The sequence below is a fragment of the Paenibacillus sp. 102 genome (assembly GCF_039549175.1).
Lineage (GTDB): Bacteria > Bacillota > Bacilli > Bacillales > Bacillaceae_G > Bacillus_A.
Window position 1 is genome coordinate 1 of the sequence record NZ_JBCGHT010000028.1, and the last position, 45786, is coordinate 45786.

Below are 45786 nucleotides of genomic sequence, written 5' to 3' on the forward strand. Positions count from 1 at the left end.
AAGCTTCCAGGAGCTGAATTTACGATTTACGATGAACAAGGAAAAGAAGTAGTAAAAGGAAAAACTGACGAAAAGGGAATTGCGAAATTCGAAAAATTACCATATGGAAAATATACGTATAAAGAAACATTTGCACCAGAAGGATATTTAATTAATGAAGAAACATTTCCATTTGAAATCAAGCAAGATGGAGAAATTATTAAACATACTGTAAAGGATAAAAAGAAACCTGAAAAGGTAGTTACACCGGGTACAACAACACATCCAGATAACAACCTTCCAGCAAAAGAACAGGTACAATCAAAAATAGAGAAAGAATCATCGAAAGCAGAGAAAGAATCGACAATAGGAGGATTATTACCGGCTACTGGTTCAAATCTTTCAAATTGGATTTTTATTGTAGCTGGGGGATTATTACTAGCTGTAGGTTCGATACTGTTTATGAAACGTAAAAACGCATAGCAAAAATAAAACAACCATTTAGTTTTATGACTGAGTGGTTGTTTTATTTTGCTTTATATAGTTAATTGTAGTAATGACGCTAACAGTTGCTGTGATTTCAAACCTTCTACTCCATCAACCATTGGCTGTGTATCTCCTTGTACACAATCTATGAAATGTTGTACAGCACCTTCAAATCCACGCTGTTTTAATGTCGTTTCCCATGAAGGTGAACCGCTTTGTGTAATACGATTATCTTGCTCGATTTCTAATGTGTTCATGTTTTTTACACGAATGATTTTCCCTGTTGTGACAAGTTCAATTTGTTCTAAATTTGTACCAGCATGACGATGCATAGCGGTAGAAAACAATGTACCGTTTGTACTTGTATACGTATGATGCCCATAAAGGAGTTCGTTTTTTTCGTTAATTTGCATCATATCGTGAACAACACGAAGATCACCATCAGCCAACCAGCGCGCTGTATCGACGATATGTAAATAGTCATCGAGCATTGTAAAGTCATATGTGTATGGACCAACTTTGTTTGTGCGATGCTTTTCAATACGAATCCATGAAACATCATTTGCTTGTTCCTTCGCGGCAACATACATGGGAACGAAGCGACGATTGAAGCCAACCATAAGTTTTCGGTTATGTTTTTCGCTCAGCTCTACTAATTTTTCAGCTTGTTCGACAGTAGCAGCTAACGGTTTATCGACATAAACATCGATTCCTTTTTGAAGTAGCTCAGAAACAATTTCGTAATGTGTTGCAGTGGAACTATGGACAAACATTGCATCGCACTCTGAAGCGAGAGTTTGTAAGCTAGTGAAGTCTTGAATACGATATTGCTCACAAATTTGTTTGCGTTTTTCAGTATTCGGTGTAAACGCTCCTACAAATGTCCAATCTATTTCTTTTGTAAGTGTTGGAAGATAAGCCTTTTGTGCGATACCACCTAATCCAATCATTCCAATTCGAGGTTTGTTCATATATTTTCCCACCCTGTTATAAATATATATAGGTTGTCTAGCTGTGTAGCTATGTTTGACGGAATAACTGTAGCATAGTGTGCGGGGAAAGGCAAAATTAAAATTTAGATATACTCGTAGTACTTTCTTATTTATGAACGTTCGATTCTTGTGCACTGGCTTGTAATAAAATCCCTTCAATTTCTTTAAATTTGTGAGCACGTGCATGTTGCAGTGGGGTAACTCCATCATGATCTGGAATATGTATATCTGCGCCATGTTCAATTAATAAACGTATCACTTGCTGTTGATCTTTATTCCCATCACTCAGTACGATAGCTTCCATTAATGCTGTCCATCCGAGGTTATTAACATGGTTTACATCAATATTTGTTCGAGTCAAAAGTTCTTTTATCACTTCGATATACCCATGCTCTGATGCGGGAATGAGAGCTGTTCCACCATAACGATTTGTAAGTGTTGGATCGGCTCCAGCATCAATTGTTAGTTTTAGAATCTCTACATACCCTTCAGCGCCAGCGTATAAAAATGGATTATTTTTCATCCCATCTTGGATGTTTACATTAGCTCCGGCATCAATCAGTACTTGTGCAGTTTTCACATCATTTGCATATGTAGCAACCATAGCAGGGGTGCGTCCTTGACTATCTGTTACATTTATATTTGCTCCTTGCTGAATCAATGATAGAACGGTAGCTGTCTCTCCTCGTTCTGTAGCTGTGAATAGTTGTTTTTCCATACTTTCCATCTCCTTTTTAGGTTCTTGATCTTGTGTGCAACCTTGTAAAAAGAATACACAACATATCATACTTAAAGTTCTTTTTAACATTGAATCTCACCACTTTCTCATTGATAAGTGTAAGGAATTATAATTTTGTAAGAATTGTCTTAGAAGATAGGTACTTCACTTTATACTTTAAAATATAAATATTAATTTTTCATAAACTACTGCTAAAATAACTATAAAATCGCTTGAGTATTCGGAAATATCTCCTTATGCTTATGAATAACATAGGAAGGTTTATAAAGTGAAACTTCCATCAGTGGGGTAGGTTTCATTCCCCACTGATGGTTAGTTGAACCAATCGGGCTTTTACGGGCAGTTATCCCCCACCTATCTTCCTCGTTTTTCTCTGAATCTTGAGGTGGGAGTTTTACTGCCCGTTAATGCGGGATAAAGTGAGGAATTAGATCATGTCTATTAAAACAAGGTTTCTGTTGTCTTATATTGCAGTTATTTTTGTTTCAATTACTCTTTTATTAATTACGGGTTTTTTAATTGTTTTTTCTATAACAGGGAATTTGGAATCAGTGAAAAACTTCTACAAGAGTTCTTATATTCAAAAGCCACTGACACCAGAGGAAGAAAATGCGTTTCTTGAATTAAAATTAGCAGCTAAGCAGAATCAACCACAACTATTCGATGAAGCAATGATGCCATCATTAGAGAAAAAAGGTGTGAAAATAGTTGTAAGAAAAGGGGAAACAATTTCATATGCATCAGAAGATATTGAAGGTTCTAATTTAAAAGAAGCTCTCCCGAAATTTGAAGCAACGAATATTAATAGTCGTGGTACTGCTGAACTAAATGATACATTTTATCGTTATGTAAAGTTTGATTTTTATTTTCCTCATCATGAGGAAGGAAGTATATTTGTATTAAATAAGCAAAGCTCATATGTAGATTTAACGCAAAAGTTATTTCCTATTTTATTTATATCGTTATTGCTTTTAGCCATTTTTATCATTGGGTTATTAAGTTATTTCGTTTCGAGAAGTGTGATAAAACCTATTCTCATATTGAAGGGTGCAACTGAAAGAATTAAAGAAGGAGATTTACATTTTCAAATTCCAGTTACGTCTCATGATGAAATTGGACAATTAAATCAAGCGTTTGAAGAAATGAGGCAGAAATTAAAAGAATCAATTGAAGTGCAAGCGCAATATGAAGAGAATCGAAAAGAGCTTATTTCGAATATCTCTCATGATTTAAAAACACCAATTACATCTGTTATTGGATATGTAGAAGGGATAAAAGATGGAGTTGCAAATACACCGGAGAAGATGGACAGATATTTAACAACAATTTATACAAAGGCAAGACATATGGATACACTCATTGATGAGCTATTTTTATTTTCAAAATTAGATTTGAATCGGGTGCCGTTTCAATTTGAAACGATAGAATTGTATACGTTTATGGAAGATTTAATAGAAGAGATACAGATGGATTTAAGTAAGGATGGAATCCATTTATGCTTACAATCATATGGTGAACCGCCATTATATGTAACCGCTGATCGTGAGAAAATAACGCGAGTTATATCTAATTTAATTCATAATAGTGTGAAGTACATGGATAAAATGCAGAAAGAAATTACGGTTACATTACTAGATGAAGCGAATACGGTAGTAGTGAGAGTTACGGATAATGGATCGGGTATAGAATCGGATACACTTCCATATATCTTTGAACGGTTTTACCGTGCCGAACAATCCCGTAATTCTAGTACAGGTGGAAGTGGGCTGGGCTTGGCTATCGCAAAGCAAATTGTTGAAGAACACGGCGGAGAAATTTGGGCGGAAAGTAAATTGGGAGAAAGCACAAGTATTTTCTTCTCATTGAAAAAAGTACAGGAATGTGGTGAGTAAATTGAAGCGAGTGTTACTAATTGAAGATGAAGTAAGTATTGCAGAATTGCAGCGAGATTATTTAGAGATTCATGATTTTCAAGTTGATGTACAACATTCAGGTGAAACAGGATTGCGCTGTGCTTTACAGGAACAATATGATCTAATCATTTTAGATATCATGCTTCCTAAAATGAATGGATTTGAAATTTGTAAACAAATACGTGCTGTGAAAGATATTCCTATTTTACTTGTCTCAGCCAAAAAAGAAGATATAGATAAAATTCGTGGGCTTGGGCTCGGAGCGGATGATTATATTACAAAGCCGTTCAGCCCAAGTGAATTAGTTGCAAGAGTAAAAGCACATATCGCTCGTTATGAACGATTATCTGGAAATATGATCAAGCAGCGAGATATGTTATATATTCATGGGATTTCTATTGATCAACGTGCTAGAAAAGTCTTCATAAACAATCAAGAAATTGCTTTTACAACGAAAGAATTTGATTTGCTAACATTTTTTGTGATGAACCCGAATCAAGTGTTAAGCAAGGAACAATTATTTGAGCGTATTTGGGGACTAGATTCAGCTGGAGATTTAGCTACAGTTGTTGTTCATGTGAGAAAGTTACGTGAGAAAATTGAAAGAGACCCTGCTCATCCGCAGTATATTGAAACGGTGTGGGGAGCTGGATATCGTTTTAACGTATAGTAAACCTGTCAAAGTATAGACAGGTTTTTTTATGTTTAAGGGGAGTGAGATAAAAAATATATTACCTTTATTTAATCTTTTTTTAATAATTTATTTATTGGCACTTTATACTTTCTATCTATTATAGGTATCACAGAAAGAAAGTGAGCAGATAAGGAGATATGAGAACACGGGTATCTGTTGTATGAGTGTTAGATGCTTGAATAAAATAATTATTTTTGGGGGTATAAGGATGAAAAAAATTAAATTTTTAGTACCAGCCATGATTGGATTTACAGTAATGGTAACAGGTTGTGCACAAGGGGAAACAAAAGTAGAAGCAAAACAGGAGACAAAACAAGAAAAGAAAAAAGAAAAGAAGCAACAAGAAGCACAAATTACAAAATTACAGCCATTAAACGCAATGACATTACAACTAACATTTTCTAAGCCTTTATCAGAAGAAGAGGTAAATCCGGAAAATTTAGAGGCAATTAAGAAAAATTTTGTATTTGATAACGGCTTAGAAATTGTGAATGTACCACGATTAAAAACAGGAGCTACAAGTACATATATTGTACCTGTTACAGTTCAAAAACCAGGCACAAAATATAAGGTAAGTTATAAAGGTGGGAAAAAGGAAAAATTCGAGGCGAGTATTGAAAAAATTAATATTCGCCAAGCGAAACAAGTGACAAATGATACATTTGAAATTGAATCCTTTTTAGAAGACGGTGTGACAGATTATGCAAACATTATTGAGGCATACAAAGCTGGAAGAGGAGATCAAGCGTTTCAGTTAGATGAAGAAAATAAAGATAAAGAAGGAAAACAATATCAAATTATTTCTTCGCTGCGAGATCGGAAACTAACAATTACATCAAGCTCAGGGGAACAAATTGTAGTAGGATATGTTCCGTTTACACAAGCGGCAGATGGCAGACAAGCACCGAAGTTTCGTTTACCTGCTGGTCAAACGTTACAATCAGGTATGACATATACAATAACGTCTGATTGGGCGACGCTTAAAAATCCAACATTTACTGCGGGAGCTATTGAGCCACTTACGATTCAAAGTGCAGAAGCGATAGATAATAAGTCAATTCAAATTACGTTAGGAACAGATCCGAATATGGAACTGTTTGCTGGACGAAAAGTAGAATTACAAGGGGAAGATGGAAATAAACTAGAAGCACAATATAGTTTTTCTTCTCGAAAAGGAGCGGTAGGAATCTTTGATTTACAAAATGGTGCAACGTTGCAGTCAGGTAAGAAATACACGGTTGTACCGATGAACGGCTGGGCAACTGCGAATCAGGTCACGTTTGTAGCAAAATAGAGAAGGAAAATATGAAAGCAGTAGGCGATTTAGTACCTACTGCTTTCGTGTTGTAATACTGTATAAAAAGTTTGAATGATAGAGGAAAACCGATGACTTTCTTCTAAAAAAGGATAATGATTGCTATGTTCAAATGGAATAAAGAGAGAACCACGTATACCTTTGTGCATCTCGATAGAATATTTCATTGGACATTGAATATCATGATTTCCGCAAATGATGAGTGTTTTTGTTTTGATTAAGGAGAGATCATCTCTTACATCAAATTGTGGATATTCTTTAGCAAAAGCATTCATGCGACTCACTGCCATAGTCTTATAGATAGGTTTGGAAAAATAAGTTTCGTATCGGTCGGGCTGATGTAAAGATAATTTGGTCCGTTCAATAGATAGTTTTCTTCGATCTTCTTGTGTAAGATGAGGGAATTTCAATTCTTCGATAAGGTCTTGCATATATTGAAATTGCGGATGATCAGGATGATAAATACAATCTGGTATTTTCGTATAATCACTAGCAGCAGCACCGACAATAACTAAAGATTGCAAGGAATTTGGATAGCTAATAGCGTATAAAAGTCCAAGCATACCACCTGTAGAATGACCAGTGAAATGCCATGAAGACAATTGCAAAGCTTCCTTTATAGCTTCTAAATCTTCAATTGTTTCGTGCATACTTAATTCGCTTTCCATTGTAGCTTTTGCAGAGTGACCGGCATCTTTTAAATTAATAAGAAATACTTGGTGAGTAGAAGTAAAGCTTTCAGCAAAATAATCACCGGTTTCGTTAAATTGGGAGTAATGATGTGTAACACATAGTGGTTCACCAATGCCTTTTGTAAAAATTTCAAAAATACCGCGTTTTGTATGTAAGAGATGCCGTTTCCACATGAATATTCTCCTCCATAAAATAAGAATAGGAGAAAATCTCCTATTCTTATCATTTAATATAAAGCCTTTTTTGTATTATTTCGAATAATTTCAAGAGATTTTGCCACTGTTAATGCATTTTTTTCTTCAATTTCTGGCTTTCTGGGGATAGGATTATACATGTTGTTAGGGTCTTCCCATGTAAGAGGAAGATCTGTAGGTGCTTGTCCTTTCCAAGCTTCAATCCATTCTGGTGGGAGATAACCTGAGATGTTTTGGATGTTGTTCATTTCGAGCCAAATAAGTGCCCATGCCCTTGGAACGACGCGCCATATGTCGTAGCCACCACCGCCAACCGCAATCCAGCGCCCGTCGCAGTATTCATTGGCGATTTCATGAGCAAGTTTTGGAATTTCACGATAAATTTGCATCGTTGCACAAAGGTGAGTAAGAGGGTCATAATAATGTGCATCGGCCCCGTTTTGCGTTAAAATGATATCCGGTTTAAAGTAAGCTGCGACTTCTTTCACAACTGTACGATAAGATTGTAAAAAAGATTCGTCTTCTGTAAAAGCGTCGAGTGGAACGTTAAAAGAATAACTATAGCCCATGCCTTGACCACGCTCGTTTACAGCGCCGGTTCCCGGAAATAAATAGCGCCCTGTTTCATGTAGTGAGATGGTGCAGACGTTAGGGTCATCATAAAAGGACCATTGTACACCATCGCCGTGATGGGCATCTGTATCAATGTATAAAACACGCAATCCATATTTTTTCTGCATATATTTTATAGCGATAGAGCTATCGTTATAAATACAAAAACCAGATGCTTTCCCCCGGAATCCGTGGTGCAGTCCGCCGCCTAAATTTAATGCATGCTTTACTTGGCCTGAAAGAACGGCATCTACAGCTGTTAATGTACCACCAACAAGTAATGCACTCGCTTCATGCATATTTGGAAACATAGGTGTATCTTCTGTTCCAAGGCCATATGACATGGCGATTGATTGTTCTAATTTTCCTTCTCCAGCACGTTTTACCGCATTTATGTATTCCTCTGTATGAATGAAAGCAATTTCCTCATCAGTTGCCATTCGCGGTGGAATGACTTGAGAAGGATGAATAAGCCCGCTTTTTTCTAATAAATCGTAGGTGAGTGTAACGCGAAGCTGATTAAAGGGATGTTCAGGGCTAAAGGAATAGCCCCGAAAATCATCTGAATAAATGAAGGCACTTGTCATGCCTGCATCCCCATAATGTTTGGCCATAAGACATGATAGCCTTTTTTCTCTAATGTTTCGATCACTCTTAGAGGATTCATCGTTTGGATGCGGAAAACGAGTACTTTATCATTCTCATCTTTTGCTGGATAGACGAGAACGCTCACAATATTAATGTGCAATTCACTAAAAATAGCAACTACCTTTCCGAGAATACCAGGTTCATTCTTTACTTGAATTTCAATTTGTGAACTTGGCTGGTGAGCACCTGTTAGCTTGACGAGTGTATGCAATACTGTGGATTCCGATATGATTCCAACAAGTTTACCGCTCTTTGTAACAGGAAGACAACCGATTTTATTTTCAAAAAATAGCGTCGCAATTTCCTCAACAAAATCAAGCGGATGGCATGTCATTACAGGCTGTTTCATAATTAATTGAATCGGTTGTTTAAGCATATCCATTGACACTTTTTCATCGAGAATGGATGGACTTGCATCACGTACATCACGGTCAGAAATAATACCGACTACGTTGTTGTTATGACCGACAATTGGAATATGTCGAATGCCTTTTGTACGTATGGTTCGGATTGCGGTTTCGATTGTGTCATCTGGATGCAGTGTGATTACATCATGATTCATAATTTCTTCTACAATCATGGAATATGCCTCCCTTCTTAATACATAAAACGATTTTGAAAGCGTAAACGGTCAAATGCTTGGATGGAGTTTGTATCAACGCGTTTGCCAATGCGAACCATTAAGCAGTTAGCGGGATGAGAACAAATTTCTGGATCATCAGTGGCCATCCATTCTAATCCACCAGCATTCATCATCTTTTCCATCACTTTGCGGTATTCCCAAACATTCAAACCAGTTTGTTTTAAATCCCAGTGCCAATAATATTCAGTCGTTAATATAATATAATCTTCCATATGGTCATCCATCATAGAAACTTCTAATAGATTTTTTCCAACAGAGCATCCACGGACTGCTGGAATAACTTCAATTGCTCCGAGTTCAATTAAATTCTCCATGTTTCCTTCTGACCATCGTTCTAGCGGATCAGGATATAAGTATGTAACATATCCGACAATTGTTTGGTCTTGTCTCGCAATAATGAGACGAGCTTCTGGTAATTTAGAAATTTCAACAATTGCTTTATATTGCTGTTCAGCAGGACGAAATGCAACTAAGTCTGGATGAAATTCATGCATTTCGAGATTATGTGTAGACACCGGGCCTTCAATAATTAAAGTTCCTCGCGCCGTTTTCAAGTTTCTTGCATTATATATTTTTCTATGAATCAATGTTTTACTCACCACCTTGAGGGTTTGTGAATCTACTATATATCGTACCTTACAGTATATGCGATGTGAATCGAATTTTGTCAGTAAAAATTTGTCTAAAAAACAACAAATATACTGAAAATTTTAAATAATATCATTATAATAGATAATAGAATACATAGGAGGGGATGTAAAGTATGAAAGTAGAAACGCTTCCAGTTATTAAAGGAGAAAATAATTTGTTGAACTATGAAGAAACATATGCGGGTTTTAACTGGGAAGAGGTGAATAAAAACTTTTCCTGGTATGAAACAGGCCGAGTAAATATGGCGTATGAATCAATTGATAAACATGCGAAATCTGATCGGAAGAATAAAGTAGCGCTTTATTATCAAGACGGATCGCGTAAAGAGAAATATACATTTAAAGAAATGAAGGAATTCTCCAATAAAGCGGGAAATGTCCTAAAAAACTATGGTGATGTCGAAAAAGGCGATCGCGTTTTTATTTTCATGCCGCGTTCACCAGAATTATATTTTGCGCTTCTTGGTGCAGTCAAATTAGGTGCAATTGTTGGGCCGTTATTTGAAGCATTTATGGAAGGAGCAGTACGTGATCGCTTAGAAGATAGTGAAGCAAAGGTGTTAATTACAACGCCTGAATTACTAGAGCGTGTACCATTAAATGATTTACCAGCATTAAAAACAGTCTTTCTTGTTGGAGAGAATGTAGAAGAAGGCGGAAAGCTTGTCGCATTTAATCCATTATTTGAACAAGCTTCTAATAAGCTGCAAATTGAATGGTTAGATCGCGAAGATGGATTAATCCTTCATTATACGTCTGGTTCTACTGGGAAACCAAAAGGTGTTCTTCATGCACAAAATGCAATGGTGCAGCATTATCAAACAGCAAAATGGGTGCTTGATTTAAAAGAAGACGATGTATACTGGTGCACAGCGGATCCAGGCTGGGTGACAGGAACTGCTTATGGCATTTTTGCACCGTGGTTAGTGGGTGGATCAAATGTCGTTTTAGGAGGACGTTTTAGCCCAGATGCATGGTACGAAGCGTTGCAAGATTATGGCGTGACAGTTTGGTATAGTGCGCCAACAGCATTCCGTATGTTAATGGGAGCTGGTGAAGGAGCGATTAAGAAATACGACTTATCAGCACTTCGTCACGTATTAAGTGTTGGGGAACCGTTAAATCCAGAGGTTATTCGCTGGGGAATGAACGCATTTGGTCTTCGCATTCATGATACATGGTGGATGACAGAAACTGGAGGACAAGTTATTTGTAACTATCCTTGTATGGAAATCCGCCCGGGATCAATGGGTAAACCAATTCCAGGCGTGAAGGCAGCGATTGTTGATAATGAAGGGAATGAAGTACCACCGTATACAATGGGGAACTTAGCAATTGCAAAAGGCTGGCCAGCAATGATGCGCGCAGTTTGGAACAATCCGCAAAAATATGAGTCGTACTTCATGCCAGGAGATTGGTATGTATCAGGGGATTCTGCTTACATGGATGAAGATGGGTATTTCTGGTTCCAAGGGCGTATTGATGATGTAATTATGACATCAGGTGAGCGCGTTGGTCCATTTGAAGTAGAAAGTAAGTTAATTGAACACGCTGCTGTAGCGGAAGCTGGTGTAATTGGTATTCCAGACCCAGTGCGCGGAGAAATTATTAAAGCCTTTATCGCACTGCGCGCGGGATATGAAGCATCTGATGAATTGAAAGAAGAGATTCGTCAATTTGTGAAAAAAGGCTTAGCAGCTCATGCAGCTCCAAGACAAATTGAATTCCGAGATAAATTACCGAAAACGAGAAGTGGTAAAATTATGCGACGCGTGTTAAAAGCGTGGGAGTTAAACTTACCAACAGGTGATTTATCGACGATGGAAGATTAAGAGAGAAAGGTCTGGACTAATACGTTCAGGCCTTTCTTTTTTTGTGTTATGATAAAGGTGTAAAACTTATATATATGAGTTAAAGGGGATAGTAAAATGAAAACAGAAAAAGAAAAGATGATACAAGGGGAAATGTACATACCTGCTGATTCGACCTTAGTACAAGAGAGGGAGCAAGCTCGCATATTAACGAGAAGGTTAAATGATACGCCAGAAGTGAAATTAGAAGAACGTAGTGCAATCGTAAAAGAACTATTCGGAACGACAGGGGATAATATTCATATTGAATCTTCCTTTAAGTGTGATTACGGCTATAACATTCATGTTGGTGAAAACTTTTATGCGAATTTTGATTGCGTCATTTTAGATGTATGTCCTGTAACAGTCGGTGAGAATTGTATGTTAGCCCCAGGGGTTCATATTTATACTGCGACGCATCCGCTTGATCCAATTGAACGCATTAGTGGCAAAGAATTTGGTAAACCAGTAACAATTGGAAATAACGTTTGGATTGGCGGGAGAGCCATTATTAATCCGGGGGTTACAATTGGCGATAATGCGGTGATTGCTTCTGGTGCAGTTGTAACGAAGGATGTTCCTGATAACGTTGTAGTTGGTGGGAATCCAGCGAAGGTAATAAAAGAAATAAAGTGATTTATATAAAGCAAAGCCAAAGAGTATACTCTTTGGCTTTTGTAGTGAAATTTAAACTATTAATTCTTTATATAAGAAAATAGTTTAAAGAAAGTAGGAAGTTGATTTTATCCTGTAAAAGTTCGGTTGGTGAGGTCTGAGAATCAATGGGATGAATAACCCCTATTGATTAGAGTTTTACTCTGTTTAGTGTAAATAGTGATTGGAAAATTACTGTAATTTTTCGGAATATTCAAGGTAATGCAACCTGAAAAAGGTATCTTGTCTATTTGTTTCACATTGACACATTGTATACAAATGTATACAATTAATAAAAAACAATGCGTATACATTCGTATACAAAAGGAGCGTTTTTATAATGAGAAAAGAAAAGTTTAAAGAATTTAAGAAAGAAGGCCACCATCGTGGTGAGCGTCACAGAGGAAAAGATAGTTCACAACGTGGGCCAAAAACTTTCCGCCGAGGGAGAGCAATTGCTTTTTTAGAGATGATGAATGTGAAACGTTCAACGATTAAGCAACAACTAGATGCACCAGAGTTTCAATCAATTCATCAAATTTTAGTTGGGGAGTTAAAAGCCATTGATATGGTAATTAACGAGTTTATTCAATTATTTGAAATACATGAAAGTGAAGCAAGTGAAATACCGGATGAGAAAGATGAAGTGACAGAAGCTACTACATCGGATAGAAAAGAGCGTAGTGAGAAAGGGATGGAATGAAATGAATCTCGTTAACAGTTATATCGATTCAATGTTTTCGAAGCAAGATGCTTTTTTGGAAAAAGTGATTTCATCCATACAAGAAAATGGGATGCCTTCTATATCGGTATCCCCCTCCTCAGGAAAACTTTTAACCATGCTCGTATCTATTTCAGGAGCTAAAAGTGTTTTAGAAATAGGGGCCCTTGGTGGCTATAGTGGAATTTGTCTTGCTAGAGGATTTGGTAAAGAAGGAAAGTTAACTTCCCTTGAATTAGAGGAAAAATATGCAAAGTTAGCACACAGTAATTTATCGAAAGCTGGTTTTGATGATCAAGTATCATATATTACGGGACCGGCTTTGCAGAGCCTGGAACAATTAGTTGATGATCATAAGCGATTTGATTTTTTCTTTATTGACGCTGACAAAGAAAACTATGAAAATTACTTGAAATATTGCATTGAGCTGGCGAAACCAGGTGCTTTAATTGTGACTGATAACGTACTTGCGGGCGGTAGTGTAGCAAATTCAGGTGCTAAACCGAAACGTTATACAGAGTTAATGAAGAAGTTCAATGCAACTGTGGCCAATCATTCTCAGTTAGAATCTTTGCTTATTCCAATCGGTGACGGGATGACGATTTCAAAAGTAAAGAAGTAAGAGGATATATAGGAATGCATGTAATGTTCAAGCTCTATTTGACACGCCTATATAAATGATGGTATAAAGAAAAGTATATAAATAACTGAGCGTGGAAAGGGAGAAGTAGTGATCATTTCCCTGTTTTAGAGAGCTGATGGTCGGTGGAAATCAGCACATAGATGATCGCGAATTACGCCCCTAGAGCATCTTTTTTCGATTGAATTGTATTCAAAAGGGAAAAGACGGTGCTGAGCCGTTATGTGAATGAGGTGGTAGGCTTTTGCCTGCAACTAGGGTGGTAACGCGATGATCAAAATCGTCCCTTATTTGAGGGGCGATTTTTTTATGTTTTCACATTTCACGCTCTATTAATTTAAAGGAGAGTATGTAGGATATGGGTATTTTACAAGATCTTGAATTTCGCGGACTAATTAATCAGCAAACAGATGCTGAAGGTTTAGAGCAATTATTAGAAAAAGAAAGTGTAAAATTATACTGTGGTTTTGACCCAACAGCGGACAGCTTACACATCGGTCATATGTTACCAGTATTAATGTTGCGTCGTTTCCAATTAGCTGGTCATCAACCAATCGCACTTGTTGGTGGCGGTACAGGAATGATCGGAGACCCAAGTGGTAAAAAAGCAGAGCGTACATTAAATACGAAAGATACAGTTGCTTACTACACTGAAAGTATTAAAAACCAACTTTCAAACTTCTTAGAGTTTGAAAATGTGGACAACCCAGCAACAATGGCTAATAACTATGACTGGCTTGGCAACTTAGATGTAATTACATTCTTACGTGACATCGGTAAAAACTTCGGTTTAAACTACATGTTAGCAAAAGATACAGTAGCATCTCGTTTAGAGACTGGTATTTCATTTACTGAATTTAGTTACATGATTTTACAATCATATGACTTCTTAAACTTATACCAACAACACGGTTGCCGCCTGCAAATTGGTGGTAGTGACCAATGGGGTAACATTACAGCAGGTCTTGAATTAATTCGTAAATCAGAAGAAGATGCGAAAGCATTTGGTTTAACAATTCCACTTGTTACAAAATCTGATGGTACGAAGTTTGGTAAAACAGAAGGCGGCGCAATTTGGTTAGACCCAGAAAAAACAACTCCTTATGAGTTCTACCAATTCTGGATTAATACAGATGACCGCGATGTTGTAAAATATTTAAAGTATTTCACATTCTTATCTCATGAAGAAATTCTTGAGCTAGAAAAACAAGTAGTTGAAGCACCAGAAAAACGTGCAGCACAAAAAGCTTTAGCTTCTGAAATGACAAAACTTGTTCATGGCGCGGAAGCATTAGAGCAAGCGATTAAAATTTCTGCAGCATTATTTAGCGGTTCTGTGGCTGAACTAACTGCAAGTGAAATTGAGCAAGGTTTCAAAGATGTACCATCTGTAGAGCGCAGTGCAGAAGATACAGTATTAATCGACTTACTTGTAGAAAGCAAAATTTCACCATCAAAACGTCAAGCGCGTGAAGATGTAACAAATGGTGCAATTTACGTAAATGGTGAGCGTACACAAGCACTAGATTATGTTGTAACAGAAAATGACCGCATTGAAGGTAAATTTACAATCATCCGCCGCGGTAAAAAGAAATATTTCTTAATTCGTTACTAATCAGTAAACGTGTATAAAAAAGGCTTTGAGGAGAAGGGCTCCTCAAAGCCTTTTTTAGAGTGTTGAGAAACGGGAGCTAGCAGACTCCTGTTTTTGTCATTATTTGTCGGAGTGTCGATATCCTTTGTCGAAACCCCGATATATTCAAAAAAGCGCTGATATATTTCAATTTGCGCCGATAAAATTTCATTTACTATTTTTCCACCAACCCACTTTATCGCTAATTCTTCTTTTTCAACAACCTCAAAGCCTTTTTGTTTTAATCTTCTTTCTATGTTCATACGAAAATCACAAGGGGGGAGTATGATATATGGTATAAGGTGAAAATGAAAGGAGTGGTAAAACAAGATGTCACTAGAAGCGCTCATTATTTTTTCTTTGCTAAATGCCAGTCAGCTTGCTGAGAATACACAAAGTGATGTACATAAAAGTCCTAAAGATGCTTATGTATATGTGGAAAAACAAGAAGATAAATAATTTTATTTTATATATAAGAGAAAGTTAAAAAGGATGATAAAGATAGCTGTCACTTTCAGTATCATCCTTTTTAAGTATTATAAGAATGAAAAAAGCCAATCCAAAAGGATCGGCTTTTTGTCATTAACGAGAGTAGAACTCTACGATTAATGCTTCGTTAATTTCAGCTGGTAACTCAGCACGCTCAGCGTGACGAGTGTAAGTAGCTTCTAATTTGTCAGCATCGAAAGTTAAATATTCTGGTACGAAGTTGTTAACTTCGATCGCTTCTTTAACAACAACAAGGCTGTTAGATTTTTCACGAACGCTGATAGTTTGACCAGGTTTTACGCGGTAAGATGGGATGTCTACGCGAGCGCCATCTACCATGATGTGGCCGTGGTTTACTAATTGGCGAGCTGCACGACGAGTGCGAGCTAAGCCCATGCGGTAAACTAGGTTGTCAAGACGAGCTTCAAGAAGGATCATGAAGTTTTCGCCGTGTTTACCTGGCATTTTACCTGCTTGGTCAAATGTGCGACGGAATTGACGCTCAGTCATGCCGTACATGTGACGAAGTTTTTGTTTCTCTTGTAATTGTAAACCGTATTCTGAAAGTTTCTTACGTTGGTTCGGACCGTGAGGACCTGGTGCGTAAGGGCGTTTTTCTAATTCTTTACCTGTGCCGCTTAGAGAGATTCCAAGACGACGAGACAGTTTCCAAGCTGGACCTGTATAACGAGCCATAGTTGACTCCTCCTTTAAGTGTTTTTATTTTCGTAAAATAAAAACAGACGTAATCGACATTTATGCGCATTTTGTTTTCATGTACCTTCGCTCCAGCAGCAGGGAGTTACGAGATACACCTCAAAATGGAGGAACAAAATACAAACGATAAACTCACATTACAAGGCTGCCTTTTTATTTTACACAAACGCTATTATATCTTTTGAATGGAATTTCGTCAAGCGAGTTTCCATTTTGTTTTATACATGTAAAGTTTGGAAATTGCAAGAAGGAATTCGAAACAGTATGAAAGAAAGGATAGCAACAGATAGAAAACGCTTACATAAAATAAAGATATAAGGGGGATGTTTGTATGAAAAAGAAACAGATAGAAACAGCATTGATTCACCACGGGTATGATTCTAAGATGCATAAAGGGAGTTTAACGCCACCGCTATTTCAAACGTCAACTTATACATTTGAAACAGCGCAGCAAGGAGAAGCAAGTTTCGCTGGACAGGATCCATCTTACATTTATTCCAGACTTGGAAATCCAACTGTGGAATTATTTGAGGAGCGTATGGCTGTTTTAGAAGGGGGAGAATCGGCTTTAGCGTTCGGTTCTGGAATGGCCGCAATTTCGGCAACGCTTCTCGCATTTTTACGTGCTGGAGATCATATTATTTGTTCAAACGGTTTGTATGGATGTACGTACGGTTTTTTAGAAGTGTTAAAAGAGAAGTTTATGATTACACATTCATTATGTGATATGGAAACCGAAGAAGAGATTCAGGCAAGTATGCGCCCAAATACAAAGTTGATATTTGTTGAAACACCCATTAATCCAACAATGAAACTTATCGATTTAGAAAAGGTTATAAAAGTTGCAAAACAAAATGAACTGCTTGTCGTTGTTGATAATACATTTTGTTCACCTTATTTACAAACACCTCTTACACTTGGATGTGATGTTGTTCTTCATAGTGCAACAAAATATATTGGTGGACATGGAGATGTTGTTGCGGGTGTGACGGTTTGTAAAACGAAGGAGTTAGCTGAACAAATTCGCCCGATTCGAAAAGATATTGGCGGAATTATGGCACCTTTTGATGCATGGCTCTTGCTCCGTGGCTTAAAGACATTAGCTGTACGAATGGATCGGCACTGTGATAATGCGGAAAAAGTGGTCGAGTTTTTGAAAAATCACGAGAGTATTGAAGCGGTATGGTATCCAGAAGGAGAACTAGCATCTCGCCAAATGAAGCGCGGGGGCGGTGTGATTTCATTTACGATTAAAGGCGGAAAAGAAGAAGCACAAGCATTTATGAATGAGTTGAATTTTATTACGATTGCAGTAAGTCTTGGTGATACAGAAACATTAGTGCAGCATCCGGCAACGATGACACATGCTGTTATTCCAGCAGAAGTACGCCATGAAATGGGTATTTTTGATAATTTAATACGCCTATCTATTGGATTAGAAGCATGGGAGGATATTACCCTAGATTTAGCGGATGCACTGCAGAAGCTATCGGATACATTTTCTCATGTGAACGGAGAATAAGAAATGAGCCATCGATCTATGAAATCGGTGGCTCTTATCTTTTACATATGTTTGAGGAGCGTTTCCACAAATTTTTCTAAGTAGTGTTGATCTACTTCATCGAAGCGATTTTTTTCAGGACTATCGATATCTAACACACCAATGACGTTACCTTCTTTTATGACGGGTACAACAATCTCAGAATTAGAGGCGCTATCACAAGCGATGTGACCTGGAAATTGATGAACATCAGCAATAAGCTGCGTTGTTTTTGTTTCAGCTGCCACGCCGCAAACACCGCGTCCAAATGGAATGCGAACGCATGCTGGCATTCCTTGAAAAGGTCCAAGTACAAGTTGATTTTCTTCTGTTACATAAAAGCCAACCCAATTAATGCGCTCTAAAAATTGGTTTAGAAGAGCCGAAGCATTTGCTAAATTAGCGACTACATTTGATTCACCAGTTAATAATGCATCAAGTTGTTTAATTACCGTTTCATATTGCTGCTCACGTGATCCTGCATAACTCTCTTTTGTAAACATGGAAACGTCACCCTTTCTATCGATAAATGTAAAATTATAGCAAAATACGCTGTATTTCATATGACTTTGTCGATAGAAAATTAAAGGAATTTGTCTTAAAAGTCAAGAAATTTACACTATAGCTGTTCAGGCTGAGAGGAAGTGAGCGCATGAAGCAGACGAAACAAAAGGTAATTGATGCGGCAATTTCATTGTTTAATACGAAAGGATACGATGGAACATCGGTGCGAGATATTGCAAAGCGGGCGGATGTGAATGTGGCTAATATTTCATATTATTTTGCTGGAAAGCAAGGTTTATTAGAACAGCTTATAACAGATTTCTTAGAAGGATATATTGGGGTAATTGAGAGGTCATTTGAACAAAGAGACTATTTGTCAGCTAAAGAAGTGATGAATCAAACCGTACGAGGGATTTTACGTTATCAGTTTGATCATAGGGAACTTACGCGATTCTTTTATAGAGAGCTCTCCCTTGATACAACGTTAATCCGGGAAGTGATGACTGTTTATTTTTCTAAAGAAAGATATTATATAGAGCAAATTATTAAACAAGGACAAGTGCAGAAGGAGTTTCAAAAGGTGTCTTTTACAATGTTTATGACGCAGTTAAAAGGCATGATAAATATGCCGTATTTATATCCGCAGTATATATCGGAGGTGCTGCATTCGTTTCCGTCAGAAACATTCTTTTTGGAAATGTATACGAAAGAAGTAGAGCAATGGATGGAGCAAATATTATGTGCAACACATATGTATTACCCTTTGCCGAGAGCGGTTCATATGTAAAATACCCCTGCCATATTGTAGGTAGGGGTATTTTATGGGCATGTTTTTCAAGAAGTGATTTCTTCTTGCATACGCTCTTGTTTTCGTTGCCATAAGTTGTTACATAGTAACGCGATAATTGTCATGATCGCTCCAATTACTTCAATCTTTTCAACTTGATATCCTCTAAAAATGGAACCTATAAGTGCAAGCACAGGAACTAAATTCATAAATAAGATACCGTTAATAGATGAAATAAGGCGATTGCCCATATTCCAGCAAAAGACTGCGATAACTCCAGCGATAATGGACATATACAATAATTCAAATCGCACTGTAGCAATCGTATGGAATGTAGGTACAGAAATCAAGTTCATATATGTTAGTAAAGTAACAGTGAGAACGAGCGAAATGGATCCGAATAAACATGTAAGTGTTGTATAACGAAGTGGCGACCAAGTTGGAAAATGAGAGCCACCGTTTGTGTAAATAACCCAGCAAATAACGCCAGAGAGCATGAATATATTGGTGGAGATATGACTTGCTGTTCCAAATAATAGATGAATATTGCCTTTGGAAATAACAAGTAGCACGCCTATAAGTGCACAAAACATACAAAGAAATGTATAGTTTTGTGGTTTTTTATTTTTTAAGCCCCATTGTAATAGTAAAGCAAGCAGTGGCATGAGAGATTGAATCATGGCTGCGTGAATAGCACCTGAAGGTCCTGCTACTTGTTGTCCGTAGAAAACAAGAAATCCATATCCAGCAAAACCGACTGTACCATAAAATAACAAATAGAAAGCTTGTTTTTCTAAGTGAAAAGCACGTTTTCCTTCAATCATGAAGAGAAGTACGGTAAAAATAATAGCGGCTGATCCGTAACGAAAAGTAGTGAAAAAGAATGGGTCTATAAATTGTAGAGCGCTGGCCATAACGGGAAACATAAAGCCCCAAGCTGTTACGGCAAGTAAGCATAAAAGAGAACCAAATAGTATTTGTTTTTTATCCAAGAGTATCTTTCTCCTTCTTATTTAGATATAGTAAGTTCATAAAAATAAGCATGAGATGAGTATAGCGCTCCCCTTCTATGGACAGGAAATAGTGATTTGTTATAGCGGTTATAACTTTTTGTTAGAGGTGTATATGAAATGGATTTTGAAGCAGTACAATCGTTTATTGAGGTGAAGCAGACGAGAAGCTTATCAAAAGCTAGTAAGCGTCTGCACATTTCACAGCCAGCCCTTAGTAAACAAATTCAAAGGTTGGAGGCGGACTTAGGAGTCAAGTTATTAACACGGTCTGCACAAGGCGTAGAGTTAACAGATGCTGGGGAACTATTTATAAAACGGATTGAGCCAATTATAGAACAAATAAATGGTTTGAAAGGAGAGCTCAAGGGGTATCAAGAAAAGAAAAAGATTTCAATTGGTGTATTGCCGAGTTTAGCTGCTTATTACATATCAAAATGTAGAGATTCATTAGAAACATATGAAGTAGAATGGAAAATTGAACATACGAAAGTACTAATGGAATTATTTCGAGAGCGAAAGATTGATGCGATGTTAGTTGATTCGGAAGTGGCGGGAGCCAAGTTTGTTAAAGAAGTGAAAAAGGAAAATATTGTTTGTGTTGTTTCGAATGAACACGTTTATAAAGATGAACATACGATTCAAATAAAGAATTTACAACATGAAAAGCTTATTATTTATCCGGAAATTTGTGATATTAGAAAAATGATTATGACAACGTTCAAAGGAATGGGTGTTAAACCAACTATCGCAGTAGAAACATCATACGCTGAGCCAATGCTTGCAATGGTTAGAGCGGGTCTTGGTATTACGCTATTACCAGAAATGGCAGTGGAACAGGCAGTGCAAGATGGGATTAGTATTATACATGTGGAACCGGCGTTAACGAGAGTGATTTATTTTATATCGCATAGGGAAGAGAGATCTTTATTGCAGGCGTTACAGTGAATATTTATAAACGCATGAAAAAGAAGATACAGAAATTTTTAGGGAGCGATATTACAAACACAACAAAAGAAACATGAAATTTTAAAAAAAACTAGGTCAAAAACACATCATTACATGGTATGATTAGTACATTGTTAGTTGTTAAATATAGGGGATTTCCCTTTTTATACATAATGCCTTCCATTTCATAAACGGAACGGACAAAAAAAGAGAGATAATAGGAGGCTATTTTGCATGGATTCTATCCTGACGATCGTTATCATCGTAGTAAGCTCTATTCTAGTGCTGCTCATGATAGAGCTCGTGATAAGAAATCGTTTATATAAAGATATTGAAGCACTTGAGCAGTGGAAACAAGAAATAAAAGATAAACCTGTTGCAGATGAATTGAAGCGGGTTAAGGATTTAAATATGACTGGACAAACAGAAGAACTGTTTGGAAAGTGGCGTGAAGAATGGGATGAAATTGTTACAAACCTTCTGCCAAAAGCTGATAAAACATTAGAAAGTGCCCAGAAATCAGCCTCACAATTTTCCTTCCGAAAAGCAAAACGTTTGATGAGTGAATCCATTCGTGATTTAGATGAAGCGGATAACCGCATTACGGAGATGTTAAATGAATTGCAACAATTGCTAGAGAGCTATGAGAAAAATAGTTCGGAAATTGAAGAGTTGCGTGATACATATCGTAGTATGAAAAAGAGCGTACTCGCTCATCGTCATATGTTTGGACAATCCGAACAGAAAATTGAAGAGTTACTTGATATAGAACAGGCGAAATTTCAAGAATTTGACGAGGCAACAGCAAACGGTGATTACTTAAAGGCGCGTGACATTGTAAAGAGTTTGGAAGATGGATTAGCGAACTTAGAAATTATCGTTCATGAAGTTCCTGATTTATTAGTGGAGTGTCAAGCGACATTACCAGTACAATTAGATGATTTATTACAAGGTCATGATGATATGAAAAGACAAGGATATGTATTAAATCATTTAGAAATCCCTAAAGAAGTACGAGAGATGAACAAACAACTACAAACATGTCTGATTGATTTGGAAGAGCTTTATATAACAGAAGTAAGCGAGAAAATAGAAGGCTTAAAAAAGCGTTTGGATACGTTGTATGATCAATTAGAACAAGAAGTACATGCGAAGCATTATGTAGAGAAACAGTCAGTTACTGTTTATGAAGATTTAGAGGAAATTCATGAAAAAGCAATTGAGACAAAATCCGAAACACAATTTGTGAAACAAAGCTATCAGTTGCAAGATAAAGACATTGAGTCACAAAAATTGATTGAAAAACAAATGCATATTTTAATGAAACGCTTTGAAGTGTTACAACTACGTATTGCGGAGCAAGATATTGCTTTTTCTGTTATTCGCGAAGAACTGGAAGAGATTTATGAGCAATGTGAAACATTGAAGGTACTTCATGTAGAATATAAAGAGATGCTACAAACGATGCGTAAGGAAGAGTTTGAAGCGCGTGAAACATTACAAGAAATGCGCCATATGATTGTAGAAGCAAAACGCTTTATGCAAAAGTCTAACTTACCAGGTCTTCCAGAAAGCATTATGGAAGATTTGCAAAGAGGACAAGAGGCAATGCAAGGTGTTTATGAACAGTTAGAATTAAAACCGCTGAATATGCATGTTGTAAATAGTATGTTAGAAGAAGCATATACAATCGTAAACGGTGTATCTGAAAAGACGCAGGAGTTAATTGACCAGGCGTACTTAGTAGAAAAGCTAATCCAATACGGTAATCGTTACCGCAGTCATGATGGTGACTTGGCGCACAGCTTGGAAAATGCAGAGAGATTGTTCCGTGAATATGAATATGATGCAGCTTTAGAACAAGCAGCTTCTGTTCTGGAACAACTTGAACCTGGTGTTGTACAAAAAATTGCTGAATTTGTTGATAATGGACAAACCCCTCGATGAAAAAGGGGTTTGTTTTTTTGTGCTAGATTTGTGTAAATTCTCGGATGATGTTGCTATAATGAATAGCGGAATACAGCAGTGTTTTTCGTTTCAAAATACAAAAGTATACTTCTGTATGTAAAAATGGAACCTTTGAGTATGTTTAGCGTAATTACATGTATTTATGATATGATTATATGATGTGACAGCGCTGAAAGGGGAAGAACGATGATCTATTTTGATAATAGTGCGACGACGAAACCATATCCAGAAGCCCTTCAATCTTATGTAACGGTTGCAGGGAAATATTTTGGAAACCCTTCTTCTATTCATTCGCTCGGAGGAGAAGCAGAGCGTTTATTAACACAATCAAGAACGATTGCAGCGCAGCTCCTTCATGTTAAGTCTTCCGAGATTATTTTCACATCAGGTGGAACGGAAGGAAATAACCTTGCGATTAAAGGAATAGCGATGAAGAATCGTTCTCGTGGCAAGCATATTATTACAACAAATATTGAACACGCGTCTGTGTTTGAAGCATATAAACAATTAGAAGGTCTTGGCTTTGATGTTACTTATTTACCTGTAAACGAACATGGTATTGTATCAGTCGAAAATGTAAAACGAGCGCTTCGTGAGGATACAATCCTTGTTTCGATTATTCATGTGAATAATGAAACAGGAGCGATTCAACCTGTTTCTGAAATTGGTGGATTGTTAACCGACTATCCGAAAGTAAGATTCCATGTAGATCATGTACAAGGGATTGGAAAAGTACCACTTGATCTATATGCTTCTCATATTGATCTTTGTTCGATATCTGGACATAAATTTCATAGCGTAAAGGGAACAGGGCTTTTATATGTACGTGATGGCGTAAGATTAGATCCGATTTTATCAGGTGGTCAGCAGGAACTTCGTTATCGTTCTGGTACAGAGAATTTACCTGGTATTGTTGCGATGGTTAAGGCACTACGTATGACAATGGAACATATGAGAGAAAAGAGTGACCACTTACAAAAGTTACAAGCGGAACTCTTCCACTTCTTCAAAGGAATGGAAGATGTAACGATTAATACGTCGCTTCAATATGCAGCACCGCATATTTTAAATGTGTCATTCGCTGGTTTAAAACCAGAAGTAGTGGTTCATGCTCTAGAAGAACGTGACGTATATGTATCAACAAAATCAGCTTGTTCTTCAAAAGTAAATGAAGTAAGTCGTGTGTTAGTAGCAATGGGAGTGCCGCATGCCGCTGCAGCAAGTGCGATCCGTATTAGTTTTGCCCCTGAAAACACGATGGAAGAAGTAAAACAATTTGAAGGAATTATCAAAGAAACATTGCCAAAATTATACGAAGTGATGAGGTAAAGAAACATGATGACATATGAATATATTTTAGTTCGTTACGGTGAAATGACGACAAAAGGAAAAAACCGTTCCAAGTTTGTAAACACGTTAAAAGATAACGTTAAATTTAAATTAAAGAAGTTCCCAAATATCAAAATCGATGCAACACATGATCGCATGTATATCGAGCTAAATGGCGAAGACCATGAGGCGATTGCAGACAGATTACAAGATGTATTTGGGATTCATAAGTTTAACTTAGCGATGAAAGTGCCATCAGAATTAGAAGAAATTAAAAAAGGTGCGCTTGCTGCTTTCTTACAAGTCAAAGGCGATGTGAAAACATTTAAAATTACAGTGCACCGTTCCGATAAGCGATTCCCAATGCAAACGATGGAGTTACTTCCAGAGATTGGTGGTCATATTTTAGAAAATACAGAAGACATTACAGTAGATGTTCATAATCCAGATGTGAATGTGCGCGTAGAAATTCGCAGCGGTTATAGCTACATTATGTGTGATGAGCGCATGGGAGCTGGCGGATTACCAGTTGGTGTTGGCGGAAAAGTAATGGTACTTCTTTCTGGTGGAATCGATAGCCCAGTAGCTGCTTTCTTAACAATGAAGCGCGGTGTATCAGTGGAGGCAGTGCACTTCCATAGTCCGCCATTCACAAGTGAGCGTGCGAAGCAAAAAGTAATTGATTTAGCGCAAGAGTTAACGAAGTATTGCAAACGTTTGACGCTTCACCTTGTTCCGTTTACGGAAGTGCAAAAAACAATCAATAAAGAGATTCCATCTAGTTATTCTATGACAGTAATGCGCCGTATGATGATGCGTATTACAGAACGTATTGCAGAAGAGCGTAATTCACTTGCAATCACGACTGGTGAAAGTCTTGGACAAGTAGCGAGCCAAACGTTAGATAGTATGCATACAATTAATGAAGTTACAAACTATCCAGTAATTCGTCCGCTTATTACGATGGATAAACTAGAAATTATTAAAATTGCAAATGAAATTGGAACGTATGATATTTCAATTCGTCCATACGAGGACTGCTGTACAGTATTTACACCAGCAAGCCCAGCGACAAAACCCAAGCGTGAAAAAGCAAATCGCTTTGAATCAAAATATGACTTTACACCACTTATTGAAGATGCTATTGCTAATACAGAGAAGATCGTACTACAAACAGTAGAAGTGGCTGAAGAAGAGCAATTTGAGGATCTTTTCTAAAAGTGCTTGTTCAAAAAGGAGGATAAAGTGAAACTTTAATCAGTGGGGCATCCCCCACTGATTATTAGTTGAACCAATCGGACTTTTTGAATATCTTTTAAAACCATAAATTACCATCTCTAGATATGTATGAAGTCATATGGTTTATCACACTCTATATTCACAAGGAGGTGATACCATATGGCACGAAGCACAAATAAATTAGCGGTTCCTGGTGCTGAATCAGCATTAGACCAAATGAAATACGAAATCGCTCAAGAGTTTGGAGTTCAACTTGGAGCTGATTCAACATCTCGCGCTAACGGATCTGTTGGTGGCGAAATTACAAAACGTCTAGTTTCACTAGCTGAACAACAATTAGGCGGTTTCCACAAATAATCCCATATACGATGGCTTAGAAGGAGCGGGTTTCCCCGCTCCTTCTTTTTGTCGACATGTAATTAAAAAATTTGTCAAAAGAAGTAGGTTTAAAATTTACTGAAAATTCTTTATTATATAAGGGAGACATAGAGAAAAAGGAGGATGATTATGAAGAGGGAAGAATTATTAGCACCGCCATCTTATAACTTAGTTGCAGAGATAGAAAAATATACAAATGACGAGCAGAAGCTTGCGTTAATTTGGCAGGATGATGAAGGGAATAGACGTGAGGTTACATACCGCGAATTGATAAAAGGAGCGAATAAAATTGGAAACGCTTTTATAAAGAGTGGTTTGCAAAAAGGGGATAAGCTTCTTATTATGATGCCACGCTTAATTGAAGCGTATATGACGTATATTGCTGCAATTAAAGCGGGGTTTGTAGTCATTCCAAGCTCAGAAATGCTTCGCAAAAAAGATATTGAATATCGCATCCAGCACGGAGAAGTAAAGGCAATTGTCAGTCATGAACCGTATATTCAGCAATTTGAAGGTGTAGAGATGATGGAGTCTCTTCAAAAATTCGTATTGAGCGAGCAGTCAGTAGATGGTTGGATTAATTTAAAAGCTGCATTAGAAACAGAAAGTGATGAATTAGCAATCGCAAAGACAGACCGAGAAGATATGGTCTTTTTATCTTATACATCCGGGACGACTGGAAATCCAAAGGGCGTTGTTCATACACATGCCTGGGGCTACGCGCATTTGCGTACAAGCGCTCCGAATTGGCTTGGAATAGAAGAGAATGATGTTGTATGGGCAACGGCTAGTCCGGGGTGGCAAAAATGGATTTGGAGTCCTTTTTTAGCAACGCTCGGTTCAGGCGCAACGGGGTTTGTGTATCACGGTAAATTCGAACCGAAAACATATTTACAGTTATTAGATGATAATAAAGTGAATGTGCTTTGTTGTACGCCGACAGAATATCGCTTAATGGCAAAAGTAGAGAACCTGCAGCAGTATAATTTAACAGCTTTACATAGTGCTGTATCTGCAGGAGAGCCGCTGAACCGAGAGGTAATTGAAACATTCCAAAAGCATTTTAACGTTACAGTCAGGGATGGTTATGGTCAAACGGAAAACACATTGCTCGTTGGTGTTATGAAAGGCATGGAGATTAAGCCGGGATCCATGGGAAAACCAACGCCAGGTAATCATGTCGACATTGTAAACGAAGAAGGACAACCTGTATCTGTTGGAGAAGTAGGAGATATTGCTGTTCATATTGAAACGCCAGCACTCTTTAAACAATATTATAAAGATGATGAGCGAACAGCGATGCAATTCCGTGGTGATTATTATATTACAGGTGATAAAGCGAAAAAAGATGAAGAAGGCTATTTTTGGTTTGAGGGCCGTCGGGATGATATTATCATTAGCTCTGGTTATACAATTGGGCCATTTGAAGTTGAAGATGCGCTTGTGAAACATCCGTATGTAAGGGAGTGTGCAGTAGTGGCAAGCCCAGATGAAATCCGCGGAAGTGTCGTAAAGGCATTTATCGTCTTAAGAGACAATGTGCAAGAAAAAGAAGATACACTAATTTCTTTACTCCAAGAGCATGTTAAAGAATTAACAGCACCTTATAAATATCCTCGTAAAATTGAATTTGTAGACGAATTACCAAAAACGATTTCCGGAAAAATTAGACGCGTTGAACTTAGAAAACAAGAAATGGAATTAGGGTTAAAGTAAAAAAGACTGGAATTAGATTGTTGCATATGCATGTAAGATTATGATATGATCTAATGGAACGTATGTTCTGTTTCGAGTGTGAGATGATTACCAAAAAATTTAAAAAAAGAGGTGCCTTTTATGATTTTAGGTATTAACCCGTATTTAGTTTTGGATGGTAATGGACAAGAAGCGGTGAAGTTTTATGAACATGCATTAGATGCAAAGGTTGAAATCATGCAAACATTTGGAGAAATGCCTGAAACTCCAGAGTTCACTGTTCCGGATGAAGTAAAAGACCGCGTTTTACACGCGCACTTAAAAGTTGGGAATACGGACCTTATGATTTCAGATACATTCCCAGGTAAAGGACATGAAATTGGATCACAAGTAACGATAGCGATTAGATTAAGTGATGCAGAGAAGGCAAAAGAAGTATTTGAAAAATTGCAAGATGGCGGTGAAGTCATTATGCCAATTCAAGAAACTTTCTGGAGCCCGGCATATGGACAAGTAAAAGATAAATTTCACATAGAATGGCAAGTGTCAACAATTCCAGCTAATGAAAATTAATTTTTGGGAAAAGCACCATGTTTGCAAAGTGGTGCTTTTTTTCTACGCTTCATTTTCGTAGACTAAAAGAAAAAGGGGTGAGAAGATGGGAGAAATTTTGTTCGGCGGACATATTTATACAATGAATGAAGAGGGGGGAAAAGTTGAAGCTGTTTATGTAGAAGAGGGAATGATTCTAGATACGGGTAATAAAAAAGACTTAGAAGGTCGTTATGAACCTGAGCGGGTGCATAATTTAGAAGGAAGAACGATGATTCCAGGTCTTGTGGATAGTCATATGCATCTTATTGGGCATGGGGAAAGGTTACTTCGATTAGATTTGTCTGCATGCACGTCATATCAGGAAATGCTCCTGCTCATTAGAGAGCGGGTGAATGAAGCGGCAGAGGGTATATGGATTGTTGGTGAAGGTTGGAATGAAAATAATTTCACAGATATGAAAAACGTCCATGTCCGTGATTTAGATGCAATTTCGAAAAAACATCCTATCTTATTAAAACGCGTTTGTCGTCATGTTACATGGGTGAACTCTTACATATTGGAAATGGCAAATGTAACAGCAGAAACGCCAGACCCAAAAGGCGGAAAAATTGGTCACGGAGTATCTGGAGAACTAACAGGGCTGTTGTATGAACAGGCGCAAGATTTAATTAAGCATGTGCAGCCAGAAATTAACGAAGCTTATTTACAAAGAGCATTGCAAACAGCTATTCAAGATTGCTGGAAATATGGACTAGTAGGAGGGCATACAGAAGACCTAAATTATTATGGTGGTTTTCAGAAAACATATCGTGCGTTTTCTCACGTAATAAAAGAAATGCCGTTCAAATCCCATTTACTTGTACACCATGAGGTAGCAAGTGAACGAAAAGAATATGAGAATCAGCATTATATTGAATTCGGAGCGATGAAGATTTTTTCAGATGGCTCATTTGGCGGAAGAACAGCATTATTAAGTGAGCCATATGCAGATGCGAAGGAAATAAATGGTGTCGCCATTTTTTCTCGTGAAGAATTAGCTGAGCTCGTAAAAAAGGCACGTAACTTACATATGCCAGTTGCAATTCATACAATCGGTGATTTATCGCTTGAGTATGTGATTGATGCGCTAGAATTACATCCGCCGGCAGAGGGGCTACGCGATCGTATCATTCATTGTCAGCTTGCGCGCGAAGAATTAATTGCACGGATGAAGTCCTTGCCTGCTATCATTGATATTCAGCCTGTATTCGTCTCATCTGATTTTCCATCAGTGATTGAAAAGTTAGGAGAGCATCGGCTTCGGTATGCGTATGCTTGGAAAACATTGCTCGGTGCCGAATTACATTGCGCAGGTGGATCAGATGCTCCAATTGAACAAGTAAATCCCTTTTTAGGAATCTATAGTGCAGTAACGCGGAGAAGCTTTATTGATGGGGCATGTTACATACCTGAAGAGAAGTTATCCGTATTTGAAGCTGTCTCTTTATTTACAACTGGAAGCGCCTATGCGATTGGAAAAGAAGGTAAGCGCGGTAAAATTATAAAAGGATATGAAGCGGATTTTACCATTATAGATCGTGACATATTTGAAATTGAATCAGAGGAAATAAAAAATATACGAGTTGCCGCAACTATAATAGATGGCCAGACGGTCTATCAAGAATAATATCGATTACTCGATAACAATCGAGGTATAGATCGTAAAAAACGAGTGCCAGGGAATCTCCCAGCACTCGTTTTTTTGCTTATAAAAACGTTCTCTGTACTTTTTCCCAGAACGAATTGTTTTTTAGTTTTACTGTTTTAATTTGTTTATCGCTTAAACGTACGACTGCTTTTTCGACTTGTTTAATGCTAAGTGCTTCATTATCCATGCCGATAACAGGGTAATCATTACCGTCTGGAGCAAGCTTCAATGTTAATGTACGTTCATGGTTTAAAATAAACGGTGATCCAAGTGTACGATATGTGTTGTTATTTAAAGAAGCAAGTTCGCTTATTTGGAAGCATGGAATGAGTGGATCGACAACCGCGCCATGCAATGATTTATTATAAGCTGTACTTCCTGTCGGGGTAGAGATAACTAAGCCGTCTCCTCTAAATGTTTCAAAATATAAATCATCAACATGCACATCTACTACAAATGTTTTAATGATGCTAGAGCGTAAAGAAAACTCATTTAAACAATGGAAAGATGTGTCATTATCAACATCTATTTGAATTGTTGGGTATTTACGCACTTCAATTTCATTTTGTGTAATTTCTTGAAGGGCTGTATCGACATGATCAATATGGAAATCACAGTAGAAAGAAATTTCATCTTTCGTAGAAACACCTGCATATAAGCAATCTTCTCTAAAGCCTGTTTTACGAACGGCTTGTAAGAAGGTTCCATCATCTCCGATACTGACGATAGCGTTTGCATTTTTTGGATGATTTAATATGGTAAATCCATTTTCCTCTAAAATACGATATATTGGCTTCATTTTTTCGACAAGCGCTGCTTTGTCATCACCATAAAAGAAAAATAAATTGCGACGATCTGCCATTGTGTATCCCTCCATTGCAGTCAAATTTAGCGTTGTGCCCCATTAGAAAAAATCTGATGGTATGCTCAAATAGTATATTTCGATATAAAATGTCAAAATCCCTCTTTATTTTTAGAAAAATTTTTATATTCAATTTTATCATTACTTGTTTAATCCTGTTTGAACCTGTCGATAATGGATGTGGAGTGAAAGGATGGTACGAATGAAGTGGCTTGTAATTGGAATTGGAATTCTTCTCTTTCTCATTTTACTTATACTATTGTCGAGACTATCGCTTAAAGTGACGTTTTTATATTCAGAAATGGAGAAACAATGTTTATTTCAAGTGAAAATATGGATGATTCACTATACGTTTGATATTTTAGAAAGAATTGAAAAACAGCAAAAAAAGATTGGACAAAAAATTGAGAAAGCAGAAGAAGATGGCGGTATTGACAACAAAATTATGGCACAGCTTGATAGTATCGGGGAACTGATAAAAAAGCTTGAACAGATCCATACTACCCTTAAAGGTTTTCTTAAAAAAGTGAAAATCAATAGTTGGAAATGGCATTCGCAAATTGGAACAGGCGACGCAGCTAGTACTGGAATTGTCACTGGATATGCATGGGGACTAAAAGGAATGGCTGCCGGGGTCTTGGCACAATATACACGTGTTATTGATATACCGGAGTTTGAGATTACGTCTGTGTTTCAAGGGAAGGGATTTGCATCGAAAGGTGAATTAACAGCATCCTTTCACATATATCGCGCCGTAGTGGCAGGAGTGAAAATACTCTGGTTTATGAGAAAACAGAAATCTGGTGTAGCCGGAAATTCTATTCAAACGTAGGAGGATAAAATGGATCATCCAATTCAAGGTTTAATGACAACTGCAATGCAGCATTTAAAACAAATGACAGATGTAAATACAATTATCGGCGATCCAATTAAAGCAGCGGATGGAAGCGTCATTTTAACGGTTTCTAAAGTGAGCTTTGGATTTGCTGCTGGCGGGAGTGAATTTGGAAGAATAGATAGCTCGGGCCGTCATCCATTTGGTGGAGGGAGTGGTGGTGGTGTTTCCATTAACCCAGTCGCTTTTCTCGTTATAAATGGAGAAGGGATAAAAGTATTACATTTAGATAAACAGACACATGTGATTGATAAAATCATTGAGTTAGCACCACAAGCTGTTGATAAAGTGAAAGAAATGATGGAGAAGCGAAAAGGTGATGAACCAGAATTTGAAATCTAGCAGCGAAAAGAAGCTAATCGATTGGTTAGCTTCTTTATTTTTTGTAAATAAAGCGATTTTATTTGCATTCTGCACAGGGACAAACTATCATTTACATTGTACATATTTTGTTTAAAATAAGGGAGGATTTTCAAGTGGCAAATGTAACTTTTAAAGGTAACCCAATTACTTTAGTTGGAACAGAAGTTAAAGTTGGCGATCAAGCGCCAAACTTCCAAGTGCTAGCAAACGACTTATCTCCAGTAAGTTTAGAAACATACAAAGGTGAAGTGAAATTAATTAGTGTTGTACCATCTATCGATACAGGTGTGTGCGATGCACAAACTCGTCGTTTTAACCAAGAAGCAGCTGGTATTGAAAACACGAAAGTATTAACAATTAGTGTGGACCTACCATTCGCTCAAAAACGCTGGTGTGCAGCAAACGGCTTAGAAAACGTAGCAACACTTTCTGACCACCGTGACCTTTCATTCGGTGAAGCTTACGGCTTAGTAATGAAAGAGCTTCGTTTACTTGCTCGTGCAGTATTTGTAGTAGATAGCAATGACAAAGTAGTTTACGTAGAATACGTAAGCGAAGGTACAAGCCATCCGAACTATGAAGCAGCATTAGAAGCAGCAAAATCTGCGAAGTAATGTGAATGAAGGCGGCCTCTTTGTGAGAGGTCGTTTTTTCTCATATAGTGTCGACGGGACGATATCTTGTGTCGAATCGCCGATATATTGAAAAAAAGCGCTGATATATAAGAAGAAACGGTCGATATATGAGAAAAAACGCCGAGATAAAATTTCAATTTGAAAAGGGAGCTCTAAAAAAGAGGTCGCTTTTTCTTTTGGCAAAAAATTAGATTGTGGTATGATATAAGTTATGTGTAATTGACTGAAGGAGGAATATATGTGAGTCAGACAGTAGAAACATTATTTTCTATTTTTGATTCTTCTACCGTAATTTTACGTAAAGAATTGGATGTAACATATTTAGAAGCGCTTGTGGAAACAGGAGATAACTTGTTTGAAGGAGCGATTCTGCAAGAGGAATTATCTGAATCAACAATTGAACGGTTGAATCGTGAATATAGTAAGTTTAATGAAGAAAAATATAAAAGCGAGGAAATTCGCAAAGCATTTCAGCTTGCCATCCTAAAAGGGATGAAAGAGGGTGTACAAGCCAATCACGAAATGACGCCCGATGCAGTTGGAATGTTTATGAGTTATTTGTTCCATAAATTTATGAAAGACCAAAAAGAAATTGTTGTTTTAGATCCTGCCATTGGAACAGGGAATTTAATAACGACAATCTTTAATGGTACGCAAGAAGGAACAACAATAAGTGGATTTGGTGTAGAAGTAGATGACTTGCTTGTTAAACTTGCTTTAGTGAATGCAAATTTACAAAAGCAAGCAATTGAGTTTTTCAATCAAGATGGATTAGCACCGTTATATATTGATCCAGTTGATGCAGTTGTTTCTGATTTACCAATTGGGTTTTATCCAAACGAAATTGGTGCAAGTGAATATACTTTAAAAGCAGATGAAGGAATGTCTTATGCACATCACTTATTTATTGAACAAAGTGTGAAGCATACAAAAGAAGGCGGGTATTTATTCTTCTTAGTACCTAACTTCATCTTTGAAAGTGATCAAGCACCAAAACTGCATGCTTTTATTAAAGAAACAAGCTTTATTCAAGGGCTATTACAGCTTCCTGTTTCCATGTTTAAAAACGAGAAAAATGCAAAAAGTATATTTGTTCTCCAAAAGAAAGGTCCAAATGTAACGATGCCAAAACAGGCGTTGTTAGCGGAATTACCTAAGTTTTCCAATATGAAAGCAATGGAGAATATGATGACTCAATTGAACAACTGGTTTGCAACACATAAATCATAATGTGTGTAACAGAAGTGCACTTAGATATAGTACAGTTTTATATTGTGCCTAATAACTTTTAATATATACAAGATAAAACTGAATTTTTTTGAAATCTGTAATATATATTTTTTCTTGGTGTTACAATTTTTTCACTTGAAATATATGTCGTACGATGTTTAAATTAAACTCGTGAGTATAAAATTTACTGAGAATGAAACGTTTTCATTTTTAGTGAATTTAATCAGATAAAATCGAGCGGTTTGTGGCTTGATCCACATAACTACCAAGAGAAAAAGGGGCGAAAGACTAGATGTCAAAAATCATCGCGATTAATGCAGGAAGCTCTTCCTTAAAGTTCCAATTATTTGAAATGCCAAGTGAAAAAGTATTAACAAAAGGTTTAGTAGAACGTATCGGTTTAGAGGATGGTATCTTCACAATTACTGTGAACGGCGAAAAACAAAAAGAAGTTACAAATATTCCAGATCATGCAGTAGCCGTTAATATGCTTCTTAACAAATTAACTGAAAATGGTATTGTGAAATCTCTTGATGAGATTGGCGGTATCGGTCATCGTGTTGTACACGGCGGCGAAAAATTTGCTGATTCTGTTTTAATTACTGATCAAGTATTAGCAGATATCGAAGATTTAAGCGACTTAGCACCACTTCATAACCCAGCAAACGTTGTTGGTATTAAAGCATTCCAAGAAGTACTTCCGAATGTACCAGCAGTAGCAGTATTTGATACAGCATTCCACCAAACAATGCCAGAATCTGCGTATCTTTACAGCTTACCATACGAGTACTATGAAAAATTCGGCATCCGTAAATACGGTTTCCACGGAACTTCTCATAAATATGTAACTGAGCGCGCGGCTGAATTATTAGGTCGTCCACTTGAAAGCTTACGTTTACTTTCTTGTCACTTAGGTAACGGTGCAAGTATCGCAGCTGTAGAAGGCGGAAAATCTATCGATACTTCTATGGGCTTCACTCCACTTGCGGGTGTAACAATGGGTACACGTTCTGGTAACCTTGACCCTGCGTTAATTCCATACATCATGGAAAAAACAGGTCAAACTGTAGAAGAAGTAGTTAACGTGTTAAATAAGAAAAGTGGTATGTTAGGTCTTACTGGTTTCTCTAGTGACCTACGTGACATCATTGCAAAAGAAGAAGAAGGCGACGAGCGTGCGAAAGTAGCATTAGACGTATTCGTAAGCCGTATTCATAAATACATTGGTTCTTACGCAGCTCGTATGAAAGGTGTTGACGCAATCATCTTCACAGCTGGTGTAGGTGAAAACAGTGCAATCGTTCGTGAGCGCGTATTAGAAGGCCTTGAATTTATGGGCGTATACTTTGATGCAAAACGCAACAACGTATTCGGTGAAGAAGCATTTATCAGCTTCCCTCACTCTCCAGTAAAAATTATCATAATTCCAACTGACGAAGAAGTTATGATTGCTCGTGACGTATTACGTCTTGGAGACATCGGTTAATATATAAAAAAAGACGGAATCCTATAGGATTTCGTCTTTTCTTTTTGCTGTGAGGAAATTCATAAGTCCATTTGGGTACAATATTTTTTCTTGTTCGAGAAATGCTGTAACGGGAAGCCACTTTGCATATGCATTTGGCTCTGCATCTCGTATAACAAGTATTTCGATTTCATACAGTGATGTATCAACAAAACGAAGTGAGTACAATTGAATAATCTCATGTCCAATTTCTTTATCTACATAAAAGATGTTTTCAAGGCATTCTAAGTAATCACGTACTTCTACCTGTGTCCCTAATTCTTCCTTAAATTCACGAATCACCGTTTCAGCTGATTTCTCTCCAAATTCAATAGAACCGCCGAGTGGTCTGTAATATGTTCCACTTTCTGTAATATACTCTTGAACGAGAATTCGTTCGTTGTGAAGTACAATTCCAAATGCCTTTGAACGTGGGTACATATAATAACCTCCTATGTACTGGATAAACATATGTTTAGTTTATCAGATTTACAAAGAAAAACCGGAAATATGTTACAATAGAAAAAAATTGAGCGAGGTGGTTGTTGCGATGCGGTCAAAGCGAGAACAAGCCATTTTACAAGAGGTTAAAAATTGGGAAGGACAATTGTTAGAACAAGAGTCTACCGATTTTCAAAAGGTGTTTGATAAGTGGTTGCATGCTTCAGTTGCAAAGGTTCCTGAGAAAAAGCGAAAAGAATTTTTTGCGAAAGCAGACGGATGGTTATTCCATCTCCATGCATTGATTCAAAGCTCACAATCACAGCTTGATGCACGCAATCGTATTTTAGGAACAGCACGATTGTTTGATGAATCGATTGAACAGCTGGAAGAATTGAAAGGATTGTCCATTGATCAATTAACATATATAGCAGAGCAACAGACAGCGCGTCATCGTTTATATTCTTTCGTGCAGGGAGGAGCGACCGGAGTAGGTGGTTTGCTATTATTAACTGCTGACTTTCCTGTTATGATTACGTTAAATGTAAAGGCCGTTCAGCTTATTGCGACATCGTTTGGGCATGATGTGAACAAGCCTTATGAAATGATGCTTGCTTTAAAAGTATTCCACGCTGCCCTGTTGCCAGCAAGACTCCAGCAATATGCTTGGTATAACTTGCTTCAGGAGTTAGAACAAGAGGATTCATTTTTTTATGAAGGGGAAGAGGAAGTGTTAAAACCAGCTTCTACAGAAGTTGTATTAAAACAAATTTTGAAGACTTTTTCCATCTATGCGCTTCGCCGTAAATTATTCCAGGGGGTGCCTGTGTTAGGGATTGCGATTGGCTCTACGGTGAATTATCGTCTAACGCGGAATGTAACGGAATTTGCAAACAGGTTCTACCAAGTGCGTTACATATTAGAGAAAGAAAAAAGTGTATAAAAAAAGCGAAAGGCAAAGGCCTTTCGCTTTTAGTTTGTTGCATGTTTTTTTGACATTGGAATAGATACTGCTTTCTTTTCTGTTTTTGGATAATAAATTAAATCCAATGTTTTTGCCTGAACGGCAATTGAAAGAATAGTAAAAGCAATTTCTGTCCATGTTAAATAATATAATGAAAGCGCTAGAACAATCGCGTCAAAGACGAAGAAAATTTGCCCAATTGTAAAGCGAGTTTTTTTACTTAGTATAATTGTTAAAATATCGTCTCCACCGGTTGCACCGCCAAATCGCAATATAAAACCGAGGCCAATACCAGCTAACGCGCCACCCACTACTGCTGCTATCCATAAATGATTTGATAAATCTACCGCAAATGGAGAATAATTTTCCATGAAAGAATAAAACACTCCGAATGAAATCGAACCCATAAATGAATAGCCAACCATTTTTTTACCTAAAAATGTAGCGCATAGTAAAATGACCGGGATATCCATCAATACAGTTGAAATTGACGGTGAAATATCAAAAAAGTGTTGTATAAATAGCGCGATTCCTACAAATCCACCTTCTGTTAAATGGTTTTGGAAATGAATGTGATATAGTGCGGCTGATAAAATAAATGAACCGATTAAAACCATGAAAATTTCTTTAATAATTTGTCGACTTTGGATGTTCCTCATCGTTATTCCTTCTTTCCGTAGTTAGTAGTTCTTTTCATCTTGTAAACTAACTACGAGCCCATGTAGCCTTCAGTTAGTTTACATCAAACTAACTACGCTATATGTCGCTGAAGAAATAACGAATAATCCTCTCGTCCATCAATTCTCCCTACTTTCGTTTTAGTTTAAGCCTAAAAACGACTAAACAAAACGTGGAGTAAGATTTGTTATTTAGCAATCTTGCCCTCTTCTTTGTTTTGTTTAGTAATTATCAATGCGACTTAAACAAAACGCTATGTGTAAGAAGAGTCTTTTCGTTGCCAAATTATCCTTCGGGCAATCATAATTTCCCCACTCTCGTATTTTTTTCGCTAGACAAAGTATCTGAGCTGAAAAAATACGCTACGTGTAAGATTCATCAATTCGATGCCACATGCTCCTTCGAGCGATCATGATATCTAAATCCTTTCTGTAAAAGATTTTATATTATTATATCATACTTTCTAAAAATGTATGTGGATGGAAACCGACAATAATAGGAGGAAAAACTACATAATTTGCAGGTTCATAGCGTCGGAATTAGGATTCTCGTATATTTTTGTAGAATAATCTTGGTAATGACGAGTTTGGTATAAGGACTAAAGAGAAAAATCCATACTAAAGAAAAATTATTCATCGCGTGGATTTAGATTATTTTTATCATCTTTGTCTTTAAAAAAAGCATCCCAACTAATGACACTAAGAAAAGTAAGAACGATAATGATAAAAGCTTTCATGAACTGTATGCTCCTTTCAAAATCTCTTTTATTTATTATATGGGATAAAGACAAATATTTATAAGTGGTTTAGGGAAATAGGAGTGTATGATAAAAAAATAAATTTGTAAAATAAAAGAGCTAAAATGAATGCCATTTTAACTCTTTTTTCGTGTTCACTACATACTTAATGCTTTTTTGCCCATATAGTTGTAGCTACTAATAAATTTGTTTTTGGGGATTTTAGCCCCTTTACCACGTCGAAGAGGGTCATTAATATATACATAATCATTATCGTACCCAGTGACTAATACTGCGTGCATATCAAAATCAGCTTGTATCACTTTTCCAGATAAAGTTTTCCAACTTTTTGGAGCTACAGGATGTGAAAAAGATGCTGTAATCCAAGTTACAACCGGTTTGCCTTGTGCTACTAAACGCTCAATTTTAGAAAAATCAGAGCCTGTTAAATTGATACCGTTATTTGTATAACGATCTAATACTCTTTTTAATGGCGCTGGGTCAATCGAATATCCAGGAGATGCGCCTGTTACATCTCCGACAAATCCAACTGAAGGATCCCCCCACGTTAAAATAGATCCAGCGCTTCGTATCATGGGTGTAGAATCGACAGGTAATTGTTTAGCAAGCGTTAGTTTGTCTACATTATGTCCATGATATTTTAGCATCATTGTCATGGAAACGACTTCACAGCCATTATGTAATTCAGGTAGTTGGAAAATCATTGGAGCATCTAAATACACAGATTCTTTTTTCATGACCCCATCTTCATATAAGTAATACCATTTTCCATTATCTTGGATCCATCCAGTAGCCATATTGCCGCCATTATGAAGGTAGAACCAGTTAACGCCATCAAAATACCACCCGGTAGCCATTACCCCATTAGGTTGAAGAAGATACCAAGAACCGTTAATTTTCGTCCATCCAGTAGCCATATTGCCGCCATTATGAAGGTAGAACCAGTTAACGCCATCAAAATACCATCCTGTGGTCATTACACCGTTAGGTTGAAGAAGATACCAAGAACCGTTAATTTTCGTCCATCCAGTAGCCATATTGCCGCCATTATGAAGGTAGAACCAGTTAACGCCATCAAAATACCACCCGGTAGCCATTACACCGTTGGGTTGAAGAAGATACCAAGAACCATTAATTTTCGTCCATCCAGTAGCCATATTGCCGCTATTATGAAGATAGAACCAGTTAACGCCATCAAAATACCACCCGGTAGCCATTACCCCATTAGGTTGAAGAAGATACCAAGAACCATTAATTTTCGTCCATCCAGTAGCCATTGCGCCATTGTCATGAAGATAATACCAGTTACCTTGTTCGGATTTCCATCCAGTTACTTTCTCATTATTTGAGTAATAGTACCAAGTATTACCTTCTTTAATCCAACCTTTTTTTTCGACTTTCTCTTCCTCGTTTGTATCTAATTTCGTATTACTTTCTTGAATTTGTTCTTTTTTATCAGGCATTACATTGTTTTCTTGAATCTGTTCTTTATTATCAGGAGTTACATTGTTTTCTTGAATCTGTTCTTTATTATCAGGAGTTACATTGTTTTCTTGAATCTGTTCTTTATTATCAGGAGTTACATTGTTTTCTTGAAATTGCTCCTTTTTATCAGGAGTTACATTATTTTCTTGAATCTGTTCTTTATTATCAGGAGTTACATTGTTTTCTTGAATTTGTTCCTTTTTATCAGAAGTTACATTATTTTCTTGAATCTGTTCTTTTTTATTAGTTGAAACATCATTTATGGATTCATCTTTTTTTAACGTTTTTGTTTGTTCATTTGTTTTGGAATGAGAGGAAGAAGACTCTTCTGTAGGAAGGCGGTCTTTACTGATTTCTGTGTTCGCATAACTATGTACGGGAGATAATAATAAAGCACTAGATAAAATGATAATAGGAAGTTTTTTTTTCATATTTACAATCCTTTCTTTGTTTACCTGATAAATAGATAGCTAGGTTCATTAAATTATTAGTTTTTAATATATATCTAATTGGAATGGCTTTCCTATTCCACATGTGCATCATGATACAATAAAAAACTTTGGATTGCGAGAAGTTTTTTTATTGTATAAATAGGGATTAAAAAACCGATATAAAACCATTCCTTTTAGGTGGGAGAGAGGATCCGCTCATGGGTAGAAGCGGTCAGTGCCTATTTTAGCCCCATGCCATGTGAAAACAGAAGGAGAAAATGAATGAAGACCTTCTTTTCGTAGCTGTGCCTTATATGTTGGAAAATTAAAATGGATATATATAAGAAAAGAGGGGTCAATCTATGAGAGAGAAGTTTTATCTTGTTAGTTGCGGCAGTAAGACTTCTAGCTTAAAATTCAGTGAAAGTAAAGAAATAGATTTATATGAAAAAGGATGGAATTACTATAAAAAAAAGCATCTATTTGTAGATGCTTTTTTATCTGGCTTATTATTGATGCGTTTTCCCCTCAGACACATTTTGAGTAAGGCGATACCAAAGCCATAAATCGTTAATGATGGAGGCTAGATTTGCGATTTCAGAATTGAGTCTACAGGAAATTTCAAAATTTTCTTCGTTATTTAAGCGATGTTGTTTTTGATTAATATGATATTCAAGTTCTTGTATACGATCAGGAATTTTCCCGCGAATTTGTTCCCACTTTAGTAAAATAGCATGCTGTACTTTTTCAGGAATATATTCCCATTCTTCTTGTAACTCAGGCACTTCTATTCCTAGGTGTTCATCGTATATAAAATATTGTTCCATATAGACACCCCCATTTTCTGTTTCCATTGTACCGAAAAAAAGAAAGAAGTTCGACGAAATTGTTTGAAAAATTTTTACTAATATCTCTTGATTCATTTTATAAAAGGTGTTAAAGTTTGAATTAATATTAATCATAATGAATATTTATTCTTTAGGGGGATATAAAATGGAGAAGAAAAAAGTTGTGTTAGCATATTCCGGAGGTCTTGATACTTCCGTTGCAATTAAATGGTTACAAGAGAAAAATTACGATGTTATTGCACTTTGTTTAGATTTAGGGGAAGGTAAAGATTTAGAGTTCGTAAAAGAAAAGGCAATTTCAGTAGGTGCTGTTAAATCATACATGATTGATGTACAAGAAGAATTTGCGAATGAATATGCATTGATGGCTCTGCAAGGTCATACGTTATACGAAGGAAAATACCCACTTGTTTCGGCATTATCGCGTCCATTAATTGCGAAAAAGCTAGTAGAAATAGCAGAACAGGAAGGAGCAAGTGCAGTAGCTCATGGTTGTACAGGAAAAGGGAATGACCAAGTTCGTTTTGAAGTTTCTATACAAGCATTAAATCCATATTTAGAAGTCATCGCGCCAGTACGTGAATGGAAATGGTCACGTGAAGAAGAAATTGCATACGCAAAAGAAAACGATGTGCCAATTCCAATCAATTTAGATAGTCCGTTTTCAATTGACCAAAACTTATGGGGACGCAGCAATGAATGTGGGGTTTTAGAAGATCCATGGGCAGCACCTCCAGAAGATGCATATGAAATGACATTAGCATTAGAAGATACACCGAATAAACCAGAATTTGTAGAAATTGGATTTGAAGCAGGTGTACCAACAACATTAAATGGCACTTCCTATTCACTTTCGGAACTAATCAAAACATTAAACACTCTTGCTGGAAAACATGGTGTTGGACGTATTGATCATGTGGAAAACCGTCTTGTTGGGATTAAATCACGTGAAGTGTATGAATGTCCAGCAGCAATGACATTACTTACAGCACATAAAGAGTTAGAAGATTTAACGCTTGTAAAAGAAGTAGCTCATTTTAAACCGATGATTGAGCAAAAATTAACAGAACTTATTTATAACGGTTTATGGTTCTCACCTTTAAAACAAGCACTTGTTGCTTTCTTACAAGAGACACAAAAATCAGTAACAGGTACAGTGCGCGTGAAATTGTTTAAGGGCCATGCAATTGTAGAAGGACGTAAATCAGAATACTCTCTATATGATGAAAAACTAGCAACATATACAGTGGATGATGAATTTAACCATGATGCAGCAGTTGGCTTTATTTCTTTATTTGGTCTTCCAACAAAAGTATACAGCCAAGTGAATCAGAAGAAGGTGGAAGCGTGAGCAAACTTTGGGGAGGTCGCTTTACAGCAGAAGCAGAAGAATGGGTCGAGGAGTTTGGAGCTTCCATCTCCTTTGACCAGCAATTAGTTGTAGAAGATATAGAAGGAAGTATCGCTCACGTCACGATGCTTGCGAAGCAGGGAATTGTGACAAAAGAAGAAGCAGAGAAAATTAAGGAAGGCTTACAACATTTACTAGAAAAAGCGAAAGCAAATGAGTTAACTTTTTCAGTAGATGCTGAGGATATTCATTTAAACATTGAAAAGATGTTAATTGAGCAAATTGGTGACATTGGTGGAAAACTTCATACAGGAAGAAGCCGTAATGATCAAGTTGCGACAGATATGCATTTATATTTACGTAATAAAGTGAAAGATATTATAAAGGCAACGAAACAACTGCAATCGGTTCTTGTTCATCAAGCAGAGAAAAACATTGAAACCATTATGCCAGGGTATACACATTTGCAGCGCGCGCAGCCAATTTCGTTCGCTCATCATGTACTTGCATACTTTTGGATGCTAGAGCGTGATGTAAATCGGTATGAAGATTCACTAAAACGTATTAATATTTCTCCGCTTGGCGCAGGTGCTCTTGCGGGGACGACATTTCCGATTGACCGTGTGTATAGTGCAGAACTCCTCGGCTTTGAAGGAATCTATGAAAATAGCTTAGATGCGGTAAGTGACCGTGATTTTATATTAGAGTTTCTTAGCAATTCATCCATATTAATGATGCATTTATCGCGCTTTTGCGAAGAGCTCATTTTATGGAGCAGTCAGGAGTTTCAATTTATTGAAATGAGCGACCAATATGCAACAGGAAGCAGCATTATGCCGCAAAAGAAAAACCCTGATATGGCTGAACTCATTCGTGGTAAAACAGGGAGAGTATACGGTAATCTATTTAGTTTATTAACGGTAATGAAAGGTTTACCGCTTGCTTATAATAAAGACTTACAAGAAGACAAAGAAGGAATGTTTGATACAGTTAAAACAGTAGAAGGCTGCCTTCATATTATGACTGGCATGCTAGAAACGATGACTGTAAAAAAAGAAAAAATGGGGCAAGCCGTAACACAAGACTTCTCTAATGCAACAGAAATTGCTGATTACTTAGCAAGCAAAGGACTTCCGTTTCGCCAAGCGCATGAAATTGTCGGGAAACTTGTTCTTCATTGCACGCAAAAAGGAATCTATTTATTAGATGTACCATTAGAAACGTATCAAGAAATGAGTCCGTTATTTGAAGAGGATTTATATGAAGTTCTTTCGCCATATGCAGCGGTAAAACGCCGTAATAGTGCAGGTGGGACAGGGTTTGAACAAATTCAAAAAGCTTTGGAAAAGGCTAAAGTGTTAGTGGGAGAGACTGTAAATTTATAAGGATGAGAGGATACTAAGTTCCATACAGGAGCAAAGTATCCTCTTTTTAATTTGCAGACAAAATGTTCACATAAAGTTGGCTTGTCAATCTGAAAATACTATGGCAGTATATAAGGAATATCCCTACTTTTCGTGAATTTTAAGTTCGTAATTGTTATGGTTATGAAGCTATAAAAAGGGAATTGAAAGTAATTTTTATAATGGAGGAAATAAAAAAAATGCAAAACTTACCAAACTGTCCGAAATGTAATTCAGAATATACGTATGAAGATGGAAGTCTTTTTGTTTGCCCAGAGTGCGCGCATGAGTGGGCTTTAGAATCAGAGACTGAAAATAGTGAAGATACAAAAGTTGTGAAAGATGCAAATGGAAATATCTTAAACGATGGGGATGCTGTAACAGTAATCAAAGACCTGAAAGTAAAAGGAACTTCATCCGTTATCAAAATAGGTACAAAAGTAAAGAGTATCCGTTTAGTTGATGGAGATCATGATATCGATTGCAAAATTGACGGTTTTGGAGCTATGAAATTAAAATCTGAATTTGTTAAAAAGGTATAAGGATAATCTTATATAAGTGATTGAAAAGACGTTCAGTAAAGTGGTTTTGCCACGGAATGAACGTTTTTTTATTATGAAAAAAGAGGTTATACAATTGTATAACCTCTAATAAGTGTAATGTTATGTCATTTTTTCCTTATTCATATTTATGCCTATTTTCTGTAATACGAATATACTCAATATCCATTAAGTCACGGAGTAATGCACCATGGCTTAGCTCAACGCCGTGCTTTTCTTTAAAATGAGAACAGATTGTATCGAGCATTTCAATTTCTTCATCATTTACATCTAAAATAATTCGTTCGTAATCTCCCATATAGTATTCCTCATTTCGTTTTTTTTTAGCGTAACCGAAATTTACTTATTGTATAACAATATCTGTATTTTATATGTTAATGTTTTATTATTAGGATGTTAAAAAATAAGGGGAGATGGAGTTGTTTTATAGGTTTGTCATTATTTTATATACGGTCATTATAGTTACACATGCTTTTCCTGATATCTTTAATTTACAATATACAAAACCTATGTATATCGCTCTTTTTATTTTTTGTATATTTGTAATGGATTGCTGTATCTCACTATGGATATATCGAAGAAAACAGGAACAAAATAAACAGGAGAGAAAGAAGGAAAAACGGAAAAAAACATTTTGGATGATGACATACGTTTTTGTTTTTCCAATAGTTCTGAGTTTTGTAAGTGAACGTATAGCGGAAAAGACATTCGATTTAAAGCTTGGGGCAACAATGTTTTTCTATTATTTCTTTTTTCACTTTATTCCTTATATGAGTGAAAAGACTGGGGAAGATGAGGATACTTTTGAAAAAGATATAAAGGAACAAGAAGATAAAATGGTAGAAGAAGAAATGGAGCAACTAGCTAAACAAAAATGGTATTTCAATTCAACGCTTATCTTCATTTTTTGTTTGGTTACACCACCAATTGGTTATTTATATGTATTTCTTTTACGAAAAAAAATGACATACTATGCGAAAATGGGTTATTTGACACTTGCAACCATTACAATGGGATTATGGGCAATGAAGTTTTTACCGTCATCCTTATACGCGATTGTCATCGTTTTTATAGCATGCTTTGTATTTATTGGGAAATATGTAAAATAAAAAACACCAAGTTTTATACATTTTACTGAGAGACAAGGATAATGAAGTTTAAGGCTAAATCTAGCAATGAAGGCATGTTGTTAAACAATTATATGATAATAAAAAAGGAGTGGGGAATTCACTCCTTTTATCACTACATGTTTTTTGTTTTTTATTACGACAATTAGTGATTAAAACCATGAAAAATAGGCGTATCAAGCAAAGTGCTGATACACCTTAAAACTACATTATGGGGTAGCGTCACACATCCATCAACTTAAGGTATATTTTCATACAAAATGCGGTCTTTTCATATAGTTTATTATTATCTTTTATAGATTTTATAAAAGTGGGCATATCAAATAAACCCTGACGGGTTTCAATTTTTT

The 45786-nt window shown here is 36.7% G+C and carries 46 protein-coding genes and 1 other annotated feature; of the genes, 30 read left to right on the forward strand and 16 right to left on the reverse strand.

Annotated features, from left to right (window positions below; all coding sequences use genetic code 11):
* On the forward strand, positions 1-462 hold a 462-nt coding region (locus AAIE21_RS27340), incomplete at its 5' end, for a prealbumin-like fold domain-containing protein (protein WP_343269593.1).
* 53 nt (positions 463-515) lie between these two features.
* Here the strand turns inward: AAIE21_RS27340 and AAIE21_RS27345 are convergent.
* Entirely contained in the window at positions 516-1436 is a 921-nt protein-coding gene (locus AAIE21_RS27345) for a Gfo/Idh/MocA family protein (RefSeq protein WP_343269594.1), read from the reverse strand.
* A gap of 127 nt (positions 1437-1563) precedes the next feature.
* Positions 1564-2265 (reverse strand): ankyrin repeat domain-containing protein, encoded by a 702-nt coding sequence (locus AAIE21_RS27350; protein ID WP_343269595.1) that lies wholly within the window; start codon positions 2263-2265, stop codon positions 1564-1566.
* 365 nt (positions 2266-2630) lie between these two features.
* On the opposite strand from AAIE21_RS27350, the gene AAIE21_RS27355 reads away from it, so the two are divergent.
* The 3 genes from AAIE21_RS27355 to AAIE21_RS27365 all read left to right on the forward strand — a co-directional run bounded on the left by AAIE21_RS27355 (position 2631) and on the right by AAIE21_RS27365 (position 6097).
* Positions 2631-4088: a sensor histidine kinase gene (locus tag AAIE21_RS27355; RefSeq protein WP_343269596.1), complete on the forward strand. Its 1458-nt coding sequence runs from the start codon at positions 2631-2633 to the stop codon at positions 4086-4088.
* A gap of 1 nt (position 4089) precedes the next feature.
* Positions 4090-4779, forward strand: a complete 690-nt coding sequence (locus AAIE21_RS27360; protein WP_343269597.1) for a response regulator transcription factor — start codon at positions 4090-4092, stop codon at positions 4777-4779.
* A gap of 232 nt (positions 4780-5011) precedes the next feature.
* Positions 5012-6097 carry a hypothetical protein gene (locus AAIE21_RS27365; RefSeq protein ID WP_343269598.1) on the forward strand — a complete coding sequence of 362 codons (1086 nt, stop codon included), beginning with the start codon at positions 5012-5014 and terminating at the stop codon, positions 6095-6097.
* A gap of 29 nt (positions 6098-6126) precedes the next feature.
* Here the strand turns inward: AAIE21_RS27365 and AAIE21_RS27370 are convergent, their stop codons facing one another.
* Genes AAIE21_RS27370 through AAIE21_RS27385 form a run of 4 tightly spaced genes read right to left on the reverse strand, consistent with a single transcriptional unit; the run spans position 6127 to position 9495 of the window.
* The gene (locus AAIE21_RS27370; protein WP_343269599.1) at positions 6127-6984 is read right to left on the reverse strand and encodes an alpha/beta fold hydrolase; all 858 of its coding nucleotides are present in this window, start codon (positions 6982-6984) and stop codon (positions 6127-6129) included.
* 53 nt (positions 6985-7037) lie between these two features.
* Positions 7038-8204 carry an acetoin utilization protein AcuC gene (locus tag AAIE21_RS27375; RefSeq protein ID WP_343269600.1) on the reverse strand — a complete coding sequence of 389 codons (1167 nt, stop codon included), beginning with the start codon at positions 8202-8204 and terminating at the stop codon, positions 7038-7040.
* Entirely contained in the window at positions 8201-8845 is a 645-nt protein-coding gene (locus tag AAIE21_RS27380; RefSeq protein WP_343269601.1) for an acetoin utilization AcuB family protein, read from the reverse strand. The genes AAIE21_RS27375 and AAIE21_RS27380 overlap by 4 nt, the downstream gene beginning before the upstream one ends.
* Before the next feature lie 17 nt (positions 8846-8862).
* Complete coding sequence (locus AAIE21_RS27385) at positions 8863-9495, reverse strand: GNAT family N-acetyltransferase (protein ID WP_343269602.1); 633 nt, start codon at positions 9493-9495, stop codon at positions 8863-8865.
* A gap of 176 nt (positions 9496-9671) precedes the next feature.
* On the opposite strand from AAIE21_RS27385, the gene acsA reads away from it, so the two are divergent.
* The 5 genes from acsA (at position 9672) to tyrS (ending at position 15038) form a co-directional block, all read left to right on the forward strand.
* The gene (gene acsA, locus AAIE21_RS27390) at positions 9672-11390 is read left to right on the forward strand and encodes an acetate--CoA ligase (protein ID WP_343269603.1); all 1719 of its coding nucleotides are present in this window, start codon (positions 9672-9674) and stop codon (positions 11388-11390) included.
* A 96-nt stretch (positions 11391-11486) separates the two neighbouring features.
* Positions 11487-12044, forward strand: a complete 558-nt coding sequence (locus tag AAIE21_RS27395) for a maltose acetyltransferase domain-containing protein (protein ID WP_343269604.1) — start codon at positions 11487-11489, stop codon at positions 12042-12044.
* Positions 12045-12402: 358 nt separating this feature from the next.
* Positions 12403-12765: a hypothetical protein gene (locus tag AAIE21_RS27400; RefSeq protein ID WP_343269605.1), complete on the forward strand. Its 363-nt coding sequence runs from the start codon at positions 12403-12405 to the stop codon at positions 12763-12765.
* A gap of 1 nt (position 12766) precedes the next feature.
* Positions 12767-13405: an O-methyltransferase gene (locus tag AAIE21_RS27405; protein WP_343269606.1), complete on the forward strand. Its 639-nt coding sequence runs from the start codon at positions 12767-12769 to the stop codon at positions 13403-13405.
* 83 nt (positions 13406-13488) lie between these two features.
* Positions 13489-13714: a binding site (T-box leader), on the forward strand.
* A gap of 67 nt (positions 13715-13781) precedes the next feature.
* Complete coding sequence (gene tyrS, locus AAIE21_RS27410; protein WP_343269607.1) at positions 13782-15038, forward strand: tyrosine--tRNA ligase; 1257 nt, start codon at positions 13782-13784, stop codon at positions 15036-15038.
* Here the strand turns inward: tyrS and AAIE21_RS27415 are convergent.
* The gene (locus tag AAIE21_RS27415; protein WP_343269608.1) at positions 15035-15319 is read right to left on the reverse strand and encodes a hypothetical protein; all 285 of its coding nucleotides are present in this window, start codon (positions 15317-15319) and stop codon (positions 15035-15037) included. The genes tyrS and AAIE21_RS27415 overlap by 4 nt on opposite strands.
* A 67-nt stretch (positions 15320-15386) precedes the next feature.
* Here AAIE21_RS27415 and AAIE21_RS27420 point away from each other — a divergent pair, with 67 nt between their 5' ends.
* Positions 15387-15515: a transporter gene (locus AAIE21_RS27420; protein WP_343269609.1), complete on the forward strand. Its 129-nt coding sequence runs from the start codon at positions 15387-15389 to the stop codon at positions 15513-15515.
* A gap of 123 nt (positions 15516-15638) precedes the next feature.
* Here the strand turns inward: AAIE21_RS27420 and rpsD are convergent, their stop codons facing one another.
* Positions 15639-16241, reverse strand: coding sequence for a 30S ribosomal protein S4 (rpsD, locus tag AAIE21_RS27425; RefSeq protein ID WP_000135315.1), 603 nt, complete (start codon positions 16239-16241; stop codon positions 15639-15641).
* A 352-nt stretch (positions 16242-16593) separates the two neighbouring features.
* Here rpsD and megL point away from each other — a divergent pair, with 352 nt between their 5' ends.
* Positions 16594-17784, forward strand: coding sequence for a methionine gamma-lyase (gene megL, locus AAIE21_RS27430; protein WP_343269610.1), 1191 nt, complete (start codon positions 16594-16596; stop codon positions 17782-17784).
* 41 nt (positions 17785-17825) lie between these two features.
* Here megL and AAIE21_RS27435 read toward each other — a convergent pair whose 3' ends face one another.
* A complete protein-coding gene (locus AAIE21_RS27435; RefSeq protein ID WP_343269611.1) occupies positions 17826-18305 on the reverse strand; it encodes a GAF domain-containing protein in 480 nt (159 codons plus the stop codon).
* A gap of 149 nt (positions 18306-18454) precedes the next feature.
* On the opposite strand from AAIE21_RS27435, the gene refZ reads away from it, so the two are divergent.
* Positions 18455-19093, forward strand: coding sequence for a forespore capture DNA-binding protein RefZ (refZ, locus tag AAIE21_RS27440; RefSeq protein WP_343269612.1), 639 nt, complete (start codon positions 18455-18457; stop codon positions 19091-19093).
* Between the two features lie 47 nt (positions 19094-19140).
* Here the strand turns inward: refZ and AAIE21_RS27445 are convergent, their stop codons facing one another.
* Complete coding sequence (locus AAIE21_RS27445; RefSeq protein WP_343269613.1) at positions 19141-20085, reverse strand: DMT family transporter; 945 nt, start codon at positions 20083-20085, stop codon at positions 19141-19143.
* Positions 20086-20223: 138 nt separating this feature from the next.
* Between AAIE21_RS27445 and AAIE21_RS27450 the strand changes: the two genes are divergently transcribed.
* The 8 genes from AAIE21_RS27450 to AAIE21_RS27485 all read left to right on the forward strand — a co-directional run bounded on the left by AAIE21_RS27450 (position 20224) and on the right by AAIE21_RS27485 (position 29881).
* On the forward strand, positions 20224-21051 hold the full coding sequence (locus AAIE21_RS27450) for a LysR family transcriptional regulator (RefSeq protein WP_343269614.1): 828 nt from the start codon (positions 20224-20226) through the stop codon (positions 21049-21051).
* A 234-nt stretch (positions 21052-21285) separates the two neighbouring features.
* Positions 21286-22998, forward strand: coding sequence for a septation ring formation regulator EzrA (ezrA, locus tag AAIE21_RS27455; RefSeq protein ID WP_343269615.1), 1713 nt, complete (start codon positions 21286-21288; stop codon positions 22996-22998).
* 207 nt (positions 22999-23205) lie between these two features.
* On the forward strand, positions 23206-24348 hold the full coding sequence (locus AAIE21_RS27460) for a cysteine desulfurase family protein (protein WP_343269616.1): 1143 nt from the start codon (positions 23206-23208) through the stop codon (positions 24346-24348).
* A gap of 6 nt (positions 24349-24354) precedes the next feature.
* On the forward strand, positions 24355-25566 hold the full coding sequence (thiI, locus tag AAIE21_RS27465; RefSeq protein ID WP_343269617.1) for a tRNA uracil 4-sulfurtransferase ThiI: 1212 nt from the start codon (positions 24355-24357) through the stop codon (positions 25564-25566).
* Positions 25567-25746: 180 nt separating this feature from the next.
* Positions 25747-25944 (forward strand): alpha/beta-type small acid-soluble spore protein, encoded by a 198-nt coding sequence (locus AAIE21_RS27470; protein ID WP_017153881.1) that lies wholly within the window; start codon positions 25747-25749, stop codon positions 25942-25944.
* A 150-nt stretch (positions 25945-26094) separates the two neighbouring features.
* Positions 26095-27681: an acyl-CoA synthetase MbcS gene (gene mbcS / locus AAIE21_RS27475; RefSeq protein ID WP_343269618.1), complete on the forward strand. Its 1587-nt coding sequence runs from the start codon at positions 26095-26097 to the stop codon at positions 27679-27681.
* 120 nt (positions 27682-27801) lie between these two features.
* The gene (locus AAIE21_RS27480) at positions 27802-28233 is read left to right on the forward strand and encodes a VOC family protein (RefSeq protein ID WP_343269619.1); all 432 of its coding nucleotides are present in this window, start codon (positions 27802-27804) and stop codon (positions 28231-28233) included.
* A gap of 85 nt (positions 28234-28318) precedes the next feature.
* The gene (locus AAIE21_RS27485) at positions 28319-29881 is read left to right on the forward strand and encodes an amidohydrolase (RefSeq protein WP_343269620.1); all 1563 of its coding nucleotides are present in this window, start codon (positions 28319-28321) and stop codon (positions 29879-29881) included.
* 79 nt (positions 29882-29960) lie between these two features.
* Here AAIE21_RS27485 and AAIE21_RS27490 read toward each other — a convergent pair whose 3' ends face one another.
* Positions 29961-30764 carry an NAD kinase gene (locus AAIE21_RS27490; RefSeq protein WP_343269621.1) on the reverse strand — a complete coding sequence of 268 codons (804 nt, stop codon included), beginning with the start codon at positions 30762-30764 and terminating at the stop codon, positions 29961-29963.
* 193 nt (positions 30765-30957) lie between these two features.
* On the opposite strand from AAIE21_RS27490, the gene AAIE21_RS27495 reads away from it, so the two are divergent.
* The 5 genes from AAIE21_RS27495 to ackA all read left to right on the forward strand — a co-directional run bounded on the left by AAIE21_RS27495 (position 30958) and on the right by ackA (position 35373).
* Positions 30958-31596 (forward strand): DUF2953 domain-containing protein, encoded by a 639-nt coding sequence (locus AAIE21_RS27495; RefSeq protein WP_343269622.1) that lies wholly within the window; start codon positions 30958-30960, stop codon positions 31594-31596.
* A 9-nt stretch (positions 31597-31605) separates the two neighbouring features.
* Positions 31606-32001, forward strand: coding sequence for a GerW family sporulation protein (ytfJ, locus tag AAIE21_RS27500; RefSeq protein WP_343269623.1), 396 nt, complete (start codon positions 31606-31608; stop codon positions 31999-32001).
* Between the two features lie 134 nt (positions 32002-32135).
* Entirely contained in the window at positions 32136-32636 is a 501-nt protein-coding gene (tpx, locus tag AAIE21_RS27505; protein ID WP_343269624.1) for a thiol peroxidase, read from the forward strand.
* Between the two features lie 261 nt (positions 32637-32897).
* On the forward strand, positions 32898-33887 hold the full coding sequence (locus tag AAIE21_RS27510; RefSeq protein ID WP_343269625.1) for a class I SAM-dependent methyltransferase: 990 nt from the start codon (positions 32898-32900) through the stop codon (positions 33885-33887).
* Positions 33888-34179: 292 nt separating this feature from the next.
* Positions 34180-35373 carry an acetate kinase gene (gene ackA / locus AAIE21_RS27515; RefSeq protein WP_343269626.1) on the forward strand — a complete coding sequence of 398 codons (1194 nt, stop codon included), beginning with the start codon at positions 34180-34182 and terminating at the stop codon, positions 35371-35373.
* Between the two features lie 21 nt (positions 35374-35394).
* On the opposite strand, the gene AAIE21_RS27520 is transcribed toward ackA, so the two are convergent.
* Positions 35395-35832, reverse strand: coding sequence for an NUDIX hydrolase (locus AAIE21_RS27520; protein WP_343269627.1), 438 nt, complete (start codon positions 35830-35832; stop codon positions 35395-35397).
* 109 nt (positions 35833-35941) lie between these two features.
* Between AAIE21_RS27520 and AAIE21_RS27525 the strand changes: the two genes are divergently transcribed.
* Positions 35942-36775, forward strand: coding sequence for an EcsC family protein (locus tag AAIE21_RS27525; protein WP_343269628.1), 834 nt, complete (start codon positions 35942-35944; stop codon positions 36773-36775).
* A 29-nt stretch (positions 36776-36804) separates the two neighbouring features.
* Here AAIE21_RS27525 and AAIE21_RS27530 read toward each other — a convergent pair whose 3' ends face one another.
* The 3 genes from AAIE21_RS27530 to AAIE21_RS27540 all read right to left on the reverse strand — a co-directional run bounded on the left by AAIE21_RS27530 (position 36805) and on the right by AAIE21_RS27540 (position 40974).
* Positions 36805-37455 carry a YitT family protein gene (locus tag AAIE21_RS27530; RefSeq protein ID WP_343269629.1) on the reverse strand — a complete coding sequence of 217 codons (651 nt, stop codon included), beginning with the start codon at positions 37453-37455 and terminating at the stop codon, positions 36805-36807.
* Positions 37456-38368: 913 nt separating this feature from the next.
* On the reverse strand, positions 38369-40147 hold the full coding sequence (locus AAIE21_RS27535; protein WP_343269630.1) for a C39 family peptidase: 1779 nt from the start codon (positions 40145-40147) through the stop codon (positions 38369-38371).
* Between the two features lie 509 nt (positions 40148-40656).
* A complete protein-coding gene (locus AAIE21_RS27540) occupies positions 40657-40974 on the reverse strand; it encodes a radical SAM protein (protein WP_343269631.1) in 318 nt (105 codons plus the stop codon).
* A 166-nt stretch (positions 40975-41140) separates the two neighbouring features.
* On the opposite strand from AAIE21_RS27540, the gene AAIE21_RS27545 reads away from it, so the two are divergent.
* The 3 genes from AAIE21_RS27545 to AAIE21_RS27555 all read left to right on the forward strand — a co-directional run bounded on the left by AAIE21_RS27545 (position 41141) and on the right by AAIE21_RS27555 (position 44291).
* On the forward strand, positions 41141-42346 hold the full coding sequence (locus AAIE21_RS27545; protein WP_343269632.1) for an argininosuccinate synthase: 1206 nt from the start codon (positions 41141-41143) through the stop codon (positions 42344-42346).
* The gene (gene argH / locus AAIE21_RS27550; protein WP_343269633.1) at positions 42343-43731 is read left to right on the forward strand and encodes an argininosuccinate lyase; all 1389 of its coding nucleotides are present in this window, start codon (positions 42343-42345) and stop codon (positions 43729-43731) included. Before AAIE21_RS27545 ends, argH begins: the two co-directional genes overlap by 4 nt.
* A 218-nt stretch (positions 43732-43949) precedes the next feature.
* The gene (locus AAIE21_RS27555) at positions 43950-44291 is read left to right on the forward strand and encodes a zinc ribbon domain-containing protein YjdM (protein ID WP_343269634.1); all 342 of its coding nucleotides are present in this window, start codon (positions 43950-43952) and stop codon (positions 44289-44291) included.
* 136 nt (positions 44292-44427) lie between these two features.
* Here the strand turns inward: AAIE21_RS27555 and AAIE21_RS27560 are convergent, their stop codons facing one another.
* Positions 44428-44607: a ProA domain protein gene (locus AAIE21_RS27560; protein WP_343269635.1), complete on the reverse strand. Its 180-nt coding sequence runs from the start codon at positions 44605-44607 to the stop codon at positions 44428-44430.
* A gap of 115 nt (positions 44608-44722) precedes the next feature.
* Here AAIE21_RS27560 and AAIE21_RS27565 point away from each other — a divergent pair, with 115 nt between their 5' ends.
* The gene (locus tag AAIE21_RS27565; protein WP_343269636.1) at positions 44723-45418 is read left to right on the forward strand and encodes a hypothetical protein; all 696 of its coding nucleotides are present in this window, start codon (positions 44723-44725) and stop codon (positions 45416-45418) included.
* The last annotated feature ends 368 nt before the right edge of the window (positions 45419-45786 follow it).

Bases quoted from the DNA above. Each gene is read 5' to 3' on its own strand.
- AAIE21_RS27490 (WP_343269621.1), bottom strand. From the start codon at position 30,764: ATGGCAGATCGTCGCAATTTATTTTTCTTTTATGGTGATGACAAAGCA.
- AAIE21_RS27540 (WP_343269631.1), bottom strand. From the start codon at position 40,974: ATGGAACAATATTTTATATACGATGAACACCTAGGAATAGAAGTGCCT.
- acsA (WP_343269603.1), top strand. From the start codon at position 9,672: ATGAAAGTAGAAACGCTTCCAGTTATTAAAGGAGAAAATAATTTGTTG.
- AAIE21_RS27370 (WP_343269599.1), bottom strand. From the start codon at position 6,984: ATGTGGAAACGGCATCTCTTACATACAAAACGCGGTATTTTTGAAATT.
- ackA (WP_343269626.1), top strand. From the start codon at position 34,180: ATGTCAAAAATCATCGCGATTAATGCAGGAAGCTCTTCCTTAAAGTTC.
- AAIE21_RS27355 (WP_343269596.1), top strand. From the start codon at position 2,631: ATGTCTATTAAAACAAGGTTTCTGTTGTCTTATATTGCAGTTATTTTT.
- AAIE21_RS27460 (WP_343269616.1), top strand. From the start codon at position 23,206: ATGATCTATTTTGATAATAGTGCGACGACGAAACCATATCCAGAAGCC.
- AAIE21_RS27485 (WP_343269620.1), top strand. From the start codon at position 28,319: ATGGGAGAAATTTTGTTCGGCGGACATATTTATACAATGAATGAAGAG.
- AAIE21_RS27435 (WP_343269611.1), bottom strand. From the start codon at position 18,305: ATGTTTACAAAAGAGAGTTATGCAGGATCACGTGAGCAGCAATATGAA.
- AAIE21_RS27450 (WP_343269614.1), top strand. From the start codon at position 20,224: ATGGATTTTGAAGCAGTACAATCGTTTATTGAGGTGAAGCAGACGAGA.
- tyrS (WP_343269607.1), top strand. From the start codon at position 13,782: ATGGGTATTTTACAAGATCTTGAATTTCGCGGACTAATTAATCAGCAA.
- AAIE21_RS27525 (WP_343269628.1), top strand. From the start codon at position 35,942: ATGCGGTCAAAGCGAGAACAAGCCATTTTACAAGAGGTTAAAAATTGG.
- AAIE21_RS27480 (WP_343269619.1), top strand. From the start codon at position 27,802: ATGATTTTAGGTATTAACCCGTATTTAGTTTTGGATGGTAATGGACAA.
- refZ (WP_343269612.1), top strand. From the start codon at position 18,455: ATGAAGCAGACGAAACAAAAGGTAATTGATGCGGCAATTTCATTGTTT.
- rpsD (WP_000135315.1), bottom strand. From the start codon at position 16,241: ATGGCTCGTTATACAGGTCCAGCTTGGAAACTGTCTCGTCGTCTTGGA.
- thiI (WP_343269617.1), top strand. From the start codon at position 24,355: ATGATGACATATGAATATATTTTAGTTCGTTACGGTGAAATGACGACA.
- AAIE21_RS27375 (WP_343269600.1), bottom strand. From the start codon at position 8,204: ATGACAAGTGCCTTCATTTATTCAGATGATTTTCGGGGCTATTCCTTT.
- AAIE21_RS27365 (WP_343269598.1), top strand. From the start codon at position 5,012: ATGAAAAAAATTAAATTTTTAGTACCAGCCATGATTGGATTTACAGTA.
- AAIE21_RS27520 (WP_343269627.1), bottom strand. From the start codon at position 35,832: ATGTACCCACGTTCAAAGGCATTTGGAATTGTACTTCACAACGAACGA.
- AAIE21_RS27545 (WP_343269632.1), top strand. From the start codon at position 41,141: ATGGAGAAGAAAAAAGTTGTGTTAGCATATTCCGGAGGTCTTGATACT.
- AAIE21_RS27395 (WP_343269604.1), top strand. From the start codon at position 11,487: ATGAAAACAGAAAAAGAAAAGATGATACAAGGGGAAATGTACATACCT.
- AAIE21_RS27350 (WP_343269595.1), bottom strand. From the start codon at position 2,265: ATGTTAAAAAGAACTTTAAGTATGATATGTTGTGTATTCTTTTTACAA.
- mbcS (WP_343269618.1), top strand. From the start codon at position 26,095: ATGAAGAGGGAAGAATTATTAGCACCGCCATCTTATAACTTAGTTGCA.
- AAIE21_RS27380 (WP_343269601.1), bottom strand. From the start codon at position 8,845: ATGATTGTAGAAGAAATTATGAATCATGATGTAATCACACTGCATCCA.
- ytfJ (WP_343269623.1), top strand. From the start codon at position 31,606: ATGGATCATCCAATTCAAGGTTTAATGACAACTGCAATGCAGCATTTA.
- AAIE21_RS27400 (WP_343269605.1), top strand. From the start codon at position 12,403: ATGAGAAAAGAAAAGTTTAAAGAATTTAAGAAAGAAGGCCACCATCGT.
- AAIE21_RS27555 (WP_343269634.1), top strand. From the start codon at position 43,950: ATGCAAAACTTACCAAACTGTCCGAAATGTAATTCAGAATATACGTAT.
- megL (WP_343269610.1), top strand. From the start codon at position 16,594: ATGAAAAAGAAACAGATAGAAACAGCATTGATTCACCACGGGTATGAT.
- AAIE21_RS27560 (WP_343269635.1), bottom strand. From the start codon at position 44,607: ATGGGAGATTACGAACGAATTATTTTAGATGTAAATGATGAAGAAATT.
- AAIE21_RS27470 (WP_017153881.1), top strand. From the start codon at position 25,747: ATGGCACGAAGCACAAATAAATTAGCGGTTCCTGGTGCTGAATCAGCA.
- AAIE21_RS27565 (WP_343269636.1), top strand. From the start codon at position 44,723: ATGGAGTTGTTTTATAGGTTTGTCATTATTTTATATACGGTCATTATA.
- ezrA (WP_343269615.1), top strand. From the start codon at position 21,286: ATGGATTCTATCCTGACGATCGTTATCATCGTAGTAAGCTCTATTCTA.
- AAIE21_RS27405 (WP_343269606.1), top strand. From the start codon at position 12,767: ATGAATCTCGTTAACAGTTATATCGATTCAATGTTTTCGAAGCAAGAT.
- AAIE21_RS27495 (WP_343269622.1), top strand. From the start codon at position 30,958: ATGGTACGAATGAAGTGGCTTGTAATTGGAATTGGAATTCTTCTCTTT.
- AAIE21_RS27415 (WP_343269608.1), bottom strand. From the start codon at position 15,319: ATGAACATAGAAAGAAGATTAAAACAAAAAGGCTTTGAGGTTGTTGAA.
- AAIE21_RS27345 (WP_343269594.1), bottom strand. From the start codon at position 1,436: ATGAACAAACCTCGAATTGGAATGATTGGATTAGGTGGTATCGCACAA.
- AAIE21_RS27420 (WP_343269609.1), top strand. From the start codon at position 15,387: ATGTCACTAGAAGCGCTCATTATTTTTTCTTTGCTAAATGCCAGTCAG.
- AAIE21_RS27530 (WP_343269629.1), bottom strand. From the start codon at position 37,455: ATGAGGAACATCCAAAGTCGACAAATTATTAAAGAAATTTTCATGGTT.
- AAIE21_RS27535 (WP_343269630.1), bottom strand. From the start codon at position 40,147: ATGAAAAAAAAACTTCCTATTATCATTTTATCTAGTGCTTTATTATTA.